The sequence below is a fragment of the Snodgrassella sp. W8135 genome (assembly GCF_016101225.1).
Classification (GTDB): Bacteria; Pseudomonadota; Gammaproteobacteria; order Burkholderiales; family Neisseriaceae; genus Snodgrassella; species Snodgrassella alvi.
The window spans coordinates 1-48,188 of the sequence record NZ_JACFQX010000007.1 but is presented as its reverse complement, the minus strand read 5'-3'; the positions used below and the strand labels follow the sequence as shown (position 1 = coordinate 48,188).

Sequence of the window (48,188 nt, the reverse complement as noted above, 5' to 3'; positions counted from 1 at the left end):
GCGGTATAAGTGCATATGATGCCAGTCATGGAAGCGGAAGTGCACAAAGAATTACCCATGTAGCTGCCGGTAATGTATCAGCAGATTCAACTGATGCAATTAACGGAGGTCAGTTCTTTAGTCTCTCCAGTTACATCTCTGTTTCAACCAGTCTGAGCAGTCTGTCAACAACTGTTTCATCAGCTGTTACTAGTCAAATCAATTCTATAGGCAGCTCTCTGTTCAGTAATTATGAAAGTCTGTCAAGCACAGTAAGCAGTGTGTCAACTGCTTCCGGAAATATGCAGACAGTTATGTCTTATCTGAACGAGCATGCGATCCAATGGAATGATGAACAAGGCGGATTTGATGCAGGCCAAATCAACGGTATGACTCGTGGTTCTAATCTTGGCAAAATTATGAATCTGGCAGATGGTGATCTTACTCCAGATTCGCATGATGCGGTAAATGGCGGCCAGTTATACACAGTAAAATCTGAGCTGACTGCCGGTCTGAGTTCTTTGTCAACCACTACAGAATCGATATCAACATCTTTGGGTGGCACAAACTTGGGCAGTATGAGTACCAGTATCTCTAATATGAGTTCCAGTATCGCTGAGCTGAATGCGAATGCGTTATTGTGGAATGGTGCAGTTTATAATGCTGCTCGCGGAGGTATTGCACAGAAAATTACCGGTGTTCAAGGTGGTAATATAGCAGCCGGTTCTCTTGATGCAGTAAATGGTGATCAGTTGTATTCCCTGTCATCTGGTTTGACAAGCCTGTCAACAGCAGTAAGCGGTCTGCCCGCAGGCACTATTTCTGATGATACACTGTCGAGTCTGTCAACTGCAATCAGTAAAAACATAGACAGTCAGATTTCCTCTGTAGCATCTTATCTGGGTACTGCCTCCCAACCGGGGACAAATAGTATTAAGCAGCCTAAATACGATATTACTACGCCGTCAGGCAGTATAGTGTCAGCCAATAATGTAAAAGATGCTCTGGAAAATCTGGAAAATTATGGCACTAAATATGCAAAGAGTAACTCAGCAAAAGCAGCCTCAGTTGCACAGGGAATTGATTCAGTTGCAATAGGCGGTGCATCAATGGCCAGCGGCACCTCAGCAGTTGCCATCGGTGATTCTGCCAGTGCATCGTCAGCCAATGGTGTTGCTCTGGGCAGTCAGGCGAAAGTAACTCAGAGCGGAGGCGTAGCACTTGGATCTGGATCGGTAGCAAGTACAGCAGCCGGTAAAGAGGGCTATATTCCGGTAACGGCAACGCAGCAGCAGGCAGCAGCAATCCGGGCAACGAAGAGTACAGAAGGAGCGGTATCTGTAGGAGATGCATCGAAAGGTGTATATCGTCAGATAACCGGGGTTGGCGCGGGTACGGCTGATACTGATGCAGTCAATGTGGCTCAGCTTAAGGGGGTGAATAATCAGGTTAGCATGATAAATGAATATGTTAACCAGATGAATGACAACATTCATCATGTTGAGCGTCGTGCCTATTCCGGTACGGCACTGGCCATGGCTCTGTCCGGTGCTTATCTGCCCTCCCTGAATGGTGGTGAACAGACCGTTGGTGTTGGTGTCGGTGCATATCGTGGCTATGGTGCTGTCGGCCTTAACTTTAAGGCAGCAAGTAAGAACGGCAAAGTGACATGGGGTGCAGGTGTTTCTACTACGGGCAAAGAGACAGCTGTTAATTCAGTACTTGGCTTTAAATGGTAAGAAAACCTGATTAAAAGCAGACTTCCGGGTTTTTCCTGTGAAGTCTGTAAATCTTATTTATTGATCACTAATTGTATTTTTACTAAGAATACGGATTAACATGCGTATCGGTATTTCTGTTATTACTCATGCCAATCAGAATATCTGGGAAAATGGCATGAGTCAGAATATTATATTTTTGGTTCAGAGCCTGAAGGCTATTCCGTTTGTTAAAGCAGTTGATCTGATTAATGTGGGCGGGCAGCCGGGAATGGCAGAGCAAATTGATTTAAGTTTGTTTGATTTGCATCTGATGTCGGAACAGGAAGCTGAGGATGCTTTTGATGTCATTATTGAACTGGCCGGCGCGTTAAGTCCGCACTGGCTGGCGTTGCAGCGGGCACGCGGGAAAAAAGTGGTATTTTATTGTGTTGGTCAGCCTTATGTTGGTCTGGCAGAATACAATGTCTTTGAAAAACCGACCAGTTTTCCGCCGGTAGACCGTTCTGATGAAGTATGGGTTTTGCCTAAAGATAAGGGCTATATTCCGATGCTGCGGACAATGTACCGTTGTCCGGTACATGTTACGCCCTATTTGTGGGATCCGATGTTTGTATCCAGACGTAAGCAGGAAATTTCTGAGCATGGTTTCTATTTTGGCTGGCGCGATAATCTTCAGGATGGTGTTAAAACGCCGTTGAATGTGGCTATTTTCGAACCTAATATTTCAGTGGTGAAGACTTCATCCATTCCGATGCTGGCCTGTGATGAAGCCTATCGGGCAGAGCCGCAGTCAATAGGTATGATGCATGTGCTCAATACGCTGCATATGAAAGATCATCTGACAATGCTGTATCTGGCCAATTCACTGAATCTGGTAAAAGATCATAAAGCGTGTTTTTACGGCCGCCATGATATTGCTGGTTTTATGGCACAGCATGCCAATGCGGTGGTTTCGCATCAATGGTGCAATGACCAGAATTATTTGTATCTGGATGCACTGTATGGTGATTATCCACTGATTCATAATTCACCCTGGTTAAAAGAGTTTGGTGCCGGCTATTATTATCCGGATTTTAATGCTGCAGAGGCAGGCAGACTGCTTATTCATGCCTGGCAGCATCATGAGGAAAATCTGGGCAGTCAGCGGCAGGCTTCTCAGGCTTTGTTTAAGGCCACTTCACCTCTGACAGAAGCCAATATCGCTGCTCATGCACAATTATTAACTAATCTGTGTGCTGATCGTCCGGAATTATTAAGGAATTAACTCATGTCGTCGGTGTCTTCACTTCGTATCGGTGTTTCAATTTATGTGCGTAAAGGAGCACAGTCGCTGTGGGAAAACGGTATTTTTCAGAATTGTCTGTTTCTGGCGATGCTGTTACAAAAATCACCGGTTGTCAGTAATACTGTGTTGGTTGCCGGTTCCGGTGACGGTGACATGCAGGACGCAATGAATTTTCTGAAGGATTCACCAGTACCAGTAATTGACATGGCCAGTGCTCTGAACGAGCTGGATGTCATGATTGAAATGAGTGCTCAGCTATCCAAAGAGTGGATGATAAGTTTCAAGGCTCAGGGTGGTAAAGTAGTCAGTATGCGGGTAGGTAATGATTATGTGATTGATATTGAACGCATGCTGTTCAATAAACCTTCTGCATTGCTGATTACAGGTGCGCCATATGATGAGGTATGGACATTACCTGAGTATGAGAAAAGCTGTATGCCCTATTTTGCCAGTACTTTTCGTACTCCGGTCAGAATTATGCCGCATTTGTGGAGTCCGGTTATTCTGAATAAGGCTTGTGAAAGACTGCCGGAAAATGAGAAGTTCGGATATCGGCCTGGCCGCAGACGCTGGCGTATTGGTATGTTTGAGCCGAATATGTGTATGGTAAAAACCAGTTATATACCTATGCTGGTCTGTGAAAATGCGCATCGTCTGAATCCGGATTTTATTGAACATATCTATATTTGTAATACTCTGAATCTGAAAGAGCAGAATGCTTTTAATCTGTTTGCCCATAGTCTGAATATTATTCGTCATGGTCTGGCATCGTTTGAAGGCCGTTACCCGATCTGGCAGGTTGTATCACGCTACTGTGAAGCTATTGTTTGTCATCAGTGGGAAAATGCGCAGAATTATCTTTATTATGAAGCTTTATATGGCGGTTATCCGCTGATTCATAATTCGCATCTGATTGGTGATTGCGGGTATCGCTACCATGATTTTGATTGCGAAGAAGGCGGGCAGAAACTGGCAGATGCGTATAAGATGCACGATGAAAATCTTGCCGGTTATCGCGAAAAAGCAACAGCTTTTCTGGCAACTCTGGATCCGGAGGCAGAAAGTAATGTGCGCTGTTATACTAAAGCACTGAAATCTCTGTTTAAAGTATAGATTATCTTAAATTGATCGATATTTTAGTCTAATGTGTTCCTGCATAAAAGCTGCTGCTGATAAAACATATAAAACCGGTTGTTGGTAAAATATTTCCATAAAAAAATATGAATTTATCTAATACATCAAATTTGAATTCTGGCCATGTTCAGGATACCGGAGCCGCGCGCCTGCGTATAGGAATTACTATTGGTCTGAGTCACCCTGAAGAAACGCTGTGGAATAATGGTATTAAACAGAATGCTGTTTTTCTTGCTGAAGCATTGAAAAACTGTCCTAATGTAGATTCTGTGGTTCTGGCTAATACAACAGATGTGCCGGTTACTTCACGCTTACCATGGGATTTGGAGAGATGGCCGACCAAAAGTTTTATCGAGGTCAAGGATCAGATAGATGTATTGATTGAACTGGGCGGGCAGATTAGTGCTGAACAAACGGCTTATATTAAAGACCGGGGTGTACACCTGATTTCTTACTGCTGTGGTTTTGAATATATCCATATGATGGAGTCGGTTTTGTTTGCCCGCAATATGGGCGGGGCCAACCTGTTTATTAATCAGCGTTATGATGATATCTGGATGATTCCGCAGGTAGCCAATTGCAGTCGGGCTTATTTTGAAATATTCCGCCGCCACGAAGCACGTGTCGTGCCATTTGTGTGGAGTCCGGTCTTCCTGAATCAGAAGACCGCAGCTATGCCTTTTCAGGGTTTATGGCAGGTTCCGGTATCCGGTAAAGGCTGGCGTTTGTCGGTTATGGAGCCGAATATCGATGTGGTTAAATTCTGCCTGTATCCGATTCTGATTGCTGAAATAGTCTATCGTGATAAACCGGAATCTATTGATATTTTGCAGGTTTGTAATGCTTTGCCGATGGCGCAGAAATCCATGGAATTCATTGCGCTGATGAATCAGCTGGATATTGTGAAAAAGCACAAATCAGTATTTCTGGGGCGTTATGATACACCGACATTTCTGGCAACCAATACAGATGCGGTAATATCTCACCAATGGGAAAATCCGCTAAATTATTTCTATCTGGAAGTGTGCTGGCAGGGATATCCTTTGATTCATAATGCTGAGCTGATTTCAGATCTTGGCTATTATTATCAGGGTAATGATGTGCAAGCGGGTGCTAAACAGTTGCTATCTGCTATGAATGAGCATGCTGATAACTCAGCTCATTATATAGATGAGCAGCGGCGGCAGATTGCCCGCTTTCTGCCGGATAATACTGATTTGGTGGCCGGCTATTCTGCATTACTGACAGAACTGAAAGCCAGACCACTTCGCTAATTGCTATTTATTTTCCTGCATAAAAATATTGATATTATCCTCCAGCATGCTACAGATACGCTGTATGGCTTCTTCGCTGCCCCATGCCATATGCGGGGTAATAATCAGGTTAGGCAGGTGAGCTCGCAGTAACGGATTGCCATGTACCGGTGGTTCCTCGCTAAGTACATCTACGCCTGCTCCGCCTAACTGACCATATTTCAACGCCGCAACCAGTGGCTGTTCTGCAACCAGACCACCTCGTCCGACATTAATCAGTACGGCTTGTGGCTTCATCATTTTTAATTCCGCTTCATCAATCATATTGCGGGTTTGTTCATTCAGCGGGCAATGCAGGGAAATCACATCAGCTTGTTGTAATAGCTGGGTAAATGGGGTATAGCCATCCCGGCAACTACTGGCGTTTTTGTGTTCTCCCCAGAGAACATGCATTCCGAATGCCTGCGCCCGTGCAGCTAAAGCCTGTCCGATACCACCTTTCCCGAAAATTCCCAGTGTTTTGCCGTTCAAATCATGTATAGGTGCACCGAAATGGCAGAAAAAAGGGCTGTTTTCCCATAAGCCGGCAGCAACATCGCGCTGATAAGCAGGTAACTGGCGCATCAGTGCCAGAATCAGCATCATGGCATGTTCGGCAACCGTATCGTTTCCATAACCGCGAACATTACGAATACCGACATTGTGTTGTTGTGCTGTTTGCCGGTCAATGTGATCCAGACCGGTAGCCGGCACCGCAATTAACTGTAAGTGCGGACTATTGCGAATAGCTTCAGCATTAATTCGCACTTTATTGGATATAACAATATTTGCCTGAGCAATCCGGCCGGCTACTTCATCCGGGTTGGTATGGCTATAGCTGGTAATGTGATGAGGAAATTTGAAGTTAAACGGATATTCGGGCAGGGTTGCACGGTCCAGAAAAACGATTTCGCTGGTAGTCATATTATCTCCTGTTAATTGAAAAGCCTGCTATGGACAATAACATGCATGGGTTGAATGTCTGTGTTACAGTGTACGCTAATTTATTAATCAAGGATGAATGAATATGGATCTGGTGATTGAAGATTTGCAGCAGGGTACGGGTACGGAAGCTCAAAAGGGTAAGGAAATTACGGTACATTATACTGGTATGCTGGAAGACGGTACGGTGTTTGATTCCAGTGTTACCCGTCAGCAGCCGTTAACATTTACTCTGGGTGCGGGTATGGTTATTGCCGGCTGGGATGAAGGATTTAATGGTATGAAGGTGGGTGGTAAACGCAAGCTGACTATTCCGCCGCATATGGCTTATGGCAGCCGGGGTGCCGGTGGTGTGATTCCGCCTAATGCCACACTGATTTTTGATGTGGAATTGTTGCAGGTTGATGATTAAGCTGTTGCACGCTGATTTTGCTCAGGCAGCTGTTTCAGGCTGCCTGAACTGTTTTAATGAGCAGGGATTCTGATGATGGAAACTAATCCGACTATTGCTGCCATTGCGACTGCTCCGGGACGTGGTGGCGTAGGCGTAGTACGTTTATCCGGTAAAAATCTGTTGTCTCTGGCACAAAAATTAAGTGGTGGAAAAACACCGGTGCCGCGCAAAGTGATGTATACCGATTTTGTTGATGAGCAGGATGCGGTTATTGATAATGGTCTGTTGTTGTATTTTGCAGAGCCGGCCAGCTTTACCGGTGAAGATGTAATTGAGTTGCAGGGGCATGGCGGACCAGTGGTGTTGCAGATGCTATTGCAGCGCTGTCTGCAACTGGGTGCGCAGCTGGCAGAGCCGGGTGAATTTACTAAACGTGCCTTTTTAAATAATAAGCTGGATCTGGCACAGGCTGAAAGTGTGGCTGATCTGATTGATGCTTCCAGTCAGTCGGCCGCACGGATGGCGGTACGCAGTTTAAAGGGTGCTTTTTCTGAAGAAATTCACCGGCTGGTTGATGATCTGATTACTTTACGTATGCTGGTAGAGGCAACTCTGGATTTTCCGGAGGAGGACATCGATTTTCTTCAGGCCGCAGATGCAAGCGGCAAGCTTAAGCAGTTACGTGACCGTCTGGACAAGGTATTACAGCATGCACAGCAAGGCGCACTGCTGCGTGAAGGAATGAATGTGGTACTGGTGGGTGCGCCTAATGTAGGTAAATCAAGTCTGCTTAATGCACTGGCTGGCGACGATATAGCTATTGTTACTGATATCGCCGGTACAACCAGGGATACAGTAAGGGAACAGATTACTCTGGACGGGGTACCTGTCCATATTATTGATACAGCTGGTCTGCGTGAAACAGAAGATGTGGTTGAACGTATTGGTATTGAGCGCAGTCAGCAGGCTGTACAGCAGGCAGATGTAGCGCTGATACTGATTGACCAGCGTGAAGGACTCAATGCCACTACTGCGGCAATTCTGGCGCAGTTACCGGCCAGTTTGCACAAAATCGAAGTACACAACAAGATTGATTTAACAGGAGAAGCAGCCAGCTGTGTTTCACGTGAAACGGGAAAATTGCGGGCATTAACGGATGCCGGTCAGGTCATTGCTTTGTCGGCCAGAACAGGTGAAGGGCTGGACTTATTGCGTCAGGCTTTATTACAGCAGGTAGGCTGGCAGGGTGAAAGTGAAGGGCTTTTTCTGGCACGAACACGCCACATTCAGGCGCTTGAACAGGCCAAAGAGGAATTGTTAAATGCCAGTATGTGTCAGGAAAATCAAATTGAATTGTTTGCAGAGCATTTGCGTCTGGCGCAGAATGCATTGAATGAGATTACTGGTGAATTCAGTGCCGATGATTTGCTGGGTGTTATATTCAGCCGTTTTTGTATTGGTAAATAAATTTTACACAGTTATTATTACTAAATGAAAGCACTAACTATCAATTTTAACGGATAGTTAGTGCTTTTTTGCTTTACTGGTTAAAGAGGCTGTATTAAAGCAAATCTTGGCAGTAGTTGTCCGTTAACACTTATGGTTTCATTAAACATACTTTTGGGACGTACCCAGGTTGAATAATCGCCGTACAGGCACTGGTAAATAACCAGTTCTTCTTCGGTTTCACTATGGCGTGCTGTACCGGTAACCTGATAAAGCCTGCCTTTATAGTGCTGATAAATGCCTCGTTGCATAGGTATTTCCTGCATAGTCAGATACAGCCGGAGAGTGCCGGCTGTCAGAGGTGTTATAACTAAAATCTCTTTAATTACAACTCGGTATTCTTTTGGCTGAAAGCCGATTAATTATACAATGGTTTGAATGAATTATAACAAGATGCCATATTAAGGAATACTGTAAATGAATAATGACCCGCGAGCCAGAATGCCAGATGCACCATTGGCCGATAATGAACGGCTGAAAGGTGAAAGTAATTATTTATACGGGCAGATTGCTGCCGATTTACATGACGGGATTACCGGCGGGTTTAATGGTGATGATTTTCAGCTGATTCGTTTTCATGGTATGTACGAGCAGGATGACCGCGATGTCCGTGCCCAGCGACAGGCAGCCAGACTGGAACCGTTGAAAAATGTAATGATGCGCTGCCGTCTGCCCGGTGGAATTATTACCCCGAAACAATGGCTGGGAATCGATGAATTTGCTACTGCACATACACTTTATGGCAGTATTCGTCTGACTACACGCCAGACATTTCAGTTTCATGGCGTGCTGAAACCTGATATTAAACCGATGCATCAGTGGCTGCATCAGCTCGGTCTGGATTCAATTGCTACCGCCGGTGATATTAATCGTAATGTGCTGTGCACCAGTAACCCGATTGAAAGCAGTCTGCATCGTGAAGCCTATGAGTGGGCGTGTAAGATTTCTGAGCATTTACTGCCGCGAACACATGCTTATGCTGATATCTGGCTGGATGGTGAAAAGGTGCTTAGTTCAGAACCGGCTGCACCATTGTCAGAGGGTGTGAGTAATGATGCGGTCGAACCGATCAACGGTAAGACTTATTTGCCACGTAAATTTAAAACTGCACTGGTTATTCCGCCACTGAATGATGTGGATTTACATGCCAATGATTTGAATTTTGTCGCTATTGGTGAGGGCGGTCATCTTGTTGGTTTTAATGTACTGGTAGGCGGCGGGCTGTCTATTGATCATGGTAATCAGCGTACGTTCCCGAATACTGCTAAGGATTTTGGTTTTATTCCGGTGGAGCAGGCTGTACGCTGTGCTGAGGCTGTGGTTACTACCCAGCGCGACTGGGGTAATCGCAGTGATCGCAAAAATGCACGTACACGTTACACTTTGCAGCGTGTAGGCGCAGAAGTATTTAAGGAGGAAGTTGAGCGCCGGCAGGGTTTTAAATTTGCTGCCAGCCGCCCTTATGAACTCACTGAGCGCGGTGATCGCATTGGCTGGGTACAAGGGGAAGACGAACGCTGGCATCTGACCTTATTTATTGAAAACGGCCGTTTACTTGACTATCCTGACCGGCCACTGAAAACCGGTATGCGTGAATTAGCCAGAATTCATAAAGGTGATTTCCGCCTGACAGCCAATCAGAATGTGATTATTGCCGGTGTGCATGCTGAAGATAAGGATGAAATTGAACGGATTGCCCGTAAATATAAACTCATTGACGATGAAATCACGGAACAGCGTAAAAACAGTATGGCCTGTGTGGCTTTTCCAACCTGTCCGCTGGCTATGGCTGAATCTGAACGGTTTTTATCCGGTTTCATTGATCAGGTCGATGCGCTTATGGCGCAATATGGTTTGTCTAAGGAGCATATTATTCTGCGGGTAACCGGTTGTCCGAATAACTGCGGCCGTGCGTTACTGGCTGAAATCGGGCTGATAGGCAAAGCAGTCGGCCGTTATAATCTGTACGTTGGCGGTAACCGGGCTGGCACGCGTATTCCGCGTTTGTTCCGCGAGAATATTACAGTTGATGAAGTGCTGGCTATCTTGCAGGATTGGATTGCGCGCTGGGCACAGAAGCGTAATAATGCTGAGGATTTTGGTGATTTTGCTATTCGTACCGGTATTGTTAAACCGGTAGTAGATGCCGCAGTAGATTTCTGGGATGCAGATAAAGTTTCAGTGTAAATGACTAATCAGAAAAGAGAAATTTCTGTGATTTAAGTAAATAGTCCGGATACCTGATAACAGGTCCGGACTATTTTGTATCTATGGTGTCAGATTACGGCTGCTGATTGGCATATATCTGATCAAATATACCGCCATCGCTGAAAAAGCGTTGTTGAGCTTCTTTCCAGCCACCAAATTCTTTATCAATGGTCACCAGTTGCAGGCTGGGAAACTGGTGCCGGTATTCTGCCATGATTTTCGGATTCACCGGTCTGAAATAACTTTGTGCTATCAGACGCTGGGCACTGTCGCTATACAGATATTGCAGATAGGCAGTGGCCAGCCGGCGTTTATCCGGGGTAAGAACATTACCGTCAACAACGGCTACCGGTGGTTCACATAAAATTGAAAGTGACGGTGTGACGATTTCAAATTCGTCAGGAGACTGCTTGAGTGCCAGTCTGGCTTCATTTTCCCATGCCAGTAATACATCGCCGAGCTGGCGGTGGGTAAAGGTGATGGTAGCGGCACGTGCTCCGGTGTCCATCATGGGTACATGCCGGAGTAAAGCCTGCAGATATGCCTGAGCACTGGCATCACTACCGTTTGGCTGATGCTTCGCCCAAGCCCATGCAGCGAGAAAATTCCAGCGTGCACCACCGGATGTTTTAGGATTAGGTGTGATAATCTGAACATTGTTACGGATCAGATCTCCCCAGTCGCGGATGTGTTTGGGATTGCCCTTACGCACCAGAAAAACAATGGTAGAGGTATAGGGGGTGCTGTTATGGGGTAAACGCTGCTGCCAGTCCGGTTGCAGTAATGTTTTTTTGCCACGGTTCAGAGCATTGATGTCTCCGGCCAGTGCCAGTGTGACCACATCGGCTTTAAGACCATTCTGTACAGCAATAGCCTGTTTACCGGAACCTCCGTTGGACTGGCGGATATGCACTTTCTGACCGGTTTGCTGATACCAGTAGTTTTCAAAATCAGTATTATAGTGCTGATACAATTCACGTGTAGCATCGTAAGAAGCGTTCAGCAGAGTTGCTCTGCTGCCGGAGTTGTTATCGCAAGATGTCAGACCTGCAATTATTGCTGCCAGCAGACCGTAGCGCCAGAATATATTCATGCCAGAAAATAGGTTTTAGACGAGGTTTTAATGTAGCAATGCTGGTGCGGGTACGGAAATACTGTTTTTTTGTTTCTTTATAACCAAAAGCAAGATAGCAGTCTGATAATCAGATGGAATGTAAGTAGTGAGGGCTGTGAATTTGAAAAAGTTGGCTTAGGCTGTTATAAACCGCTTTTAATTTTTTTTATCTGTTTAATTGAGAAAGTTACATGAAGAGCCGGAATGCAGATGTTGCAGCTGAACAAAAGCTGTTAACACGGGAAGATGTGCGTACGCTGATGCTGTCATCCTTTGGCGGGGCACTGGAATTTTATGATTTTGTCATTTATGCTTTTTATGCCGATCAACTGTCTAAAGTGTTTTTTCCGGCAGGTTTAAATTCATTCTGGGCGCTGCTGAATACTTATGGAATTTTTGCTGCCGGTTATTTGTTTCGTCCTCTGGGCGGTATTGTAATGGCGCATTTTGGTGATTTATTCGGGCGCAAACGTTTGTTTTCATTGTCTATTATGATGATGGCTTTACCTACGCTATGTCTGGGTCTGATGCCTACTTTTGCTACTATCGGCTATGCAGCTCCTATACTGCTATTAGTATTACGCATGATACAGGGTGTGGCTATTGGCGGAGAAATTCCGGCAGCCTGGACTTTTGTGTCTGAACATGTACCTGAAAAACGTATTGGTATGGCAAATGGTTTTCTTACAGGCGGATTGTCGCTGGGAATATTACTGGGCTCTCTGATTGCGCTGGGTATGGAAAAACAATTCAGTAGTGAAGCTATTCTGAACGGAGCATGGCGCATACCTTTTATTATTGGCGGGCTGTTTGGGCTGCTGACTCTGTATTTGCGCAGCTATCTGCATGAAACGCCGGTTTTCAAAGCAATGCAGCAACGCAAGGAGCTGGCAACGGAAATGCCGGTTAAAGTTCTGGTTTCTAAATATAAAACTGCTGTATCTATCGGCATGCTGCTTACCTGGTTTCTGACTGGCTGTATTGTGGTGTTTTTTCTGGCGATGCCGCAGCTATTACCCGGTAGTTTCGGATTTTCCCGTATGCAGACATTTGAAATGCAGAGTATGGCTATTGTGATGCAAATGCTGGGCTGTGTGATTTATGGTTTGCTGGCTGATCGGCTGGGTACCGGACGGGTACTGATTGGTGGAATTGTGTTTACAGGTGTAATGACAGCATTATTTTATCCGGCACTGGGCAAATACAGTGATAGCCTGATTTTTATTCTGTACCTATTGCTGGGGCTGGCGGCTGGTGTGGCCGGTATTGTTTCAGCTGCCATGATACGAATGTTTCCGCCGGCTATACGGTTTACAGGGATTTCTTTTTCCTACAATGTGGCTTACGCCATTGTCGGCAGTATTACCTTACCTCTGGTGCAGTGGTTAAGTCATTTTAGTCCGATTGGTGCAATGTATTATATTCTGCCTTTATGTGTAGTAGGTATACTGGCTGCCGGAGTATTTCAACACCGTTACCGGTAATGCTGTAGCTGCATAGTAACAGATATAAAAAAGCTGCTTTATCCGCAAGTATTATTGTATCGGGATAAAGCAGCTTTTTGTCTATAATTCTATATCAGGCATTGCCGGCGTTAGCCTGTTCAGCCTGATACATAGCTTCGAAATTGATCGGAGCCAGCAATACCGGCGGGAAGCCGGAGCGTGTAATGGTATTAGATACAGTTTCGCGTGCATAAGGGAACAGAATATTCGGAGCAGCTACAGCCAGCAGCAGCTCTACATCTTCATCCGGGATGTTGGCAATGCGGAAGATACCGCTTTGTGCCACTTCATTCAGAAACAATACACGTTCTTCAGTCATTTTTGCAGTAACGGTAACAGTTACTGTCACATTATAAAATTCATCTTCCAGTTTTTCAGAAGCAGAAGTAACACGCATTTCAATTTGTGGTTCTCCGCTTTCCAGAAAGATCTGTGGCGCATGCGGTACTTCCAGTGATAAATCTTTCAGATAAATTTTTTCAATACTGAATACCGGTTGTTGTGAGGTTTGTTCTGGTGTTTTTTCTTTTTTGCTCATGCTTTTCTTTCAACAAGGGAATAAAATTAATATTGCAGATTTCATCTGGTTGTACCGGATGAAAAGTGAAAAAAGATAGTACGTGCTTAACCTGCGAGCAGAGCGTCTAGTTTACCTGCTTGATTCAAAGCATTCAAATCATCAAAGCCGCCGACATGTACCTCACCGATATAAATCTGCGGAACAGTCCGGCGGCCGGTACGCTGCATCATCTGCTCTCGGATTTGCGCATCGGTATCAACGCGGATTTCATTGATATCAGTTATACCTTTTTGTTTGAGTAATGCTTTGGCCATCTGGCAATAAGGGCATACCCCGGTGGTATACATGGTAATCGGTTGCATTGCAGTTTCCTTATTTACGGACAGGTATAAGCATACCGCGAACTTGCGATACTGGATAGGTGCAGGCTTTCTTTGAGCGTATGCTGCGGTATAATCGAACAATACTTATATAACAAACGGACATATAAAGATGATTCGTTTTGAACAGGTTTCGAAAACGTATCCGGGCGGTTTTACTGCGCTGAAAAACTTAAGTTTTTCTATCAGCAAAGGTGAAATGATTTTTATTGCAGGCCATTCCGGTGCAGGTAAGTCAACAATTCTTAAACTGATAAGCGGTATTGTTAAACCTACTAAGGGCAAGGTCTGGCTGAATAATCAGGATTTGGGGCGGCTAAATGATAACCAGCTCGGTTATTTGCGTCAGCATATTGGTATCGTTTTTCAGGATCATAAATTATTATTTGACCGCAATGTGTTGCAAAATGTGATGTTACCTCTGCGTATCACCGGTTATGAACGTAAACAGGCTGAACGGCGGGCGCGGATAGCGATTGAAAAAGTTGGTCTGAGCGGACGTGAACTGGCTGATCCGATTACTTTGTCCGGCGGCGAGCAGCAGCGGTTGTGTATTGCGCGTGCTGTGGTACATCAGCCCAGCCTGCTGATTGCAGATGAACCGTCTGCCAATCTGGACAGAGCCTATGCACTGGATATTATGGAATTGTTTAAAACATTTCATGAGGCCGGTACGACAGTTATGGTGGCAGCACATGATGAAACATTAATGGCAGACTACGGACACCGTATTATCCGCTTACAGGAAGGCAGGTTATACGCATGATCCAGTTTATTTCTCTGCACAAAGAAGCGGCATGCAAGGCATTACGTCAATTACTGCGTCAGCCGGTAGCAACCCTGCTGATTTTACTTATGCTGGCCATTGCCATGACTTTACCGCTGGCTCTGTATCTGGGTGTACAGAGCGGTCAGCAGGTACTGGGACAGATGAATGAAGTGCCTACCATGACACTTTATATGCAGATTAATGCCACTGCCAGTGATAATCACACCGTTGAAGAAGCCTTAAAGGCCAATAAACAACTTGAAAAAGTAGTATTTGTGAGTAAACAGCAAGGGCTGGAAGAGTTGCAGCGCAGCATGGGTAATCAGGATTTGGTTTCAATGCTTGACAGTAACCCTCTGCCGGATGCATTCACGGTTACACCGCAGGCAGGTTCGCCGGAAGAACTGACTGCCTTACAGACTCAGCTTGAACAATTACCTATGGTTGAAAGCGTAAAAATGGATGCTGAGTGGATGCAGACGCTGTATCAGATTAATCAGTTTGTCCATCAGTTGTTGTGGTTTCTGGCCATTACACTGGGTCTGGCTTTTGCTCTGGTTGCTTACAACACTATCCGGTTACAAATTCTCAGCCATCGGGAAGAAATCGAAATTACCAAACTGCTGGGCGCTCCGGCATCATTTATCCGCCGGCCGTTCCTGTATCTGGCTATCTGGCAGAGTCTGCTGGCTGCGGCAATCAGCATTGGTTTGTGTTACTGGCTTAATTATCAGGTCCAGCCTTTACTCAGTGCGATTTTACAGCCGTATGGCGTGCATGTTGTCTGGCGTTTTTTCAATCTATGGGAAATACTGGCTATTATGCTGGTAGTCTGCGGATTGGGTATGCTGGGCGCATGGCTGGCTACGCGTCAGCATTTGCTTAGCTTTAAATCAGTACGGTAAAAATTATCCCCGCAAATAGCGGGGATAATTTTAAGGTATCACATATTAGTGTCGATACTGTTTACTTTTGCTGACGTGCCTGTGCAGCCTGTGCCAGTAAGGCAAGCATAGTTTCTGTTTCTTCCCAGCCAATACAGGCATCGGTAATACTCTGACCGTAATTTTCCGGGTTATCCTGTCGTCCGGCCATCAGATTACTTTCTACCATTACGCCCATAATGTGCTGTTCACCTGCCTGAATCTGTGCGGCAATATCCTGTGCTACCTCCATTTGCCGGCGGTAATCCTTGCGGCTGTTGGCATGGCTGCAATCGATCATCAGATTAGGAGTAACCTGATTTTTGTTCAGTTCATTTACTGCCGCCTGTACATATTCATGGCTGTAATTAGGCTCTTTACCGCCACGCAGAATGATGTGGCAGTCAGGATTGCCGCTGGTGCGTACAATGGCTGAATGGCCGGCCTTGGTTACTGAAAGAAAATGATGCGGATGGCTGGAAGCACCAATGGCATCAATAGCAATTTTCAGATTGCCGTCAGTACCATTTTTGAAACCTACCGGACAGCTTAAACCTGAGGCCAGCTCACGGTGTACCTGACTTTCGGTTGTACGGGCACCAATCGCTCCCCATGAAATCAGGTCGGCAAAATACTGCGGAGTAATCATGTCCAGAAATTCGGTAGCTGCCGGCATCCCCATATTGTTTAATTCCAGCAGCAGTTTACGTGCCAGACGCAAACCATAGTTAATATCATAGGAACCATCAATATGCGGATCGTTAATAAATCCTTTCCAGCCTACCGTAGTACGCGGTTTTTCAAAGTAAACCCGCATAACAATCAATAATTCTTGTGCATATTTTTCACGTAATACATTCAGACGCTGAGCGTATTCAATAGCAGCTGCCGGATCATGGATAGAACACGGACCGATAATCACCAGTAGACGTTTATCCTTGCCATGTACTAGATCAGCAATAGCATGGCGTGTATTGTGTACTACCTCAGAGGCCTGCTCTGTAATGGGCAATTCGTATAAATGAGCAATGGGTGGCAACAGTTCCTTAATTTCTTTAATTCTGACATCATCAATTGGGCGGGATGCTACCTGATTCATAGTAATTCCTGTCTGACTCTATTATTTTAAATTTTTCGTGATTTATCCATCAGGCTATAATGAATATGCTTAAAAAGCAAGGACAAAACTTTGGTAAAGATATATTATTGCTTAAATTCGGATTTAAATAACATTTAATTATTTTTTATGATGATTTTTTATAAATTATCGGAATAATATACCAATAATAACCATTATATTGTCTTTGCGGAATAGAGCGGATTTTACTGATATAGTTTTGATTTCAGACAAATTTCAGGTACAATCGCCCACCCTGTGGTTCGTAAACCTCCCACATAAAAAAACTAGGAAATCAAATATATGCGTGCGCAAAATAATCTGGGCACGGTGAGCCTGCTGGGTAATCAGCATACGGAATACCGTAGTGATTATGCCCCGGAGCTGCTGGAAGCCTTCGACAATCAACACCCTGATAACGATTATTTCGTTAAATTTATCTGTCCTGAATTCACCAGTCTGTGCCCGAAAACCGGCCAGCCGGACTTTGCTACCATTTATATCAATTATTTACCGCGTTTGCGTATGGTAGAAAGTAAATCGTTAAAACTGTATCTGTTCAGTTTCCGCAATCATGGTGATTTTCATGAAGATTGTGTCAATATCATCATGAAAGACCTGATTGCCCTGATGCAGCCCAAATACATTGAGGTATATGGTGAATTTACACCGCGTGGCGGTATCGCCATCCATCCGTATGCCAATTATGGTGAGCCTGATACACGTTATAGCGATATGGCTGCACAGCGCTTACTTCAGTTTCAGGTGAAATAAGTCTTCTTAAAATGACACAAGTATCTCAGGCTGCCGGTTTACATCATCCGGGCAGTTTTACTGCCTGGCGCAGTTACCGATACGACTGATAGGAATAAATATGTATGAATTTTCTGATGCGCAACGCTATAAGGCATTGCGCTGGCTGACGTTCTGGCACATGCTGGTAATCGTAGCCAGTAATTATCTGGTACAGTTCCCTTTTACTTTATTTGGATTACACAATACCTGGGGTGCTTTTACCTTTCCGTTTATTTTTCTTACCACTGATTTAACTGTACGAATTTTTGGTTCAGGTCTGGCGCGCCGAATCATTTTCTGGGTAATGCTGCCATCATTACTGTTTTCTTATGCCATTTCTGTCCTGTTTCAGGACGGGCACTGGATGGGCTGGGCGGCATTAAGCCATTTTGATTTATTTGTTGCCCGCATTGCCCTGGCCAGTTTTACAGCCTATGTGGTCGGTCAGCTGATGGATATTCTGGTATTTAACCGGCTGCGGCAGTGCCGGCGCTGGTGGTCTGCTCCCAGTGCTTCTGCTGTTTTAGGCAGTGCTGTAGATACATTGCTGTTTTTTGCTGTTGCGTTTTACCATTCGCCGGATGCATTTATGGCCGAGAACTGGTTACAGATTTCCCTGACCGATTATGCGTTCAAAATCAGCGTTGCCGCTCTGTTTTTCCTGCCTACTTATGGTATCGTACTGCGCTATTTATTATACAAACTAACTGCTTTGGCGCCACGTACCGTAAACGGGTAAAAAGAATTATCAATCAACATCTGATTACAATTTATTCTTTATCATCAGGCCGCTTAAAAGCGGCCTGATTGACACACCGGCTTCTGTTATAATACGCGCCTATTTTCAAATACATGGCTAAGAGAACATCATGGAAGCGGAGCAGATTAATCAATTAAATAATATTCTGGATGATATGGCATCCCGTAGTCACGATTTACGGAGGTATCTTTGACTACGCTGGCAAAAAAGACCGCCTCGAAGAAGTAATTGGTCTGTCAGAAGATCCTGAGTTGTGGAATGATCCGAAAAAAGCTCAGGAAGTCGGTAAAGAACGCAAAGTGCTGGAGGGTATCGTACTCACACTGGATCATCTGCACAGCGGTATCGAAGATAACCGGATGCTGCTGCAGATGGCTGTGGAGGAAAATGATACAGACGGTTTTGAAGCGGTTCAGGCAGATATTACCGCGTTACAGGATGAACTGGCACAGCTTGAATTCAAACGTATGTTTAATCAGCCTGCCGATGTTAATAACTGCTTCATAGATATTGTTGCCGGCGCCGGCGGTACAGAGGCCGAAGACTGGGCTGGGATGCTGTTGCGCATGTACGTGCGCTATGGCGAACGCAAAGGCTTCAAAGTAGAAATACTTGAAGAAGATGAAGGCGAAATTGCCGGTGTGAATCGTGCTACCATCAAACTAGACGGAGAATACGCTTACGGATTGCTGCGTACTGAAACCGGTATTCACCGTCTGGTACGGTATTCACCTTTTGATTCAAATAATAAACGGCATACTTCATTTGCATCGGTATTTGTTTATCCGGAAGTCGATGACAGCTTTGAAATTGAAATCAATCCGGCTGATTTGCGTATTGATACCTATCGTGCTTCTGGAGCTGGTGGTCAGCACATTAATAAAACTGATTCAGCTGTACGTATTACTCATGAACCAACCGGTATTGTGGTGCAGTGCCAGAATGACCGTTCTCAGCACCGCAACCGCGAAGAAGCAATGAATATGCTTAAGGCAAAATTGTTCGAGCTGGAAATGCGCCGTCGTAATGAAGAAAAGCAGAATCTGGAAGCCAGTAAAGATGATGTGGGCTGGGGACATCAGATTCGTTCTTATGTATTCGACTCTTCGCGAATCAAGGATTTACGTACCGGCTATGAAGTCGGCAATATCAAGGCAGTTATGGATGGCGACCTTGATGGCTTTATTGAAGCCAGTCTGAAACAGGGTGTTTAAGAAACAGTCACGCGGCTGTCTGATGTATTCAGACAGCCTTAATTTTTTAAGGTGTGTAGCAGCATGAATTATATTGATGTCATTATTCCCTGCTACAACGCAGAAAATACACTGGGACGGGCTGTAGAAAGTGTGCTGGCGCAGCCGGAACTCGGTTGTCTGTGGCTGGTTGATGATGCTTCCACCGATAATACCGTCACCTTGATCCAACAGTGGCAACAGCGTTATCCGCAAAAAATTCGTGCAGAATATCTGGCTTCTAACCGCGGACCTGCGCTGGCGCGCAACTGGGGAGCATTACTGTCTGTCAGCAGTCACATTGCTTTTCTGGATGCCGATGACGCCTATCAGCCTTATGCCTTACAGGCAGCATGTGCTGTATTTCACTTTCGCCCGAACAGCGGTTTATTGCGCCTGCCGGTAACCGGATACAATATTCCGGAAAAATACTGTAAGCATGAACAGTTTAATCTGGCCTGGCGCACATTTGAAATGATTACCGCTACCAATACTGTTTTTAACCGTGCCTATTTTCTTGCCTGTGGTGGTTTTCCGGCTGACTCGCTGTTTCGGCAGCTGGGCGGGGAAGATGGTGCACTTGGTCTGGCGACAATAGAAAGCTGCATGGTCGCTACCCTTTTTGATAAAGCCGGCATGACCGACATCGGTGTCAATTTTTATGGTCATGACAGTATGTATGTATGTAAACTGCTGGATTCGATGCTGTTCGGACAGACTCATTCTGACTGTGATGAGTCTGCGTTGCAGCAAGCCAATGCTGTTACTCAGACTATTGTGCACCGTTTGCATGATTTGCGTCAGATACTGAATCATCCGAAACCGGGAAAGCAGGCACTACAGTTTTTTACTGATGAACCGGTTAATACCGAAACTTTGGATTAACTGAAAATTGTCTTTTGATAACTCTGGAAGTAGAAGAAACATGATAAATCCGTTATATGCGCTGTCTCCGCTGGATGGGCGCTATGCATCGTCTGTGGCTGATTTGCGCCCGATTTTTTCTGAATATGGTCTGATGCATGCTCGCGTACAGGTTGAGCTTGGCTGGCTGAAAGCACTGGCAGCCGAAGCTGGAATTAGTGAAGTTCAGCCATTCAGTCCGGCCACCATTGCAGAAATTGATCGTGTTATTGCTGAATTTTCAATAGCAGATGCCGAAGCAGTTAAAGCTATAGAAGCCACAACCAATCATGATGTGAAAGCTATTGAATACTGGCTGAAACAGCGTTTTGCCAATGTACCTGAAGTTATGGCAGTCAGTGAATTCATTCATTTTTCCTGTACCAGTGAGGATATCAATAATCTTTCACATGCTCTGATGCTGAAACAGGCTCGTGATGAAGTACTGCTGCCTAAGCTTAATGAACTAATAACTGTATTGCGCAATCTGGCGCATACTCATGCTGCTTTGCCTATGATGTGCCGCACCCATGGGCAGCCGGCTACTCCCAGTACACTGGGTAAAGAAATCGCCAATGTCGTGGCTCGTCTGCAAAGACAAATGGAATCAGTCCGGCAACAGCAGTTTCTGGGTAAAATCAATGGTGCTGTAGGTAATTACAACGCGCATCTGGTTGCCTATCCCGATATAGACTGGGAAGGACATTGCCGCCGTTTTGTCGAATATAATCTGGGGCTGACCTTTAACCCCTATACTATTCAGATTGAACCACATGATTATATGGCAGAATTTTTCCAGACGATTAGCCGTATAAACACCATTCTGATCGATTTTAACCGTGATATCTGGGGTTATATCTCTATTGGTTATTTCAGACAAAAAGTTAAAGCCGGAGAAGTTGGTTCTTCTACCATGCCACATAAAGTCAATCCGATTGATTTTGAAAATTCAGAAGGTAATCTGGGTATGGCCAATGCTGTGCTGGGTTTCTTTGCTGAAAAATTGCCAGTATCTCGCTGGCAGCGTGATTTAACCGATAGTACTGTATTGCGTAATATGGGGACAGGCTTCGGTTACACTATATTGGGACTGACAGCGCATTTGCGTGGTCTGAATAAGCTGGAAATCAATCCTGCTGCGTTTGCCGCAGATCTGGATGCAACATGGGAGCTGCTGGCTGAGCCGATTCAGACAGTAATGCGTCGCTATGGGATAGCCAACCCGTATGAGCAACTTAAAGAACTTACCCGTGGTAAGCATGGAATTACCCCAGAAAGTCTGCAAGCATTTATTAATCAGCTGGCTATTCCTGACACAGCAAAAGCACAGTTACTGGCGCTTACTCCTGCATTATATGTAGGCAAGGCTCAGGAGCTGGCAGAACGAATCTGAATATAATGATTAACAGGGGAAAGCAGCGAAATTCTTTCCCCTTATCTTAAAGTAATTCAATAAACTGACTTTTAAATATTATTGTAAAAGTGCAAGATATATTATGGCATAGCTCAAAAAATATAATCATAGACAGCTTAGCCCGCTCAGTCAGATTAATGCAAATAACTTTTAACGAATAGAATTATAATTTCTTGGATATTATAATAATTTAAGATTGCTTTGTATTTAGAAATTGAGCTTATTCTAGGTAGAATATATTATTAAGTAGACAATCGCATTGCACGTTAGTTATTACATTTTGATTTGTTTGATTAGAGTAAATAAATTTCAAAAATTGTAGTTAGTTTAATTCAGCTTTTGCTCAAGGTATTTAACAGTTGTTATAGTGGATTGTTAGTATTTAGTAAAATTTTTAACTATAAACATATAAACTAAGTAATTGAACATATTATTGAATAATTATTAAACAGTATAAAAAAGCCTAAATCTAAAGATTTAGGCTTTTTTATACTAAGCGTACATAATTAATACCCAAGTAACAGCTTTGCCACGATAGGGTGGAAATGTATTACCTACGGCAATAGGAGCGGTTGTTGATGGTTCTTCTTGGACTTTCCAAACACCACTTTCAGGACATTTTTCACCCGTCTTACAAGTCGTTCCTAAAGGTTTTTTTTGCATATAAAATCTCCAAATATAGAAATAAACATCGAATTGATGCAATAATAATATATGAATAGATTTTACAATTGCAATACCATATATAAAATATTTTATAAAAATTTTATATGAATTAATATAATAAAATTTGGAAAATATATGTTTAGATATTATTTAAATTTATTTATTATGATTAACTTATTTATTTTAAGCAATAAATAATCATTAGGTATTTAGTTATCATGTTCGAATGTTTTTGTTAGTAATAAATTATCCGGGTAAATTTATTGATTTGAATAATTCGATAATTCAATCAGATTATTATCCGGATCACGAATATAAATCGAAGTAATTTTTCCACAAGCTCCGGTACGAGAAGTTGGCTCTAGTTCTAATAGAATATTATGCTGATGTAAAACAGCCATTACTTCATCCAGAGTCTGCTCTACAATAAAGCACAAGTCAGCAGAACCGGGAGTAGGGTGTTTCGCTTTAGGTTCAAATTCATGTCCTTGCTGATGTAAATTAATCTTCATCTGACCAAAATGCAAAGCAGTACGATTATCTGCAAATGTACTTACCTGCATGCCAAGTACATCAGCATAAAAAGCGCAGGAGGCTTGAATATCTTTAACAGTTAATACCAGATGATCCAGTCTTTTAATCTGCATTATTAACTCCTTACTATAAAATTGGAATAGCAGTGTATTCATAATTCAGTATAAGCCCAGCTTACCAGAGTGTGTCAAAAGAGAAAAATGACACTTACAAATAATTGTTTAAATTTACGTTTAGTATTGTAGTCTGAAAACATTCAGCATATAAAAATACAAAATATTTTTAGGTTTTTTATTAGAAAATTGCTTATTTTTATGATATTTGATTTAAATTATTATCGTATTATTATTAGAGTTTGTATTTTCAATCATCTGGGTTCAGCTTAAACACAGATTCCAGAAATAGATTAAAATCTGCATGAAATAGTTAGTCACACAACATAAATAAAAATGCCAATGCTATTGAAGCATTGGCACGTGTGAATAAAATCTTTATTCCATACGCAGTTCAGCAGACCTTGCGTGTGCAGTCAGGCCTTCACCATGTGCCAGAATGCTGGCAATTTGTCCTAACTGTCGGGCACCCTCAGCAGAAACCTGAATCAGACTGCTGCGTTTTTGAAAATCGTATACACCCAGCGGGGAAGCAAACCGAGCAGTACGGCTGGTTGGTAATACGTGATTAGGGCCGGCACAATAATCTCCCAGACTCTCACTGGTATATTGCCCCATAAAAATAGCACCGGCATGCCGGATTTTCGGTGCCCATTTTTGTGGTTCAGCTACAGAAAGCTCCAGATGCTCAGGGGCCAGATAATTGGCAATATCACATGCTTCATCCAGATTCTGAGCCTGAATAATGGCTCCGCGATTAGTCAGTGAAGCTTCAATGATATCCTTGCGTGGCATCTGTGCCAGTAACTCCTTCATCTGAGCTTCTACTTCCTGAGCATAATCTGCATTGGTTGTAATCAGTATAGCCTGTGCAATTTCATCATGCTCTGCCTGACTGAATAGATCCATAGCCACCCATTTGGCCGGAGTAGTACCATCAGCAATCACCAGAATCTCACTGGGGCCGGCAACCATATCAATACCAACAACACCAAATACCCGCCTTTTGGCTGCAGCAACATAAGCATTGCCGGGTCCGGTAATTTTATCAACCTGAGCAATACTTTGTGTTCCATAAGCTAAAGCTGCTATGGCCTGAGCGCCACCTATAGTAAAGACTTGAGTTACTCCGGCTACATAAGCTGCTGCCAGAACAATATCATTTCTCTCTCCATATGGCATCGGCACAACCATCACAATTTCAGCGACACCGGCTACATGTGCCGGCATAGCATTCATCATCACTGAGCTTGGATAAGCCGCTTTACCGCCAGGTACATAAATACCTACTCTGTCCAGAGCAGTAATTTGCTGCCCCAGTAAAGTACCATTTTCATCTTCATATTGCCATGATTGCTGTTTCTGGTGCTGATGATAGCTTTCAATCCGTTTAGCAGCAGTTTGTAAAGCTGTCTGCACATCTGCCGGCAGACGGGCAAATGCTGCAGCCAGATCTGTCTGACTTAATGTCAGATCAGCCATAGACTGAGCCTGTGTGTGATCAAAACGATTAGTATATTCAATTACAGCTGCATCACCGCGTTGCTGCACATCTGTACAAATAGCGGCTACAGCTACATCCACTTGCGGATCCTGTGCAGTTTCGAATGCCTGTAATGCAGTTAGCTGGGCTTTAAAATCAGCATCCAGCGTGGAAATATATTTCATGCCTATGTATATCGGGCAGCCTGAGCTGCCCGATCCTGATATCATTAATTAAAAATTGTTGCCGAAATTATCGTCATCTTCATCGATAACCGGTGTTTTTGATTTAGCGGCCAGTTCATGAGCCGGAATAGTATTACCATCTACTTCAATATCATAAGGTTTTACTACCCGTACCCGTAAGCCACGGCCGGCCTTACGGCTGTCTACCCACTCACTGCTAATTGCCGAGATAGCATTATTGGCATTGTCAAAACCATAGTCTTTAGCATTAAAGCCGCCATCGCTGGTTACCAGCTCGCGAGCAACTGAGCTCACTGTCGCCCAGCCTTCAATATCACAGGTTCTTTCAATGGCCTTTTGTACCATCGGCACCAGACGGTTCCAGTGGTGCTGGCTGGATGTTTCACCAGAAGAACGACCGGATTTGGATGAGCGGTTATTGAAACCGGATTTTGCCGGACGACCACGACCACGGCTACTTTCCGCAGGAGTTACCGTCGTTTCGAATACTGTTTTGCGAGGACGGCCACGGCCGCGTTTAGTCTGATCTTCCCGGCCCTTTTCATAATTGGTGAATTCCGGAGCTCTGGTTTCAATCTGTACCAGCACCGGTTCTTTAGCCTTGCTTTTTTCTTCCGGCTCTATGGTTACACTTACTTTTTCTGCCGGCATGGCTGTGCTGACTGCCGGAATGGTAATAACCAGGGGTGCATCATTATTCTGCTGGAAAGCTGTCGGCTCACTAACCGATGTGTAAGGTTTGCTTTCTGTTTTAGGCGCAAGGCTACTATTGCGTTTTTTCAGACGCAGCCATAAATGATTGCCGTGCATCTGAGTTTCAAAAATATCGATGGCACTGATCAGATAAGAGAGTTTGGTATAACCATAATTACGTGCATCGAAATCGGAATTTACCTTGTTGATATACTGACCGATAACACCCAGTGATGTCCAGCCATCATCATCTGCATGCTCCTTCACTGCATTGCGGAACAGATTCATCAGTGCAGTATCCTGTTTCAGCTCAGCCGGAGTTTTGCGTTTATTGCGGAAAATCGGTGTCTGGGCTTTATCTTCACCGATATCTACTGTGGTATGGCTAAGTAAATTCTCAGTATAAATAAATTTATCACATGCTTTACGGAAAGATTCGGGCGTTTTTTTCTGCCCGAAACCATAAACAGTCAGACCATTTTCACGAATACGGGAAGCCAGACGGGTAAAATCACTGTCACTGGATACAATACAGAAGCCGTCAAAAGTATTACTGTATAATAAATCCATGGCATCAATTACCATAGCCATATCAGTGGCATTTTTTCCCTTAGTATAGGCAAATTGCTGTACAGGGGTAATAGCGTGTGGTAACAGTGCATCTTTCCATTTGGACAGGCCGCTGCTCCAGTCGCCATAAATGCGTTTAACGCTGGCAATACCGTATTTGGCAATCTCTTCCAGTAAAGATTCAACAATACTGGCTGAAGCATTATCAGCATCAATAAGTACTGCCAGTTTGGCCGAATTTTCCGTAGTCATTTATAGAATTCCTGTTAATAAAAAATTTAAATTTCGTGATTTCGTGCACTAGTAAATACATTAATAATTGGTTGTATAGCTGCATATTTCAGCTTTAAGGCTGCCTTATTTACGACCAGCCGGCTGGAAATATCTACAACATGCTCTACAGCCTCTAGGTTATTTGCCTTTAACGTATTACCTGTCGAAACCAAATCAACAATTGCATCAGCCAGCCCTACCAGAGGTGCCAGCTCCATTGAACCATATAATTTAATTAAATCAATGTGTACGCCTTTGCCGGCAAAATGTTCAGCCGCAATATTAGGGTATTTACTGGCTACGCGTAAACGGCAGCCGGGTTGTGAAGCTGCTGCGTAGTCAAACCCTTTGCGTACGGCTACCATCATTCTGCAACGGGCAATATTCAAGTCCAAAGGTTGATATAATCCGTCGCCATCATGTTCAATTAAAACATCTTTTCCAGCGATTCCAAAATCAGCTGCTCCGTATTGCACATATGTAGGCACATCTGTTGCCCGAACAATGATTAAACGGATATTGTCATGATTAGTATTAATAATCAGTTTACGTGACTCTTCCGGGTCTTCAATAGCATTAATTCCTGCCGCAGCGAGTAATGGCAGGGTTTCTTCATAAATTCGACCTTTAGATAACGCTATGGTTAATTGTACAGTCATTTTTTTGTCAGTGTTGAATAATATACATAAAAGCAAACTTATTAAACAATAAATTATTTTTGCAGAAAAATAAGTTTGCAGAAATTATAAAAATAATAATTAAATAATTTTAATCCAGTAATTGTTTTATGTCATGAGCCAATTGTGCCGCTGTCTGGCTGTGTGGTTCATAAACTACGGTACGGCCTTGTTTATCAATTAAATATGTTCCTGTGCTGTGATCCATTAAATATTCACCGGAACTACTGCCTGCTACTTTATGTACAGCAATTTTATACTGATTAATAACGTTATTAAGCTCTTGCTGATGTTGTTTATTTACAGTTAAACCAATAAAGTCAGGATTAAATGCTGGAGCATAAGCTTCCATAACCTGTGGTGTATCACGCAGCGGATCAACCGTAATAAACAATACCTGTACCTGTTTTCCCTGCTCACCTAGCTGATTTATTGCATCTGCGTAAGCAAGCAGATTAGTCGGGCAAACATCCGGACAATGGGTATAACCGAACACTAATACTACTATTTTACCCTGAAAATCACGCAGATGTACTGTTTTACCGTCAGAACCAAGCAAGGAAAAATCTTTACCACCCAAGCCGGCATCGCGTACATCACTGCCTTCAAAATTATACTGATGCAGTGGTTTGGCTGAATCAGCACTTGCTGGCTGAGCATTGTTAACTGCCGACTGAGGCTGGCAGGCACCCAATAAAATCGCGGATGTTAATACAGCCAGAAAATTTTGTATGTTAAGCATAAAGTTAATAATAATACAAAAATGAACTTTAAATAAATATTTAAAATTCAGAAATTTTTTAATTTTAAAATTAATAAGTAAAATATAAAAAAATCCAAAAATAAAATCAATATTTTATTCAGAATCAGTTAAAAAAATTTTTTACCATAAAAAAAATTCTTTACAGCCATGGAAAATCCGTTATAATGCGTCTTCTTCGCTAGCCCAGGTGGCGAAATTGGTAGACGCAGGGGACTCAAAATCCCCCGCCGCAAGGTGTGACGGTTCGAGTCCGTCCCTGGGCACCAGATTCTGAAAACCGCTGATAACAGCGGTTTTTTTATTTTCGCAGTTAACAGCCTGTCAGACTAATGATATGCAGAAATTTATCAAACTTGATAGCTAAATCATGAGAAAAACATAATAGCTTATTTGGCATAATCATTATAGCTAGTGAGTCGTATTATTAAATATAATACGACTCTTTTGGTTTCCGGTGGTTTTATCATTTACCGGACAATCATAGAAAACCCCATATCAGACCCAGACAGACATCTATCACTAATTATTGCAATTGAATTCTAAAAATGATTTTTAAGCAGGCTGACAGTAAAGTAAAAGACATAGAAATACTCCACCAGCTATTGCAACGGTCTGATCTAACACAGCAGACGCGTCAGCATATTGAACATCATCTGCGGTTAATCCGTTCGGGAATCAAAGGTGAAGCAGAATCTGCTTATCAGCTGCAGTTTCATTTTGGCAATCATTCCGAATGGGTAATTATTAATGATTTAAGATTAAAGTATCAGGGAAAAGTGGCACAAATCGACCATTTGCTGATTAACCGCTATCTACAAATATTTGTATGTGAAAGTAAAAGAATAACTGGCAGCCTGATTATTAATGAGCAGGGTGAGTTTTCACGTATATATGAAGGTAATGAACAGGGAATGTCTTCTCCTCTTGAACAAAACCGACGTCATATCAGCCTGCTGAATAATTTATTACTTTCAGATAAGATTCAGCTGCCCATCCGTTTTGGCAGAAAATTGCGTCCGTCATTATATAGCCTGATACTCGTCTCTAACGATGCCTGTGTCCGGCGTCCCCGAAATCCAGTTTCTGGATTGGACAGCGTAATAAAAAATGAGCAATTGCAAACAAAAGTACAGCAGTTAAGCAAACCCGCGGGTATCTTAAGTTTTATCCGTACGGCACCAATTGCCAGTATACAAAAATTTGCCCGTCAGCTGGTGCAGTTGCATCAACCAGCACGATATGACTGGCCAAGTTATTTTGGTTTGAATAAGTCATCTGATCAATTGATAACTAAATCAGCTCATATAGCTCATCCACAAAATGAAAATTTGAGTTCAGCAACTTATTATTTTTGCTCCATGTGTCATAAAAATATTTCATCAGGCGTAGTTGATTATTGCCGGAATCATAAAAATATATTTGGCGGTAAAATATATTGTTATCAGTGTCAGCAAAAAATTAAACAACAATGAATAGTGATGATTTCAGTATGTTATTGAGAAGTTAGATACACTAAATATACTGGTTTAAAAGTAATGTATACCATGAACATTATTATTTTACTGAACAATTTTTTACATAAAATACTATTGGTAAAATTTTTCAGAAGTACCATATTCAAATATATATTAATGTAAGCTAATTGATTTATATAGCCGGTATATTATATATAGTGGTTATATATATTTTATGAGTATCCTTACCTATTTAATCAATATGATTATTATTTTTGAATTAAAATAATTAATTGAATTATTTAATAATTATTGAGAAACAACAGGAATCCAGACAATGAATATTACTGATATATCCAAACAGCGTTATACGACCAAACATTATGATAAAACAAAAAAAATTCCGGCAGAGCAATTGGCGCAACTATTTGAAGTTATCAGAAACAGCCCTTCATCAGTAAATTCACAGCCTTGGCATTTTTTTGTAGTGGATAATGACGATGCTCGTGCCAAAATCATGCCGGCAATTGTAGAAATGAATCATCCGCGGGTAGCTGATTCATCACATACCTTAATATTCTGTGCTAAAACTCCCCTGGATGAGCAGCATTTACAGAATGTACTGGCTCAGGAAGAAAAGGATGGTCGTTTCGAAGAAGGTGAAATCAAGGAAATGATGGATAAAGGTCGCCATTTTTATGTTAATAAAAATAGCGCGACACCACATAGCCAGCTTGAGTGGGAAAGCAGACAGTTATATATTGTATTGGGGCAGTTATTATTTGCAGCAGCTGTTATTGGTATCGATTCAACAGCAATTGAAGGCTTTGATGATCAGAAAATGGATGAAATTCTTGGTCTGCAACAGCAGGGGTTGAAAAGCGTACTGGTAGTCAGTCTTGGCTATCGTGCCGCTAATGACAGTAATGCTACCCGGCCAAAATCACGCCTGCCTGAAGAGCAGATATTTACTCGCTTGTAATTATTAGTTCCAGACTATTACCGATTATCGGGCAAAACAATAAATATACTGATATCCGTATTTTATTGTTTTGCCTTCTAAGAAAATTGTACTTATGTGCTGAATTATATATTTGTCGGTAGCACCTTCGAATATAAGACTTAGCTAACCTTATAATTGATTTGATTTAGTTTAAAATGGGATCTATTCAGAAATAACGAGACAGCTAAATTCCTGATTACTAAATGATAACAACGAAGAGAAAACTTGCTGAATAATATTGTTTAATAACGCTGAAGCTTAAAGAAAATAATCATTTAATTTTTATCTTTTTCTTTTAAATTTCTGCGGAATAATAGTCAAAACTTTCTCTTGAATCTAAATGGTATATTTTGCATCAGCAGATAAAGTGTATTGTATTAACCAAGGTGATACTGATAGTTTACAGTTTCTAATTCTTACTCTGAATTTTGTTGATATTATTAATAATTAATACAGTTATCCTGTCTGGTTTAAGCATAATAAAATCATCTTTAAAATAAAAAATCATAGAATAAATTATCTTGAAAGATAAAATTTAATAAGACTGGTTTATATTCAGATAAATAACCGTTTATTCCAGCTAAACCGTATTTTCTATTCTTTGGAGCCAAAATTTTTTATCTTTAGATAGTTCAATTAGCATATCATCAGGAAATCATAAGCCAAGCTCTAATAAATATATCCCGCAATATCTTCATTTAAAAATATTACCTTTGCATAATATTTTATTTTACAATCTATTTAAGATTTTTGAAATTAAATTTATCGCCTTATTTATACTTTTAAAAGTATCTTAAATACTAAAACCATTTTCTGTATAAATATTCAGGCAGATAATTTATTTATACCCAGCTTAAAGTGCACAACACCTTGTTCACAGACAAAATAAGGTATTTTGATATCATGCTTTTCAGTTTGAATTTCTTGTAACCGCTGGCAGGCAAAACCAGCCCCTATTAATTTCGGTTGCCAGGATTGTAATGCTGAAAGTGTGGCATCGTAATAACCCCCGCCCTGTCCCAGACGATTACCTTTTTGATCAATTCCCAGCAACGGCACAATCAGAGTATGTAAATAGCGAGCCCGAATCCGCTGACCATGAAATTGAGGAATTAAACCGCGCTTTTGTTTTAAACCGTACTGAGCCATAAAACGAGCTGTAGCTTGCCTATGAGAGAGGATAGGGCAGGGAGTAAACCATAATTGTCGTTGTCTGGCTGCAATATAAGGCAAATAAACTGTTGCTCCGCGTTTCTGAGCAGTAATAATAAATGACCACAGTGATAATTCACTGCCTACTGCCCAGTATACGGCTATCCGTTTTTCACGTCGGATCAGAGGATAGAGTAGGCGGTTAATTCGGGTAGTAGCATGCTGACGTATATCATCCTTTAACTGCTGACGCTGCCGGCGTAAATAACTACGCTGTTGTCTTTTATCTGTATGTATCTGCATAATTTAGCCTGTTAATACCCAGGCAGGAAACCGTAAAGCTGCATACTTGCCGTAACTGCTTTTTTTCTGTATCATCTGAATGTTTTACCTCGGTAAAAATAAACAACGCTCGCACTGTACGCGAAAGGGTGCTCTGTTACAGAGTTCTATGCGTGGCAGTGTCAGGCTTTAACCCTTTTAAGGATAGATTATTATGTCACAAATTACTATGCGCCAGATGCTGGAAGCAGGCGTACACTTTGGTCATCAGACACGTTACTGGAATCCGAAAATGGCTGAGTACATTTTTGGTGCGCGTAACAAAATCCATATCATCAATCTGGAAAAAACCCTGCCGATGTTTGTAGAGGCTCAGGATGTAGTACGTCGTCTGGCTGCCAATAAAGGAACTGTACTGTTCGTAGGTACTAAACGTCAGGCACGTGATATCGTTAAGGAAGAAGCTACCCGCGCCGGTGCTCCTTATGTTGATCATCGCTGGTTGGGCGGTATGCTGACTAACTACAAAACCGTAAAACAGTCTATTAAACGTCTGGAAGAAAAAACTGTTGCGCTGGAAAATGCTACTGAAGCCGGTTACGGTAAAAAAGAAGTATTGGAAATGCAGCGTGAAGTTGCTAAGCTGGAACGTTCTCTGGGTGGTATCAAAGATATGAAAGGCCTGCCTGATGCAATTTTCGTTATCGATACCGGTTATCAGAAAGGTACTTTGGTAGAGGCAGCTAAACTGGGTATTCCGGTTATCGCTGTGGTTGATACCAATAACAGCCCTGATGATGTTAAATATGTAATTCCGGGTAATGACGACTCAGCTAAGGCAATTCGTTTGTACTGCCGTGGTATTGCTGATGCCATTCTGGAAGGTAAAGCTCAGTCTTTACAGGAAGTGGTTCAGGCTGCTCAGGCCGCAGAGGAAAAACAGGCTGCAACTGCTGCTGAATAATTAGTTATCTCATATCTTTGTAAAAGAAGGGGACGTTAGTGCCCCTTTTTTTAAAACAATTTTTCAGCCTGATATCTGTTTGGCTGAGCATAATTAAGTTTAAGGAGTAAAACATGGCTGCAATTACTGCAAAAATGGTAGGTGATTTGCGTGCTGCTACCGGTTTGGGCATGATGGAATGCAAAAAAGCTTTGGTAGAAGCCGAAGGTAATATGGAAAAAGCCGAAGAAATTCTGCGCATTAAATCCGGTGCCAAAGCTGGTAAGCTGGCTGGCCGTACTGCAGCAGAAGGTGTAGTTGCTGAATACGTGGATGGCAAAGTAGGTGCAGTTGCTGAAATTAACTGTGAAACAGATTTCGTTGCCAAAGATGCCAGCTTTATGGCATTTGCTCAGGCTGTGGCTAAAGCTGTTGCCGTGCACAACCCTGCTACACTGGAAGCATTGGCTGAAGCCAAAACAGATGATGGCGTTACTGTTGAAGAAGCTCGTAAAGCTGTTATTGCTAAGCTGGGTGAAAATATCACTGTACGACGGTTTGAACGAATTGAAACTGATAACAGTTTAGTAACCTATATGCACGGTACCAAAATCGGTGTACTGGTAGAACACAAAGGTGGCGATGCACAAGCTATCCGTCAGGTAGCCATGCACATTGCTGCATCCAAACCACAATGCGTTTCTGCTGCTGAAGTGAACCCGGAAATTGTGGCAAAAGAACGCCACATTTATGAAGAGCAGGCTGCAGCTTCCGGCAAACCGGCAAATATCATTGAAAAAATGGTTGAAGGCCGGGTACAGAAATTCCTGGCTGAAGTAACTCTGCTGGGTCAGCAGTTCGTTATTAATCCTGACCAGACTGTGGAAAAATTCCTGAAAGAACAAAATGCTGAAGTAAGTCGTTTTGTTGCATTCCATGTTGGTGAAGGTATTGAGAAAAAAGAAGTGGATTATGCTGCTGAAGTAGCCGCTGCTTCTAAAGTATAAGGCTGTTTATGCCACGGGCACTCTGGATTCAGGCTCCTGAATCAGGGTGCTTTTTTTTGAGTTATCTGTTTACTCAGGTTGAGATAGCTGAAATAAAAGTTCCCATTTTTTTAAATTTATCGATCGCTGTTAAACATCTAATGGCAAACTGACAGAAAGAATGATCATGACCAAACCAGCAAAATACAAACGTGTATTATTGAAATTATCCGGAGAGTCCCTGATGGGGCCGGATGCTTTTGGTATCAATCGCGATACCATTATGCAAATCACTGCACAGGTTAAAGAAGTGGTCGATATGGGTGTAGAAGTGGCTATTGTTATTGGCGGCGGTAACATTTTTCGCGGAATGGCGCAATCAGCCAAAGGCATGGAACGTGCTACCGCCGATTACATGGGCATGATGGCTACGGTGATGAATGCACTGGCTCTGAAAGAAGCATTTGAAAGTCAGCAGGTTAAAGCCAGAGTGCAGTCAGCACTGAGTATGCAGCAGGTAGCAGAAACTTATGCACGCCCGAAAGCGATCCAGTATCTGGAAGAGGGTAAAGTGGTGATTTTTGCAGCAGGAACCGGCAATCCGTTTTTTACTACAGATACCGCAGCAAGTTTACGTGGAGTAGAAATGAATTGTGATATTATGTTAAAGGCAACCAATGTTGATGGGGTTTATACTGCTGATCCTAAAACCAACCCTGAGGCCAAACGTTATCAGCAAATTACTTTTGATGAGGCAATTAGCCAGAATCTGAAAGTAATGGATGCCACGGCATTTGCTTTATGCCGTGAACAGAAACTGAATATTGTGGTATTCGGCATCTTCAAACCGGGAGCACTTAAACGGGTTATCTGGGGTGAAGATGAAGGTACATTAGTCCATGTATAAACATCAGACTGCTTAACTAAACTTGTGGTGACGCGTATAACTGCGTTAGTATGCGCGTTTGCCATTTTCTGACAGCAAAAATTTGAGAAAATTGAAATAAATGCTGTCAGGTCAGACAGGAATATTCATGATTAACGAAATTCAACGCACTGCTGAAACCAAAATGCAGAAATCACTGGATGTATTGCGCGATAATCTGTCTAAAGTTCGTACAGGGCGCGCTCATACCGGTTTACTAGATCAGGTTGAGGTAGAATATTACGGAAGCATGGTATCTGTTAGTCAGGTTGCCAGTGTAACCTTGCTGGATGCTCGCACCATCGGGGTGAAACCCTATGAAAGTAAAATGGCTGCTGTTATCGAAAAGGCTATTCGTAACTCAAATCTTAGCCTGAATCCGGCTGCAATGGGTGATCTGATTCGCGTACCCATGCCAATGCTTACCGAAGAGCGACGCAAAGATCTGATTAAAGTAGTCCGTGGTGAAGCTGAAGATGGTCGGGTAGTCGTGCGTAATATACGACGTGATGCCAATAATGACCTCAAACGTCTGCATAAAGACAAAGAAATCAGTGAAGACGAAGTTCGTCGCGGTGAAGAAGGTATTCAGAAGCTTACTGATAAATACATTGCTGAAATTGATAAGATGCTGGCAACTAAAGAAGCCGATCTGATGGCAATCTGAACTATATAATTGCAGTAAAGGATGTATTTTGATTACTAGTAGTACTCAGAGTGTGCCCGAACATACCGAAATTCCGAGGCATATTGCCGTTATTATGGACGGTAACGGACGTTGGGCTAAAAAACGTCTGATGCCACGGATTATGGGGCATAAAAAAGGGCTGGAAATGCTGGAAGAAATGACAGCAAACTGCGCACGTATGGGTGTGGAGTATCTGACAGTCTTTGCTTTTTCTACTGAAAACTGGCGTCGTCCTATGGACGAAGTTAATTTTCTGATGGGGCTGTTTTTGCAGTCATTGCAAAAACGGGTACAAAAATTGCATAAAAATAATCTGCGTCTGCGTGTCATTGGTGATCGCAGCCGTTTTGCAGCAGAAATCGTACACGGGATTGAAGAAGCAGAAGCATTGACAGCAGCCAATACCGGGCTAACTCTGACTATAGCTGCTGATTATGGTGGTCGCTGGGATATTTTGCAGGCGGTTAATCAGGCTATTCAGGCCGGAGATACCAAACTGACTGAAACCAGCATCCTGCCATATCTGTCACTTGGTTATGCTCCCGAACCGGATTTATTTATCCGTACAGGCGGCGAAACCCGTATCAGTAATTTTCTTCTATGGCAACTGGCTTATACCGAGTTATATTTTACGCCAGTTCTGTGGCCGGATTTTGATGAATCTCAGCTGGCTAATGCTGTACGTTCCTATCAGGAACGGGAGAGACGGTTTGGCAGAACCTCGGAGCAGTTGCCACTTACCCAACAGCGACTCTAAATTTATTTATGCTCAAACAACGTATTCTTACTGCTCTGGTTTTACTGCCCTTAATGATAGGTATGTTGTTCGGGGCTAACAACAGTTTATGGGCTGCATTTAGCGGTCTGATTGCCTTACTGGCTTTATGGGAATATGCCCGTATTGCCCATTTCACGAACATACAGAATGCCCTCTATCTGCTGGTCAGCGCAGTAGGCGGTGGATGTCTTTATTTTTATTATCAGCAGACGGCATTACCACTCTGGGCACAGATAATGGTTTTGCTGTTCTGGCTGATTATCGTACCAGTCTGGTTAAAATTTAAATGGAAGATCAGAGCCAACTTGTTTGGTGTCATGATTGGCTGGCTATTAATGGTGCCCTTCTGGCAGGCATTAATTTCTTTGCGGCCGGATACTAAAGCTGCCGGTGCTCTTTTATCGATCATGGCATTAGTGTGGATTGCCGATATTGCTGCCTATTTTGTCGGAAGGGCTGTAGGTAAACGTAAACTGGCTCCAACTATCAGTCCGAATAAAAGCTGGGAAGGTGCTATTGGTGCGGTTATTTGTGTTGCTATCTATACAATTGTCCTGCAACAGCAAGGCTGGTTACCGGTTATTCTACCTTGGTGGCAAACCCTGTGTCTGGCTTTTGTTCTGACTGCAGTCAGTATCTGCGGTGATTTGCTGGAAAGCTGGTTAAAGCGTGCCGGTGGTGTAAAAGACAGCAGCCAGCTTTTACCCGGACATGGTGGTGTGTTTGATCGGATAGATTCCCTGATTGCTGTACTGAGTGTTTATGCCGCCTTGATAGCCTGTTTTAGTGTAAAGTGATTTTTTGATGAGTGGTTATAATCCTACTTCTATAACTATTCTGGGAGCGACTGGCAGCATTGGTCAGAGTACTCTTGATGTTATTGGGCGCCATCCTGAACGGTTTTCTGTTTTTGCGTTAACCGCACACCAGAAAATTGATCGTCTGGCAGAACTGTGTATTCGTTATCATCCAGTTTACGCTGTGGTTGCCACCGCTGCGCAGGCGGATGTTCTGCGAGTACAATTACAGACTGCTGCTGTTACTACAGAGGTTTTATTTGGAGAACAGGCTCTGTGCGATGTTGCACAGGATAGTGAAACTGATGCTGTCATGGCTGCTATTGTCGGTGCCGCCGGCTTAAGACCTACGTTAGCAGCAGCGAAAGCCGGTAAGACTATTTATCTGGCAAATAAAGAAACCCTGGTAGTCGCCGGTGCCTTATTTATGCAGACTGTTCAGCAGTACGGTGCACGGCTGTTACCTGTAGATAGTGAGCATAATGCTATTTTTCAGGCATTACCTGATAATTATCAGGGAAATTTGGAGCATGTTGGCGTAGCATCGCTGGTTTTAACGGCATCAGGTGGTCCTTTTCTGCACACCGCACTGGCAGATTTTGTGGCTATTACCCCAGAGGCTGCAATACGCCATCCAAACTGGCAGATGGGTCGCAAAATTTCTGTTGATTCAGCTAGTATGATGAATAAGGGCCTTGAGTTAATTGAGGCTCACTGGTTATTTAATGCTGCTGCTGAACAGCTGGAAGTGATTATTCATCCGCAAAGTGTGATACACAGCATGGTTCGTTACCGAGATGGTTCTGTACTGGCTCAAATGGGTAAACCGGATATGCGTATTCCGATTGCACATTGTCTGGGCTTACCAGACAGAATTGATTCAGGGGTTGAACAGCTGGATTTTACCAGTTTAAGTGGTTTACACTTTTTGGCACCGGATTTCGTACGTTTTCCATGCTTGAAACTGGCTTATGATGTATTACACAGCAATAATCCGGCCAGTTCATGTGTGCTGAATGCAGCTAATGAAGTTGCCGTAGCTGCCTTTCTGGACAGAAACATTCAGTTTGTTGATATAGCGTCAGTAGTTGATAACTGTCTGCAATATTTTAGCGGGCAAACTGCGTCTTCTATAGAAGAACTCTTGCAACTTGATACACGGGTGCGTAGTGTAGCAAGTGCATGGATAGCTGGCCGGTCTGCCGGATGAGAACAGGATAAACCATGTTATTAACCATATTTGCTTTTATTGTAGCAATTTTACTGCTGGTAAGCTTGCACGAATTAGGCCATCTGGTTGTGGCTCGCTGGTGTGGTGTTAAAGTACTGCGTTTTAGTATTGGTTTTGGTAAACCATTTTTTTGTTTAAAACGCGGCAATATCGAATGGTGTCTGGCACCCATCCCTCTCGGGGGGTATGTCAAAATGGTTGATACCCGTGAAGGAGATGTCAGTGAAGCTGATTTACCTTATGCTTTTGATAAGCAGCATCCTCTTAAACGTATTGCAATCGTTGTTGCCGGTCCGTTGACGAACCTGATATTAGCTGTACTGCTGTATGCAGCAAGTTTCAGCATAGGTGGTATTACTCAAATTCGCCCCTGGGTGGGTATGGTTGAGCCAGCTACAGTAGCTGCTGATGCAGGTTTTCAGCAAGGCGACCGTATCAATAGTGTTAACGGACAGGCTGTCACAGACTGGACGGATGCTCAGGCTAAAATTATGCTTAATCTGGATAGCGGCAAAGTTCAGGTTGATGTTATCAATGCAGCCGGACAACCGCAGCAGCGGCAACTGAATATTGCCGGTACCGATGCTGCTGCTAATGTTGCCAAAACCGGTTATCTGGGTATTGCACCTTTCAAAGTCGTTAATCAGATAGGTATGGTTATACCGGATAGTGTCGCAGCTAAAGCTGGTCTGCGTACAGGTGATATTTTATTGACCATTAATGGACGCAAACTTACTGGCTGGCAGGATTGGGTAGACAGTATCCGGGCCAGTGCTGGTGCAAAACTTGACATTAGTTATCAGCGAAACGGACAGATTCTGCAAACTAGCCTGCGACCGGAATCAGTGCTTGAAAAGGGAGCAATTATTGGTCAGGTTGGTGTAGGTGCCATGCGTGATAAAACATGGGATGCCCAGATTCGCCAGCATTATCAGCCTGGTTTTTTTGAATCCGCACGATTGGCTATGCAACGCACGTGGGATTACATTACACTTACTCTTTCCATGTTTGCTAAATTACTTACTGGTCAGGCATCGCTGCATTATCTTTCCGGTCCATTGACTATTGCAGATGTGGCTGGCAAAACTGCTGCTATGGGCTGGCAAAGTTATACAGAATTTCTAGCTCTGGTTAGCGTAAGTCTTGGCGTACTCAATTTATTACCCGTTCCCGTATTAGACGGGGGGCATTTACTGTATTATGCCATCGAGTGGATTCGTGGCAGACCCCTGAGTTTGCGTATACAGGAAATGGGGTTGCGTTTTGGTATTGCTGCCATGTTAATGTTAATGTTGGTAGCTTTCTTCAATGATATTACCCGTTTGTTTGGATGAATGATGAAATTAAAACAGATTACTGTCAGTTTAATGGCTCTGGGCCTGTCTTCACTGGCTTTAGCAGTCGAACCGTTTACCATAAAAGACATTCGGGTAGAGGGTTTACAGCGTACAGCTCCCACAACTGTTTTCAGTTACCTTCCGGTTAAAATTGGTGATACTTTTACCGATACGGAGGGTGAAGAGATTATCAAAAAACTGTATGCAACAGGTTTTTTTGATGATGTACGGGTTGAAACCATGGGTAATCAGGTCCTGTTAACTGTAGTGGAACGGCCAATTATCAGCAGCTTTGATGTTACCGGCGGTAAATCCATCAATAATAATGATATTAAGAAAAACCTGAGTGGTTTTGGTCTGGGGCAATCACGCGTATTTAATCCGGCTATATTAGAGCAGGCAATAGTAGGCTTGCAGGACGCCTATCGCCAGCGTGGTAAAAATGCGGTAAAAATTACTCCCAAGGTTACTAGGCTGGAACGTAATCGTGTTGCACTTGAGCTGAAAATAGATGAAGGTGCAACGACAACCATCAAATCAATTAATTTTAGTGGTAATAAACACTATTCTGCCCATACTTTGCGTAAACAGATGTCATTAAGCCAGAAAAGCTGGACAAGCTGGTTAACTAGGGATGATCGTTATTCAGATACCCAGTTACAACAGGATCTGGATAAAATCAATAATTATTATCAGGATCATGGGTATCTGAATTTCCGTATTGCTGATGTTAAAGTAAACAGCAGTGAAGATAATACTGCTCAGATGATTAACATCACAGTAAATGAAGGCGAACGCTATCGCTGGGGTAATGTAACTGTTGGCGGTGATACCCGTGAAGTACCCGCAGAATCATTACAGCAATTGGTTAAAATCAAACAGGGAAGATGGTATAACCGCTCACAGATGATTAATATCATCAGAGCAATTCAGGACAAAATGGGTAGCTCAGGTTATGCTTTCTGTCAGGTAGATGTTCGCCCTGTACCCAATGAAAATACACATGTTGTCGATTTTGTACTAAACGTCGTTCCTGATCGTAAAGTCTATGTTAATCAGATCAATATTACAGGTAACAACAAAACCCGTGATGAGGTACTACGGCGTGAATTGCGGCAAATGGAACGCGCTCCCTATGATGTATCGAAAATTAACCGTTCCAAAGAGCGTGTTCAGCAATTAGGCTATTTTGATAATGCTCAAGTAGATGTTAAGCCTGTAGCAGGTACACCAGATCAGGTTGATCTGGATATGAGTGTCAAAGAGAGATCAACCGGTTCTATTAATGTTGGTGCCGGTTGGGCGCAGGATGACGGTTTGCTGCTGTCAGCAGGTATTGCACAGGATAATTTGTTTGGTACTGGTAAATCGGCTAGTCTGCAACTATCCCGCTCCAAGGTTAATCAGGTTGCGGCTCTTTCCTTTACAGATCCGTATTTCACTCCTGATGGTGTCAGTCTAGGGTATAACCTGTACTATCGTGGTTATAACCCCAGCAAATCAGACAGTAACTCAATGGACTATAAAACCACGACCATTGGTGCAGCAATGACCATGGGCGTACCGATTACCGAGTATGACCGAGTTAATTTCAGTCTTGGTGCAGAGCATCTGGCCGTTAATTTGTATGGCGAATATGCGCCGCAGCGTTATGCTGAATTTGTTCAGAAATATGGTAAGGATAACTGGATATTAAAAGGTACTGTCGGCTGGGGTCGTAATACCACAGACAGTTCATTATGGCCTACTCGCGGCTACATAATGAATGCTAATATTAACAGTGGTTTACCCGGCGGCGATTTACAATATTACAGCATTAGTCATGACCAGCGCTGGTATTTCCCGATAAATAAAAACTTTACCCTTATGCTATATGGACAGCTTGGTTATGCGGATGGCTATGGAAAAACCAAGGATTTGCCATTTATGTATGCTTTTAATGGCGGTGGTTTAGGTTCAGTACGTGGTTATGAGTCTGGTACACTTGGTCCGAAATACTTTAACCGATACAGTGACGGTTCATATAGTAGTGATTCCAGCAGTTATGGTGGTAATTATATTGCTACTGCAACTGCAGAACTGCTGTTCCCGTTTCCGGGAATTAAAGATCAGCATACTGTCCGCCTCAGCATGTTTGCAGATGCCGGTAGTGTGTGGGATAACAAAACTTATAACTATTATGATGAAAAAAATCCTTATGGCGGCTCCAAAACACATAAATCAAGTATTGGTAACGAAGTACGTTATTCTGCTGGTTTAGCCGTTACTTGGTTGTCACCTATGGGACCACTGAAATTCAGTTATGCTTATCCAATTCATAAAAAATCGGAAGATCAAATACAACGCTTCCAGTTCCAGTTGGGAACTACGTTCTAATCGCAGCTAGATAAGGACAAATTTATGTTTAAAAAAATTGTTTTAACATTTGCTGCTGTACTTTCCTGCTCTTTTGCATGGGCAGAAAGCATACAAAAGCTCGGTTTTATTGATACCAGCCGTGTTTATCAGCAATCTGTTCAGGCTCAGTCTATTCAGAAAGATCTTGATAAAGAATTTGCGCCGTTGCAGAAAAAACTGCAAGCCATGCAAGCTGAAGGGCTGAAACTAAAAGAAGCAATTGAATCAGGGAAAGTTCCGGCGGCCGAGCGTGAAGCAAAAATAAAACAAATGCTGCAAATGGATGAACAATATAAAGAAGCAGCTGCAAAACTGGCAGAAGATTACAACCTGCGTCGTAATGAAGAATTTGCCTCACTTCAGCAAAATGCCAATAAAGTTATTATCGAAATGGCACGAAAAGAAGGATATGATTTGATCATACAAGATGCCATATTTGTTAACAGTAAATTTGATATCACTGATGCTGTTATTAAAGCATTAAATGCACAAAAACAGTAAGGCAGAAATATGGCTGTAAACCAGATAACCGCTGCCGCTTTAGTTGAACAGCTGGGCGGACAATTGCGTGGCAGTGATGTCATTATTACCAGAATTACTTCATTACAACAGGCGCAAGCAAACGATATCAGCTTTCTCAGTAATCCGCGTTTGCGTGCAGAAGCATTGGCCAGTAAGGCTGGGGTACTGATTGTTACCGAAAAATCTGCCGAAGTTTTAACTGATCGTACACTGATTGTTACTGATGATCCTTATCTCTACTTTGCCCAAGTTGCCCGTTTGTTTCATCCTCGCATTCAGGCTAAAGCATCTATCCATCCCAGTGCAGTAGTTGCACCATCTGCAAAAATTGCAGCCAGTTGCGAAATTGGTGCTCATGTTGTTATTGGTGAGCGCTGTATCATTGGTGAAAACACACGCATTCTGGCTGGCGCTGTTATTGAAGATGATTGTACGGTGGGTAATGACTGTGTTATTCATGCTAATGTAACCATTTATCATGGTTGTATACTGGGTAACCGGGTAGAACTGCATTCAGGATGTGTTATTGGTGCTGATGGGTTCGGTTTTGCATGGGACAAACAGAAAAATGAATGGTTTAAAATTGTTCAGACCGGTTGCGTGATTCTTGGCGATGATGTCGAAATTGGAGCCAACACCACAATTGACCGCGGAGCAATTGAAAACACCATCATAGAAAATGATGCCAAAATTGATAATCAGGTGATGATTGGCCATAACGGCAAAATCGGTGCTCATGTAGCTATTGTAGCCTGTACAGGCATTGCCGGTAGTACAGAAGTTGGTGCTTATTCAGTTATCGGCGGTGCAGCAATGATTGGTGGTCATTTACACATTCCGCCGAAAACAACTATTGGTGCTGCTACAGCTGTCAGTCACAGTATTAAGGAAAGCGGATACTATGCTTCTATTTTTCCGTTACAAAAACATAGTGACTGGGTAAAAAATGCTGCCCATATTCGTCATTTACATGAAATGAGTCAAAAAATAAAAGCCTTGGAACATCAATTAGCCGAATTAAACGGCAATTCATCAAACCAACAGGATTAAAGCAATGGATTGGTCTTTACCTTTAGATATTCGTACCCTGCAGAAATTATTACCTCATCGTTATCCGTTTTTACTGATTGATCGTGTTATCGCTTACGACAGTGAAGCCATGACTTTGAGTGCAATTAAAAATGTCACAGCTAATGAACCTTTTTTTCTTGGTCATTTTCCTGATTTTCCGGTTATGCCTGGTGTGTTGATTATTGAAGCTATGGCACAGGCATGTGGAACACTGGCTATTTTAAGTCATGGTGGTCGTGACGATGATGAAATTTATTTTTTTGTAGGCATCGATAATGCCCGTTTCAAGCGTCAGGTTGTTCCCGGCGATCAGCTGAAATTCGAAGTTAAATTATTGGCAAACAAACGTGATATCGGTAAATTCAAGGCTGTTGCTTTAGTAGATAATCAGGTTGCGGCAGAAGCTGAAATCATGTGTGCCAAACGCAAGGTAGAAAAATAAAAAATACATCACTAAAAATATTAATCATCTATGATTAAACTAGTCGTTAACCACGACAGCAGGAAATATACATGACGCAGATTCATCCCACAGCCATTATTGATCCCAAAGCAGAACTCGATAGTAGCGTATCTGTGGGAGCCTATACCATAATCGGTGCAAACGTGCAGATTGGAGCTAATACCGATATCGGACCGCATGTTGTTATTGACGGGCACACTACTATTGGTGAAGGCAATCGAATTTTTCAGTTTGCTTCACTGGGAGCAATCCCACAGGATAAAAAATACCATGGGGAACCAACAAGACTTATTATTGGTAACCATAACACCATCCGTGAATTTACCACCTTCAATACGGGTACCGTTACCGGTATTGGTGAAACTCGTATAGGTGATGATAACTGGATAATGGCTTATGTTCATTTGGCTCATGACTGTGTTGTCGGCAATCATACAGTTTTTGCCAACAATGCATCGCTTGCAGGACACGTTGTTATCGGTGACTATGTAATACTGGGCGGTTTCTCACTTGTACATCAATTTTGTCAAATTGGCGATTATGCTATGACAGCTTTTGCTGCCGGTGTGCATAAAGATGTGCCCCCGTATGTTATGGCTGCTGGTTATCGTGCCGAGCCAGCCGGACTTAACACTGAAGGTTTACGCCGGCACCAATTTGCATCAGAACAAATTGCCAACATCAAACGTCTGTATAAAATTCTTTACCGCCAGGGATTGGCTTATGCTGATGCTAAAGCCAGAATTATTGCTGAAGCAGATTCAGCACCTGAATTACATGTGTTTAAAGAATTTTTTGCACAATCAACACGTGGCATTATTCGTTAGATCAGGCGAAATACAACAGGTAGATAATCAAAAATTAATCTACCTGTTTTACTTTTAAAGATAGAAATCTAAATACAGATATTTAATAGATGGATTATTTAATAATCTAGAAAATTTTTACATGAAATTTACTACATAACAATATCTAAATTTTACAAGTTATTTTAATAAGTACCTCAGAAAAATCTGCTGAATAATAAACTCTGTTATTCCATAACTCTGGAAAGCAATATTGATATATTGCTTTTATTAATACTTATATCGTGAAAATTTCATTATAAATATAAAAGGGAGAATCAATCGTTTGAATGGTTATAAATATATTTTTTGAAATATTGGACATCATCAGTTCAGCACTTTTCTAAAAACAAATAAAAAAGAAAAGGGCGGTGATAAAAGACTAAGGAAAAAATGACATCATGTAGATTTTATTAGTGCCTATATTATCGATTATATGAATAGTCTCCACTCAGTAATATGATATTCCTTCCCACTAGAAATAATATACGCAACTATATTGATATCAGTAATTATGAATAATTATTTAATACGCGCAAACGGATACAAAAATAGTTTAAGTATATAATTATGATGTCAAATTTTATTGTAGTATTATTTAATTAATTATATTGCAATAACAATAATCTATTAAAAAATGGACTTTCCTCGACAGAAAGTCCATTTAATAGAATTATATTGAGATATTTAATTTACGATTTATCTTCCGTAACAAAGCCAACTTTTACCAAACCTGCATCCCGAGCAGCGGCTAATACCTGAGCAACATGATCATAAGCAACGTGTTTATCAGCAGCTATCGCCAGTACTAGTTCTGGATCTGCCTGAGCCTTCAGATGTAAATCATTTTTTAGTTGAGTTAGGGAAAGTGTTTGTTCGCCTAATTTATATTGCCCGTCAGCACCAATCGATAAGCGTAATGGAGATTTTGGTTCTGTTTGCTCCGTAGGATTAGCGGTGGTAGGTAAAGTTAACGGGATAGAATGAGTTAATACTGGCATCGTAATCATAAAGACAATCAAGAGTACCAGCATTACATCAACCAGCGGCGTTACATTAATATCAGCTGATTCATGTACCTCATCATCACTGAAATGACCGAATGCCATCACTATTCCTCATTATTTAATAATTGTGCATGTAAATCATGAGCAAAACCATCAAGATCACGACTTAAATTTTTCTTGCTGCGTACCAGACCATTGTAAAACAGTAAAGCTGGAATCGCTGCAAATAAACCTATGGCAGTAGAAATTAATGCCTCACCTATAGGACCAGCTACAGCAGCAATACTCATCTGTCCGCTATGACCAATATTAATTAAAGCATGATAAATACCCCATACAGTCCCAAATAATCCGATAAATGGAGCACTTGAACTTATTGATGCCAATACAGTCAGTCCACTCTCATAGTGGCGCATAATCTGTTCCATACTATTACGAATCTGACTGGTAAGGTAGCGGTTAAAGGGCATGGCCGCAGCCAAAGAGTGATTAGCTTTATTATGATAAAGCTTACTTGCGTGTAATGCATCACGAGTCAGTAAAGCCACCGGTGAATGGTTTTCAGCCAGTTCATGTTGCAATTGAACCAGATTCTCAGCTGTCTCAAAGCAATTTAAAGCTATGCGATTATCCCGCCTTGCGCACCATAAACTCCAGCATCGAACCAAAGCAATAATCCAGGTTATAATGCTCATCAAGACAAGAATAGCCAGAACAGTTAGCAAAATCCAACCGCTTTGAGCATAAATTGAAGCAATATTACCATCCATAAGAATAATTACCTTCAAAGTTAATAATGATTTAACTAAATCATTTAAAATACAAAAATTACATTACTTATCGTTATTTTTTATCAATCTGATATTTTGAATTTTATATTAAACTGATAGTTATAAGAGATTGGAATACCACCGCGCGTAGCTGGTTTAAAACGATATCTCAGTATTGCCTGCTTAGCAGCCCGGTCAAGACGGCTATAGCCACTACTTTTACTTATAGTGACATTAAGTGCTTTTCCGTCTGCACCTACATAAACCTTTATACCCACCACACCTTCTTCCCCATTACTCCGAGCGTCATACGGATAATCCGGGTTTAATGTAGCCAGATAACCTCCCTGATATTCTTTTGGCACAACTAAGCTACCAGCAGACTGATCACTGCTGTTTTTACCATTTGCAGATTTGGAATCTGATTTTCCGCCAGTATTTGCAGAAGTAGCATCTGGAACATTGTTGCTAGGTGCAGGCGCTATTGGCGATGATTTTGCTACTGCAGGTATCAGCTTCGGTTCATCCTCTTTGGGTGGAGTAACTTTAAATTGACTTTGTACTTTGCTAGTTGCTACAGGTTTTATCACAGTTTTTTCAGGTAGCACTTTTCTAGGCGGTGTTTTTACCGTCTGTTTATGCACAACATGATGTTGAGATTCGGGTTGTTGAGGAACATCGTCAGCAATCTTGCCAGCCATATCCGAGCTTATGCCTAAATCAACAAAATTCAGTGCTTGTATATTATTATCAACTTTAATCTGCTGTTCATTAAATGCTATTGTCCAAAATAAAATAGCATGCACGCCCAGCACTAGAATAACAATTAAAAAATTGACTTTGCGTTGGTTTTCCATATCATTGCATGATAATAGAAACCATTATTATTTGCAATATAACTTAACACTAAAACATAAGACTGCGTTAATCAGTCAGATTGAGCAATTTATAAGCTTGTTAAAGCATAAACAGATCGTATTTAAAGCTTTAATACACCTATATACAATTATCAAAACAATATAATTATGACTTGATTCTATACTTAATATTTAAAAACAAAATATAAGATTAATTAAAATAGAAAATTATCTGATTATCGGAATTATATTAGAACTATTAATTTAAGGTAACAGAAAAACCGCTTTATCTTTATATATATCTGTATCTCTAAATTTAGCTAATACAATTCGACAAAATCAAAATATAAAAAATTGCAGCAGACTAAAGTTAGAAAAATAGCTATAGGACACATCTATAGAGTATAGAGTTCATAAAGTACAAGATAAAAGTTAAGTTAATTATTTAATTGATATATTTTAACAACAAAAAACTTTACTGGAACTCTATATAGAAACGATAGCCTTAAATATAACTAAATTAAATTTGGTTTAATCAATAAAGCCAGAGTCGAAGTAGTCCACAATAATTTAAAGTGAGCATATACATATAAAAGTGCCAAATACAAATATAAGAAGAGTCATCTAGTCACAAGTAAAAGGAAATAGAGGCTATAAACAAGTCAACATCCCAATCGGCAGATAGTGGAGTCAAATAAAACCGCAAAACTGAGTCAAAGGAGCAAAAAATAAACTCAGGAAAAACAGTTGAATGAGGAGGAAGTCAAAAATAAATGCAGGCAGGAGTTGACAGGGGATTTGTGGAGGCG

The 48,188-nt window shown here is 42.1% G+C and carries 46 protein-coding genes, 1 tRNA gene and 1 riboswitch; of the genes, 31 read left to right on the top strand and 16 right to left on the bottom strand.

Going from position 1 to position 48,188, the window contains the following annotated elements:
- The 4 genes from H3T75_RS10450 to H3T75_RS10435 all read left to right on the top strand — a co-directional run.
- A partial coding sequence (locus H3T75_RS10450; protein WP_370570090.1) for a YadA family autotransporter adhesin occupies positions 1-1,718 on the top strand: 1,718 nt, incomplete at its 5' end.
- Positions 1,719-1,818: 100 nt separating this feature from the next.
- Positions 1,819-2,964, top strand: coding sequence for a DUF2827 domain-containing protein (locus tag H3T75_RS10445; RefSeq protein WP_100125704.1), 1,146 nt, complete (start codon positions 1,819-1,821; stop codon positions 2,962-2,964).
- Positions 2,965-2,967: 3 nt separating this feature from the next.
- Complete coding sequence (locus H3T75_RS10440; RefSeq protein WP_110413710.1) at positions 2,968-4,098, top strand: DUF2827 domain-containing protein; 1,131 nt, start codon at positions 2,968-2,970, stop codon at positions 4,096-4,098.
- 107 nt (positions 4,099-4,205) lie between these two features.
- Positions 4,206-5,393, top strand: coding sequence for a DUF2827 domain-containing protein (locus H3T75_RS10435; protein WP_198190488.1), 1,188 nt, complete (start codon positions 4,206-4,208; stop codon positions 5,391-5,393).
- 3 nt (positions 5,394-5,396) lie between these two features.
- Here the strand turns inward: H3T75_RS10435 and H3T75_RS10430 are convergent, their stop codons facing one another.
- Complete coding sequence (locus tag H3T75_RS10430; RefSeq protein ID WP_198211683.1) at positions 5,397-6,335, bottom strand: D-2-hydroxyacid dehydrogenase; 939 nt, start codon at positions 6,333-6,335, stop codon at positions 5,397-5,399.
- Between the two features lie 103 nt (positions 6,336-6,438).
- On the opposite strand from H3T75_RS10430, the gene H3T75_RS10425 reads away from it, so the two are divergent.
- Entirely contained in the window at positions 6,439-6,765 is a 327-nt protein-coding gene (locus H3T75_RS10425) for an FKBP-type peptidyl-prolyl cis-trans isomerase (protein WP_025329671.1), read from the top strand.
- Between the two features lie 72 nt (positions 6,766-6,837).
- Entirely contained in the window at positions 6,838-8,214 is a 1,377-nt protein-coding gene (gene mnmE, locus H3T75_RS10420; protein WP_198211682.1) for a tRNA uridine-5-carboxymethylaminomethyl(34) synthesis GTPase MnmE, read from the top strand.
- Positions 8,215-8,294: 80 nt separating this feature from the next.
- Here the strand turns inward: mnmE and H3T75_RS10415 are convergent, their stop codons facing one another.
- Positions 8,295-8,504, bottom strand: coding sequence for a DUF1653 domain-containing protein (locus H3T75_RS10415; RefSeq protein WP_198190489.1), 210 nt, complete (start codon positions 8,502-8,504; stop codon positions 8,295-8,297).
- Positions 8,505-8,670: 166 nt separating this feature from the next.
- On the opposite strand from H3T75_RS10415, the gene cysI reads away from it, so the two are divergent.
- The gene (gene cysI, locus H3T75_RS10410) at positions 8,671-10,440 is read left to right on the top strand and encodes an assimilatory sulfite reductase (NADPH) hemoprotein subunit (RefSeq protein WP_198211681.1); all 1,770 of its coding nucleotides are present in this window, start codon (positions 8,671-8,673) and stop codon (positions 10,438-10,440) included.
- A gap of 94 nt (positions 10,441-10,534) precedes the next feature.
- Here cysI and H3T75_RS10405 read toward each other — a convergent pair whose 3' ends face one another.
- Positions 10,535-11,554, bottom strand: coding sequence for a sulfate ABC transporter substrate-binding protein (locus H3T75_RS10405; RefSeq protein ID WP_198211680.1), 1,020 nt, complete (start codon positions 11,552-11,554; stop codon positions 10,535-10,537).
- A 212-nt stretch (positions 11,555-11,766) separates the two neighbouring features.
- On the opposite strand from H3T75_RS10405, the gene H3T75_RS10400 reads away from it, so the two are divergent.
- Positions 11,767-13,059, top strand: coding sequence for an MFS transporter (locus tag H3T75_RS10400; RefSeq protein ID WP_198211679.1), 1,293 nt, complete (start codon positions 11,767-11,769; stop codon positions 13,057-13,059).
- A gap of 94 nt (positions 13,060-13,153) precedes the next feature.
- Here the strand turns inward: H3T75_RS10400 and secB are convergent, their stop codons facing one another.
- Both secB and grxC read right to left on the bottom strand, forming a co-directional pair.
- Positions 13,154-13,618 carry a protein-export chaperone SecB gene (secB, locus tag H3T75_RS10395; RefSeq protein ID WP_084550590.1) on the bottom strand — a complete coding sequence of 155 codons (465 nt, stop codon included), beginning with the start codon at positions 13,616-13,618 and terminating at the stop codon, positions 13,154-13,156.
- A gap of 86 nt (positions 13,619-13,704) precedes the next feature.
- Positions 13,705-13,962: a glutaredoxin 3 gene (grxC, locus tag H3T75_RS10390; RefSeq protein WP_198211678.1), complete on the bottom strand. Its 258-nt coding sequence runs from the start codon at positions 13,960-13,962 to the stop codon at positions 13,705-13,707.
- A 130-nt stretch (positions 13,963-14,092) separates the two neighbouring features.
- Here grxC and ftsE point away from each other — a divergent pair, with 130 nt between their 5' ends.
- On the top strand, positions 14,093-14,746 hold the full coding sequence (gene ftsE / locus H3T75_RS10385; RefSeq protein WP_198211677.1) for a cell division ATP-binding protein FtsE: 654 nt from the start codon (positions 14,093-14,095) through the stop codon (positions 14,744-14,746).
- Positions 14,737-15,654, top strand: coding sequence for a permease-like cell division protein FtsX (gene ftsX / locus H3T75_RS10380; RefSeq protein ID WP_198211684.1), 918 nt, complete (start codon positions 14,737-14,739; stop codon positions 15,652-15,654). Before ftsE ends, ftsX begins: the two co-directional genes overlap by 10 nt.
- 61 nt (positions 15,655-15,715) lie before the next feature.
- Here ftsX and aroG read toward each other — a convergent pair whose 3' ends face one another.
- Positions 15,716-16,771 carry a 3-deoxy-7-phosphoheptulonate synthase AroG gene (aroG, locus tag H3T75_RS10375; RefSeq protein ID WP_025329681.1) on the bottom strand — a complete coding sequence of 352 codons (1,056 nt, stop codon included), beginning with the start codon at positions 16,769-16,771 and terminating at the stop codon, positions 15,716-15,718.
- Between the two features lie 270 nt (positions 16,772-17,041).
- A riboswitch (PreQ1 riboswitch) is annotated at positions 17,042-17,086 on the top strand.
- A 6-nt stretch (positions 17,087-17,092) separates the two neighbouring features.
- On the opposite strand from aroG, the gene queF reads away from it, so the two are divergent.
- The 5 genes from queF to purB all read left to right on the top strand — a co-directional run bounded on the left by queF (position 17,093) and on the right by purB (position 21,872).
- Positions 17,093-17,563, top strand: a complete 471-nt coding sequence (gene queF / locus H3T75_RS10370; protein ID WP_025329682.1) for a preQ(1) synthase — start codon at positions 17,093-17,095, stop codon at positions 17,561-17,563.
- 100 nt (positions 17,564-17,663) lie between these two features.
- Positions 17,664-18,323: a 7-cyano-7-deazaguanine/7-aminomethyl-7-deazaguanine transporter gene (locus tag H3T75_RS10365; RefSeq protein WP_198211676.1), complete on the top strand. Its 660-nt coding sequence runs from the start codon at positions 17,664-17,666 to the stop codon at positions 18,321-18,323.
- Between the two features lie 130 nt (positions 18,324-18,453).
- Positions 18,454-19,558, top strand: a protein-coding gene (gene prfB, locus H3T75_RS10360; protein ID WP_096766013.1) for a peptide chain release factor 2 whose coding sequence is annotated in 2 segments (ribosomal slippage) — positions 18,454-18,534 and positions 18,536-19,558 — 1,104 coding nt in all. Because the reading frame shifts where the segments join, the coding sequence is not laid out codon by codon here.
- Positions 19,559-19,621: 63 nt separating this feature from the next.
- Entirely contained in the window at positions 19,622-20,461 is an 840-nt protein-coding gene (locus H3T75_RS10355) for a glycosyltransferase family 2 protein (protein ID WP_198211675.1), read from the top strand.
- A 40-nt stretch (positions 20,462-20,501) separates the two neighbouring features.
- The gene (purB, locus tag H3T75_RS10350) at positions 20,502-21,872 is read left to right on the top strand and encodes an adenylosuccinate lyase (protein WP_084563985.1); all 1,371 of its coding nucleotides are present in this window, start codon (positions 20,502-20,504) and stop codon (positions 21,870-21,872) included.
- Between the two features lie 513 nt (positions 21,873-22,385).
- Here purB and H3T75_RS10345 read toward each other — a convergent pair.
- The 6 genes from H3T75_RS10345 to H3T75_RS10320 all read right to left on the bottom strand — a co-directional run bounded on the left by H3T75_RS10345 (position 22,386) and on the right by H3T75_RS10320 (position 27,850).
- Positions 22,386-22,556 carry a hypothetical protein gene (locus H3T75_RS10345; protein ID WP_172397057.1) on the bottom strand — a complete coding sequence of 57 codons (171 nt, stop codon included), beginning with the start codon at positions 22,554-22,556 and terminating at the stop codon, positions 22,386-22,388.
- A gap of 263 nt (positions 22,557-22,819) precedes the next feature.
- Positions 22,820-23,206 carry a VOC family protein gene (locus H3T75_RS10340; RefSeq protein ID WP_198211674.1) on the bottom strand — a complete coding sequence of 129 codons (387 nt, stop codon included), beginning with the start codon at positions 23,204-23,206 and terminating at the stop codon, positions 22,820-22,822.
- A 378-nt stretch (positions 23,207-23,584) separates the two neighbouring features.
- Positions 23,585-24,874: a histidinol dehydrogenase gene (gene hisD / locus H3T75_RS10335; protein WP_174829657.1), complete on the bottom strand. Its 1,290-nt coding sequence runs from the start codon at positions 24,872-24,874 to the stop codon at positions 23,585-23,587.
- A 48-nt stretch (positions 24,875-24,922) separates the two neighbouring features.
- Complete coding sequence (locus H3T75_RS10330) at positions 24,923-26,410, bottom strand: NYN domain-containing protein (RefSeq protein ID WP_198211673.1); 1,488 nt, start codon at positions 26,408-26,410, stop codon at positions 24,923-24,925.
- A gap of 26 nt (positions 26,411-26,436) precedes the next feature.
- The gene (gene hisG / locus H3T75_RS10325) at positions 26,437-27,090 is read right to left on the bottom strand and encodes an ATP phosphoribosyltransferase (RefSeq protein WP_025329689.1); all 654 of its coding nucleotides are present in this window, start codon (positions 27,088-27,090) and stop codon (positions 26,437-26,439) included.
- 109 nt (positions 27,091-27,199) lie between these two features.
- Positions 27,200-27,850, bottom strand: a complete 651-nt coding sequence (locus tag H3T75_RS10320) for an SCO family protein (RefSeq protein ID WP_078474550.1) — start codon at positions 27,848-27,850, stop codon at positions 27,200-27,202.
- Positions 27,851-28,052: 202 nt separating this feature from the next.
- Between H3T75_RS10320 and H3T75_RS10315 the strand changes: the two genes are divergently transcribed.
- From H3T75_RS10315 to nfsB, 3 genes are all read left to right on the top strand, one after another.
- Positions 28,053-28,137 (top strand) — tRNA-Leu (locus H3T75_RS10315).
- Between the two features lie 279 nt (positions 28,138-28,416).
- Positions 28,417-29,343, top strand: coding sequence for a nuclease-related domain-containing protein (locus tag H3T75_RS10310; RefSeq protein WP_084584896.1), 927 nt, complete (start codon positions 28,417-28,419; stop codon positions 29,341-29,343).
- A 319-nt stretch (positions 29,344-29,662) separates the two neighbouring features.
- Complete coding sequence (gene nfsB / locus H3T75_RS10305; protein WP_084584847.1) at positions 29,663-30,307, top strand: oxygen-insensitive NAD(P)H nitroreductase; 645 nt, start codon at positions 29,663-29,665, stop codon at positions 30,305-30,307.
- 846 nt (positions 30,308-31,153) lie between these two features.
- Here nfsB and H3T75_RS10300 read toward each other — a convergent pair.
- Positions 31,154-31,783, bottom strand: coding sequence for a 5-formyltetrahydrofolate cyclo-ligase (locus H3T75_RS10300; RefSeq protein WP_078474548.1), 630 nt, complete (start codon positions 31,781-31,783; stop codon positions 31,154-31,156).
- A 193-nt stretch (positions 31,784-31,976) separates the two neighbouring features.
- On the opposite strand from H3T75_RS10300, the gene rpsB reads away from it, so the two are divergent.
- The 13 genes from rpsB to lpxA all read left to right on the top strand — a co-directional run bounded on the left by rpsB (position 31,977) and on the right by lpxA (position 44,727).
- Positions 31,977-32,726: a 30S ribosomal protein S2 gene (gene rpsB, locus H3T75_RS10295; protein ID WP_025329694.1), complete on the top strand. Its 750-nt coding sequence runs from the start codon at positions 31,977-31,979 to the stop codon at positions 32,724-32,726.
- A gap of 113 nt (positions 32,727-32,839) precedes the next feature.
- Positions 32,840-33,712: a translation elongation factor Ts gene (gene tsf / locus H3T75_RS10290; RefSeq protein WP_078474547.1), complete on the top strand. Its 873-nt coding sequence runs from the start codon at positions 32,840-32,842 to the stop codon at positions 33,710-33,712.
- 166 nt (positions 33,713-33,878) lie between these two features.
- Positions 33,879-34,598 (top strand): UMP kinase, encoded by a 720-nt coding sequence (gene pyrH / locus H3T75_RS10285; protein WP_025329696.1) that lies wholly within the window; start codon positions 33,879-33,881, stop codon positions 34,596-34,598.
- A gap of 127 nt (positions 34,599-34,725) precedes the next feature.
- Positions 34,726-35,283 carry a ribosome recycling factor gene (gene frr / locus H3T75_RS10280; RefSeq protein WP_198211672.1) on the top strand — a complete coding sequence of 186 codons (558 nt, stop codon included), beginning with the start codon at positions 34,726-34,728 and terminating at the stop codon, positions 35,281-35,283.
- Between the two features lie 31 nt (positions 35,284-35,314).
- Positions 35,315-36,061 carry an isoprenyl transferase gene (locus H3T75_RS10275; RefSeq protein ID WP_084550617.1) on the top strand — a complete coding sequence of 249 codons (747 nt, stop codon included), beginning with the start codon at positions 35,315-35,317 and terminating at the stop codon, positions 36,059-36,061.
- A gap of 8 nt (positions 36,062-36,069) precedes the next feature.
- Positions 36,070-36,879 (top strand): phosphatidate cytidylyltransferase, encoded by an 810-nt coding sequence (locus H3T75_RS10270; protein WP_084550549.1) that lies wholly within the window; start codon positions 36,070-36,072, stop codon positions 36,877-36,879.
- A 7-nt stretch (positions 36,880-36,886) separates the two neighbouring features.
- Positions 36,887-38,089 carry a 1-deoxy-D-xylulose-5-phosphate reductoisomerase gene (gene ispC, locus H3T75_RS10265; protein WP_198211671.1) on the top strand — a complete coding sequence of 401 codons (1,203 nt, stop codon included), beginning with the start codon at positions 36,887-36,889 and terminating at the stop codon, positions 38,087-38,089.
- A gap of 14 nt (positions 38,090-38,103) precedes the next feature.
- The gene (gene rseP / locus H3T75_RS10260) at positions 38,104-39,444 is read left to right on the top strand and encodes an RIP metalloprotease RseP (protein ID WP_078474544.1); all 1,341 of its coding nucleotides are present in this window, start codon (positions 38,104-38,106) and stop codon (positions 39,442-39,444) included.
- A gap of 3 nt (positions 39,445-39,447) precedes the next feature.
- A complete protein-coding gene (gene bamA / locus H3T75_RS10255) occupies positions 39,448-41,823 on the top strand; it encodes an outer membrane protein assembly factor BamA (RefSeq protein WP_198211670.1) in 2,376 nt (791 codons plus the stop codon).
- Positions 41,824-41,847: 24 nt separating this feature from the next.
- The gene (locus H3T75_RS10250; RefSeq protein ID WP_084550540.1) at positions 41,848-42,345 is read left to right on the top strand and encodes an OmpH family outer membrane protein; all 498 of its coding nucleotides are present in this window, start codon (positions 41,848-41,850) and stop codon (positions 42,343-42,345) included.
- 9 nt (positions 42,346-42,354) lie between these two features.
- A complete protein-coding gene (gene lpxD, locus H3T75_RS10245; protein ID WP_198211669.1) occupies positions 42,355-43,416 on the top strand; it encodes a UDP-3-O-(3-hydroxymyristoyl)glucosamine N-acyltransferase in 1,062 nt (353 codons plus the stop codon).
- A 4-nt stretch (positions 43,417-43,420) separates the two neighbouring features.
- Entirely contained in the window at positions 43,421-43,879 is a 459-nt protein-coding gene (gene fabZ, locus H3T75_RS10240) for a 3-hydroxyacyl-ACP dehydratase FabZ (protein ID WP_025329705.1), read from the top strand.
- Between the two features lie 71 nt (positions 43,880-43,950).
- Entirely contained in the window at positions 43,951-44,727 is a 777-nt protein-coding gene (gene lpxA, locus H3T75_RS10235) for an acyl-ACP--UDP-N-acetylglucosamine O-acyltransferase (RefSeq protein ID WP_078474541.1), read from the top strand.
- A 710-nt stretch (positions 44,728-45,437) separates the two neighbouring features.
- On the opposite strand, the gene H3T75_RS10230 is transcribed toward lpxA, so the two are convergent.
- The 3 genes from H3T75_RS10230 to H3T75_RS10220 form a co-directional block, all read right to left on the bottom strand.
- The gene (locus H3T75_RS10230; protein ID WP_025329707.1) at positions 45,438-45,854 is read right to left on the bottom strand and encodes a biopolymer transporter ExbD; all 417 of its coding nucleotides are present in this window, start codon (positions 45,852-45,854) and stop codon (positions 45,438-45,440) included.
- 2 nt (positions 45,855-45,856) lie between these two features.
- On the bottom strand, positions 45,857-46,522 hold the full coding sequence (locus H3T75_RS10225) for a MotA/TolQ/ExbB proton channel family protein (protein ID WP_198211668.1): 666 nt from the start codon (positions 46,520-46,522) through the stop codon (positions 45,857-45,859).
- 83 nt (positions 46,523-46,605) lie between these two features.
- A complete protein-coding gene (locus H3T75_RS10220) occupies positions 46,606-47,379 on the bottom strand; it encodes an energy transducer TonB (protein ID WP_198211667.1) in 774 nt (257 codons plus the stop codon).
- Positions 47,380-48,188: the final 809 nt, after the last annotated feature.

Bases quoted from the DNA above. Each gene is read 5' to 3' on its own strand.
- tsf (WP_078474547.1), top strand. From the start codon at position 32,840: ATGGCTGCAATTACTGCAAAAATGGTAGGTGATTTGCGTGCTGCTACC.
- H3T75_RS10435 (WP_198190488.1), top strand. From the start codon at position 4,206: ATGAATTTATCTAATACATCAAATTTGAATTCTGGCCATGTTCAGGAT.
- pyrH (WP_025329696.1), top strand. From the start codon at position 33,879: ATGACCAAACCAGCAAAATACAAACGTGTATTATTGAAATTATCCGGA.
- H3T75_RS10340 (WP_198211674.1), bottom strand. From the start codon at position 23,206: ATGCAGATTAAAAGACTGGATCATCTGGTATTAACTGTTAAAGATATT.
- ispC (WP_198211671.1), top strand. From the start codon at position 36,887: ATGAGTGGTTATAATCCTACTTCTATAACTATTCTGGGAGCGACTGGC.
- bamA (WP_198211670.1), top strand. From the start codon at position 39,448: ATGAAATTAAAACAGATTACTGTCAGTTTAATGGCTCTGGGCCTGTCT.
- H3T75_RS10445 (WP_100125704.1), top strand. From the start codon at position 1,819: ATGCGTATCGGTATTTCTGTTATTACTCATGCCAATCAGAATATCTGG.
- H3T75_RS10430 (WP_198211683.1), bottom strand. From the start codon at position 6,335: ATGACTACCAGCGAAATCGTTTTTCTGGACCGTGCAACCCTGCCCGAA.
- H3T75_RS10230 (WP_025329707.1), bottom strand. From the start codon at position 45,854: ATGGCATTCGGTCATTTCAGTGATGATGAGGTACATGAATCAGCTGAT.
- H3T75_RS10405 (WP_198211680.1), bottom strand. From the start codon at position 11,554: ATGAATATATTCTGGCGCTACGGTCTGCTGGCAGCAATAATTGCAGGT.
- secB (WP_084550590.1), bottom strand. From the start codon at position 13,618: ATGAGCAAAAAAGAAAAAACACCAGAACAAACCTCACAACAACCGGTA.
- purB (WP_084563985.1), top strand. From the start codon at position 20,502: ATGATAAATCCGTTATATGCGCTGTCTCCGCTGGATGGGCGCTATGCA.
- H3T75_RS10415 (WP_198190489.1), bottom strand. From the start codon at position 8,504: ATGCAACGAGGCATTTATCAGCACTATAAAGGCAGGCTTTATCAGGTT.
- H3T75_RS10330 (WP_198211673.1), bottom strand. From the start codon at position 26,410: ATGACTACGGAAAATTCGGCCAAACTGGCAGTACTTATTGATGCTGAT.
- frr (WP_198211672.1), top strand. From the start codon at position 34,726: ATGATTAACGAAATTCAACGCACTGCTGAAACCAAAATGCAGAAATCA.
- lpxD (WP_198211669.1), top strand. From the start codon at position 42,355: ATGGCTGTAAACCAGATAACCGCTGCCGCTTTAGTTGAACAGCTGGGC.
- H3T75_RS10425 (WP_025329671.1), top strand. From the start codon at position 6,439: ATGGATCTGGTGATTGAAGATTTGCAGCAGGGTACGGGTACGGAAGCT.
- H3T75_RS10270 (WP_084550549.1), top strand. From the start codon at position 36,070: ATGCTCAAACAACGTATTCTTACTGCTCTGGTTTTACTGCCCTTAATG.
- nfsB (WP_084584847.1), top strand. From the start codon at position 29,663: ATGAATATTACTGATATATCCAAACAGCGTTATACGACCAAACATTAT.
- rseP (WP_078474544.1), top strand. From the start codon at position 38,104: ATGTTATTAACCATATTTGCTTTTATTGTAGCAATTTTACTGCTGGTA.
- hisD (WP_174829657.1), bottom strand. From the start codon at position 24,874: ATGAAATATATTTCCACGCTGGATGCTGATTTTAAAGCCCAGCTAACT.
- H3T75_RS10365 (WP_198211676.1), top strand. From the start codon at position 17,664: ATGTATGAATTTTCTGATGCGCAACGCTATAAGGCATTGCGCTGGCTG.
- lpxA (WP_078474541.1), top strand. From the start codon at position 43,951: ATGACGCAGATTCATCCCACAGCCATTATTGATCCCAAAGCAGAACTC.
- H3T75_RS10400 (WP_198211679.1), top strand. From the start codon at position 11,767: ATGAAGAGCCGGAATGCAGATGTTGCAGCTGAACAAAAGCTGTTAACA.
- queF (WP_025329682.1), top strand. From the start codon at position 17,093: ATGCGTGCGCAAAATAATCTGGGCACGGTGAGCCTGCTGGGTAATCAG.
- H3T75_RS10355 (WP_198211675.1), top strand. From the start codon at position 19,622: ATGAATTATATTGATGTCATTATTCCCTGCTACAACGCAGAAAATACA.
- mnmE (WP_198211682.1), top strand. From the start codon at position 6,838: ATGATGGAAACTAATCCGACTATTGCTGCCATTGCGACTGCTCCGGGA.
- H3T75_RS10320 (WP_078474550.1), bottom strand. From the start codon at position 27,850: ATGCTTAACATACAAAATTTTCTGGCTGTATTAACATCCGCGATTTTA.
- H3T75_RS10310 (WP_084584896.1), top strand. From the start codon at position 28,417: ATGATTTTTAAGCAGGCTGACAGTAAAGTAAAAGACATAGAAATACTC.
- aroG (WP_025329681.1), bottom strand. From the start codon at position 16,771: ATGAATCAGGTAGCATCCCGCCCAATTGATGATGTCAGAATTAAAGAA.
- H3T75_RS10220 (WP_198211667.1), bottom strand. From the start codon at position 47,379: ATGGAAAACCAACGCAAAGTCAATTTTTTAATTGTTATTCTAGTGCTG.
- hisG (WP_025329689.1), bottom strand. From the start codon at position 27,090: ATGACTGTACAATTAACCATAGCGTTATCTAAAGGTCGAATTTATGAA.
- H3T75_RS10345 (WP_172397057.1), bottom strand. From the start codon at position 22,556: ATGCAAAAAAAACCTTTAGGAACGACTTGTAAGACGGGTGAAAAATGT.
- H3T75_RS10225 (WP_198211668.1), bottom strand. From the start codon at position 46,522: ATGGATGGTAATATTGCTTCAATTTATGCTCAAAGCGGTTGGATTTTG.
- ftsE (WP_198211677.1), top strand. From the start codon at position 14,093: ATGATTCGTTTTGAACAGGTTTCGAAAACGTATCCGGGCGGTTTTACT.
- H3T75_RS10300 (WP_078474548.1), bottom strand. From the start codon at position 31,783: ATGCAGATACATACAGATAAAAGACAACAGCGTAGTTATTTACGCCGG.
- H3T75_RS10440 (WP_110413710.1), top strand. From the start codon at position 2,968: ATGTCGTCGGTGTCTTCACTTCGTATCGGTGTTTCAATTTATGTGCGT.
- rpsB (WP_025329694.1), top strand. From the start codon at position 31,977: ATGTCACAAATTACTATGCGCCAGATGCTGGAAGCAGGCGTACACTTT.
- grxC (WP_198211678.1), bottom strand. From the start codon at position 13,962: ATGCAACCGATTACCATGTATACCACCGGGGTATGCCCTTATTGCCAG.
- cysI (WP_198211681.1), top strand. From the start codon at position 8,671: ATGAATAATGACCCGCGAGCCAGAATGCCAGATGCACCATTGGCCGAT.
- fabZ (WP_025329705.1), top strand. From the start codon at position 43,421: ATGGATTGGTCTTTACCTTTAGATATTCGTACCCTGCAGAAATTATTA.
- H3T75_RS10250 (WP_084550540.1), top strand. From the start codon at position 41,848: ATGTTTAAAAAAATTGTTTTAACATTTGCTGCTGTACTTTCCTGCTCT.